This window comes from Streptomyces sp. NRRL B-1347 (assembly GCF_000720325.1).
Lineage (GTDB): Bacteria > Actinomycetota > Actinomycetes > Streptomycetales > Streptomycetaceae > Streptomyces.
In genome coordinates, this window is sequence record NZ_JOJM01000025.1 from 1 (window position 1) to 56,645 (window position 56,645).

Genomic DNA, 56,645 nt, shown 5'->3' on the forward strand with positions numbered 1-56,645 from the left:
CTTTGTACTCACCCTCTCGGGCTTTCCTCCGGGCGCTTCCCTTCGGTATTTCGTGTTTCCGACTCTATCAGATCTTTCCGGCTTCCCGGTCCGTTCCGACTTCCTCGGTGCTTTCCGGCCCTTCGGCCTTCCGGCGGTGTTGACTCTATCAGATCCTTTCGGGCCTGATTCCCAGTCAACCGGGTTTGTCTTCGCGGCCGTTGGGCCGTTCCGACGAGTGAGACTTTAGCGGAATCTCGGCTCCCGACCTAATCGGGGGCGTTCCTTCGAACGCCGATTCCTCATTTCGCAAAGACACATGAAAACGAGCCGACGACGGACCCTTCGCGAACACGAAGAGGCTGCGCGTCGATCATTTGATGGTTCTTACGGAATGGCCGCCCGGGGACCGACCGTTAAGTCGGCGCTCACGTCGGGCAACTCGGAGAACACTACGTTCCGGGTCTGGGGGTGTCAACTCCGGGCCCTGGGGCGCTACGGTGGAGCCGTGACTACGCACGCGTGCATCCAACTGTGGTGGGCCGCCTGACGGCGGCCGTACTCACGCGTGTACTCAACGGCCGCCGCCTCGGCGGCCGTTCGTGTATCTCCCTCCGGAGGACCTGAGCCCGGCCGTCGGGGCGACGGCCCCGTTCTGGAGGTGGAGAGCAGTCATGACGCGGATCTTCAGTGGGGTCAAGCCGACCGGGCATCTGACGCTGGGGAACTACCTGGGAGCCGTCCGGCGCTGGGCCGAAGTGGATCAGCACCGCGCGGAGGCGTTGTTCTGCGTGGTGGATCTGCACGCGCTGACCGTGGAGCACGACCCCGGCCGGGTGCGCAGGCTCAGTCGGCAGGCGGCGACGCTGCTGCTCGCCGCGGGGATCGACCCCGAGCGCTGCACCGTCTTCGTACAGAGTCATGTGGACGAGCACGCGCGGCTCTCGTATCTGCTCGAGTGCGTCGCGACCGACGGCGAGATGCGCCGGATGATCCAGTACAAGGAGAAGTCGGCCGTCGAGCGGGCGCGGGGCGGGAGCGTGCGGCTCTCGCTGCTGACGTATCCGGTGCTGATGGCGGCGGACATCCTGGCGTACGGGGCCCACGAGGTGCCGGTCGGGGACGACCAGACGCAGCACGTCGAGCTGACGCGGGATCTCGCGGTGCGGTTCAACCAGCGGTACGGGCACGCGTTCGTGGTGCCGCGGGCGACGCCGCCGCAGGTGGCGGCGCGGGTCATGGACCTGCAGGACCCGACGTCCAAGATGGGCAAGTCCCACGAGTCCGGGGCCGGGATCGTCTATCTGCTGGACGAGCCGGACGTGGTGCGGAAGAAGGTCATGCGGGCCGTGACGGACAGCGGCAGCGGGGTCGTGTACGACCGCGAGGCCCAGCCGGGGGTGGCGAATCTGCTGGAGATCCTGGCCGCCTGCACGGGTGGGAACCCGGAAGAGCTGAGCGGTGCATATGAGTCGTACGGAGCGTTGAAGAAGGACACCGCGGACGCCGTGGTGGAGCTGCTGCGGCCGGTGCGGGAGCGGCACAAGGAGCTGGTCGCGGATCCGGCGTATGTAGAGGAGGTGTTGAGGGCCGGGGCGGAGCGGGCCAGGGGGATGGCGCGGCCGACGGTCGATGCCGCCTATCGGGCGATCGGGCTGCTGCCCCCTGCGGCCGAGGTGCCGGCGGCGGTGCCGGTGAACGTGGCGCGGTAGGCGCGTGGGCTGGTGGCGAGGCGCGAGGCGAAGTGCTGTCGCATCGTGATCTCGCTGCCGAAGCCCGCGCGGCGGGCGACTTCGGGCATGGGCAGGTCGGTGCGTTCCAGGAGTTTCTGCGCGGCGGCGACGCGCTGGTCGAGGAGCCAGCGCAAGGGGGTGGTGCCGGTCGCCGCGGTGAAGTGCCGGGCGAAGGAGCGTGCCGACATGCCCGCCCGGGTGGCCAGGTCAGCGATGGTGAGCGGCTCGTGGAGGTGACGGAGGGCGTATTCACGGACGGCGGCCAGGGCGTCGGCGTCCCGGTCGGCGCGGGGTGTGGGGTGCTCGATGAACTGCGCCTGGCCGCCGGTGCGGAAGGGCGCGGTGACCATCGAGCGGGCGATCGTCGCGGCGGTCTCGGATCCGTGTGCCGCGCGGACCAGGTGCAGGCACAGGTCGATTCCGGCGGCGGTGCCCGCGGCGGTCCAGATCTTGTCGTCCTCGATGAACAGGGCGTCGGGCACGACATCGACGAGGGGGTGATGGGCGCGCAGGAGATCGACGAGGTGCCAGTGGGTGATGGCCCGGCGGCCGTCGAGCAGGCCGGCCTGGGCGAGCGTGAAGGCGCCGCCGCAGAGGGCCGCGACGGGGACGCCGCGGGCGTGGGCGCGGCGTAGGGCTTCGAGGATCGGAGGTGGTGCGGGGGTCAGGTGGTCGTCGAGGCCGGGGACGACGATCAGGTCGCCGTCGGTCAGACGGGTCAGCCAGGCGAGGGTGCGGTCGGGGGTGAGGCTGAGGCCGCCGCGCATGGGGACGGGCGCGGGATCGGCGGCGACGCGGCGGAGGTCGAAGAGGGGTACGCCGCGGTCGGTGCGGTCGGCACCCCAGACCTCGGTGATCACGGAGACGTCGAAGGCGCGGATGCCGGGAAAGGCGAGCAGGGCGATGCGCTGCGGGCGTGTGCCCTCCGGGGTGGCGGGCGTCGGGGTGGCGGGTGTCGGCGCGGCGGCGGTGGGCACGCTGGCAGTAAACCATCGATCGGTGGCTTCTGTACCTCTGGGACGACAGGCCCGCGGGCGGCAGCATCGAGGGCATGGAGATCGCAGAGAACGCAGCACTGGTCGTGGTGGACGTACAGAAGGGCTTCGAGGAGGTGGAGTACTGGGGAGAGCGGAACAACCCCGGGGCCGACGAGAACATCGCCGCGCTGATCGGGGCGTGGCAGGAATCGGGGCGGCCGGTCGTGTTCGTACGGCACGACTCGGTGAAGCCGGACTCGCCGCTGCGGTCGGGGTACGTGGGCAACGACTTCAAGGAGTACGTCGAGGAGCGGCGTGGGAAGGGGGCCGGTGGTGAGCTCCTGGTGACGAAGAGCGTGAACTCGGCCTTCTACGGGACGCCGGATCTGGACGCCTGGCTCAAGGAGGCGGGGATCTCGCAGTTCGTGGTGACCGGGATCCAGACCAACATGTGCGCGGAGACGACGGCGCGGATGGGCGGGAACCTCGGGTACGACGTGCTGTTCGCGCTGGACGCGACCTACACCTTCGACCTGGAGGGGCCCTTCGGCTGGCGGCTCGGGGCGGAGGAGATCGCGCGGGCGACGGCGGTGTCGCTGCACGGGGGCGGGTTCGCGGAAGTGGTGACGACGGAGAACCTGATTGCCGGAGTATCCGGCCCGGCCGGGATCTCCAGCCCGTCCGGCGTTTGAGGACGAGGCCGAAGGCCGATGGCGGGCGGGCCCGGGGGGGCATCCCCCGGACCCGGGGCCGGGGCCGGGCGCCCGGCGGGAGAGGGCCCGACTGTCAGCCGCTGCCGGAGGCGAGCTCGCGGCTGCGGTCGCGGGCGGCCTCCAGGGCGGCGATGAGCGCGGCGCGCACCCCGTGGTTCTCGAGCTCGCGGATGGCGTTGATCGTGGTGCCCGCGGGCGAGGTCACGGCCTCGCGGAGCTTCACCGGGTGCTCGCCGCTGTCGCGGAGCATCACGGCGGCGCCGATCGCGGCCTGGACGATCAGGTCGTGGGCCTTGTCGCGGGGCAGGCCGAGGAGGATGCCCGCGTCGGTCATGGCCTCGACCAGGAAGTAGAAGTACGCGGGTCCTGAGCCGGACAGGGCCGTGCAGGCGTCCTGCTGGGTCTCGGGGACGCGGAGGGTCTTGCCGACGGCGCCGAAGACGTCCTCGGCGTGGGTGAGGTGGGCGGCGGTGGCGTGGCTGCCGCCCGAGATAACGGACATGCCCTCGTCGACGAGGACGGGGGTGTTGGGCATGACGCGGATGACGGGGGTGCCGGCGGTCAGGCGCTCCTCGATGAAGGAGGTGGTGATGCCGGCGGCGGCGCTGATGACGAGGCGGTCGGTGGTGACGTGCGGGGCGAGTTCGTCGAGCAGCCGCTCCATGTCCTGCGGCTTGCAGGCGAGGATCAGGGTGTCGGCGCGCTTGGCGGCCTCGGCGTTGGTGAGGGGCTCGACGCCGTAGCGGGTGCGGAGCTCGTCGGCGCGTTCCTGACGGCGGGTGGTGACAAAGAGGTCCGCGGGCGCCCAGCCGCTGCGGATCATGCCGCTGAGCAGGGCTTCGCCGATCTTTCCGGTGCCGAGGACCGCGACGGTCTGGCTCGGCTTGCGCGTCTGGCTCATGAGCGAGGGCCTCTCCCGGGGTGCGTCGTTCGGGCCATCCTCGCATCGGGCGGGGTGAGCCGCGGCGGGGCGTCCGGTGGGCGGACGGTCGCGGTCCGTGGTCAGGCCGTGCGGCGGCGCAGGGTGGCGGCGCCCAGGGCGAGGACGAGTACGGCGCAGGCGGCGACGATGACGGCGTCGCGGACGAAGTCGCCGGTGATGTCGGGGTGGCGCAGGACCTCGTTCATGCCGTCGACGGCGTACGACATGGGGAGGGCGTCGGAGAGGGCTTCGAGGACGGGCTGCATCTTGTCGCGGGGGGTGAACAGGCCGCAGAGGAGGAGCTGGGGGAAGATCACCGCCGGCATGAACTGGACGGCCTGGAACTCGGAGGCGGCGAAGGCCGAGACGAACAGGCCGAGGGCGGTGCCGAGCAGGGCGTCCAGGAGGGCGACCAGGAGCAGTAGCCAGGCGGAGCCGGTGACGTCGAGGCCGAGGCCCCACAGGGCGAGGCCGGTGGCGAGGGCGGACTGGATGACCGCGAGGGTGCCGAAGGCGAGGGCGTAGCCCGCGATGAGGTCGGCCTTGGCCAGGGGCATGGCGAGGAGGCGTTCCAGGGTGCCGGAGGTGCGTTCGCGCAGGGTGGCGATGGAGGTCACCAGGAACATCGTGATCAGCGGGAAGATCCCGAGCAGGGACGCGCCGATGGAGTCGAAGGTGCGGGGGCTGCCGTCGAAGACGTAGCGCAGGAGCAGCAGCATCACGCAGGGGACGAGGATCAGCAGCGCGATGGAGCGGGGGTCGTGGCGGAGCTGGCGCAGGACGCGGGCGGCGGTGGCGAGGGTGCGATGGGTGTTCATCGTGGGCTCCGGTGGTGCCTGGGTTCGGTGGGTCGGGGGGGCTCCTGGGGTGCGGGGTCAGGGGAGCTGGGGCTCCCGGCCTCGGTGCGGCCGTGCGGCGTTCGCCTCGTCGACGAGGTGGAGGAAGGCCTCCTCGACGGTGTGGGAGCCGGTGCGGTCGCGCAGGGCGTCGGGGGTGTCGTCGGCGAGGATCTCGCCCTCGCGCATGAGGAGCAGCCGGTGGCAGCGTTCCGCCTCGTCCATGACGTGGGAGGAGACGAGGATCGTGGTGCCGCGTTCGGCGGAGAGGGTGTGGAAGAGGTGCCACAGGTCGCGGCGGAGCACGGGGTCGAGGCCGACGGTGGGTTCGTCGAGGACGAGGAGTTCGGGGGCGCCGAGGAGGGCGACGGCGAGGGAGACGCGGTTGCGCTGCCCGCCGGAGAGGTCGCCCGCCAGGGCGTCGGCGTGGCTGGTGAGGTCCACGTCGGCGATGGCGCGGGTGACGTCCTCGCGGCGGCGGGCGGCGGCGGGGCCGCGGCCGGGGGTGAGGACGGCGGCGAAGTAGTCGAGGTTCTGGCGGACGGTGAGGTCGGCGTAGACGGAGGGGTCCTGGGTGACGTAGCCGATGCGGGAGCGCAGGGCGGGGGTGCCGGCCGGGTGGTCCAGGACGTGCAGGGTGCCGGTGACCTTGGCCTGGGTGCCGACCACGGCGCGCATCAGCGTGGACTTGCCGCAGCCGGAGGGGCCGAGCAGGCCGGTGATCTGGCCGCGCGGGACGGTGAAGGTCAGCTCGCGCAGGACGGTGCGGCGGCCGCGGACGACCTTGAGTGCGTGGGCGCGGACGGCGGCCGCCGCGGTGGCCGGGGACCGGGCCGGGGTCTCGATATTCATCATGTGATGATTATTGCGCCCGCGAGGCCCGGTCCGTCAAGACGTCGGTCTGTCACCGGGCCTTGCACAGGGGGGCGCGTACGACCGTGAGGTCCACGGCGTAGGTCTCCTCCACCGTGCCGTCGGGGAAGTGTGCGAGGAGGTGGGTGCGTTCGTCCGCGAGGACGGGGGCGGACCGGGCGGGGCCGAGGGAAGCGAAGTACGAGCGGCTGCCGAGGTGCGCGAGGTGGACGTCGATCGGGACCCGGCGCGTCCAGCGCAGTCGGCGGTGGACCGGGGCGAGGCCCGGGGCCACGCGGTCGACGATGCGGGCGGCGTCGCCGGTGATGCCGTGGGCGTGGTAGCCGGGGAGGCGGGCCTTCAGGCGGGCCTCCTGGGCGGCGGACCAGGGGACGTCCGGGTCGGGCGCGTTCCACCACAGGGCGAGGGCGCCGCCGGGGCGCAGCACGCGCAGGGCCTCAGGGACGGAGCGTTCGGGGTCGGTCCAGTGGAAGGCCTGGGCGTAGGTGACGAGGTCGGCGGAGGCCGTGGCCAGGGGCAGGGCGTCGCCCGAGCCGCGGACCAGGGGCGTGCCGGGCAGGGCGGCGCGCAGCTGTGCGCCCATCTCGGGGCCGGGCTCCACGGCGATGACGTGGGCGCCCCGCTCGCGGAGGAGGCGGGTGGCGATGCCGGTGCCCGCGCCCACGTCGGCCACGGTCGCGCCCTTGAGGGGAGTGTTCGCGAGGTCCTCGACCGTGGTGAACAGGGCGGGTGGGTAGCCGGGGCGGGGTGCGGCGTACTGGGCCGCGACGGATTCGAAGGAGAGGGCGAACTCGGCGGAGGCGGTGGGGTGTTGGTCTGCCATGGGGGCATCCTCACACCGCGGGGGCGGAGGGGGCGCGGGGCCCTCGCGGGGCGCCCCAGGCCCGCCCCTTCCCGTTCCGGGGGCTGCCGCCCCCGTGCCCCCGCCCTCATCGGCGCTGCGCGCCTCGTCCTCAAACGCCGGACGGGCTGAGAGGCAGCTACTTCTGGCGGCGCTTGCGCTTGGCGGGGTTGCCCGCGCGGCGCTTCGTGCGGCGCTCGTACTGTTCGAGCGCCGTCTCGTACTCCTCGCGGTGCAGTCGCTCGCCCGGGGCCTCCTTCAGGGAGCGGAAGAAGTAGGCGAGGAGGGAGCCGATGAAGCCGATGGTCATCAGGCTGCGCATGGACGCCACCGACTGCGGGTCGTGGCGCTTGGAGAACCCCTCCCAGGTGCGCCGGAACGCGATCGCGCTGCAGATGGCGAACATGACCACGACTAGCACGTTCACGAAGGCGCCGACGTCCGCGATCTCCAGGCCCTGGTAGGCGAAGCGCAGCACGAGGCAGCCCGCGGCCGCCGCGACCAGCGAGCCGGCCGCGACACCGGCGCGGCGCGCGGCGTAGCCGTCGGTGTGTTCGAGCCACGACGTACCGAAGAAGCGGATGGGCTCGGGGCGGGGGCCCGGCGGGGTGCCCTCGGTCTGTTCGGTACGTCGTTCGTCGCTCACGTCCCCGATTATCGCCCGTGCCGCGGCGGCGCGCGGGGAGCGTCGCGCGGCGGCGCGAGCACCCGGGAGAGGGCCGAAGGGCGGGCCGCCTTGCTCCGCCTCCCCGTCCGGCCGCTAATTTGTGCGGGCAGGCAGTAATACGGGGGACGACCGGTACCGGGAGGTCGAAAGAGGTGTCGCTCCGCTCAGGGGACCCTGAGGAGATCGGTGGCTACCCACTGGAGTCGCGGCTCGGCTCCGGCGGCATGGGCACGGTCTTCCTCGCGCGTACGGCGTCGGGGCGGCCGGTCGCGATCAAGCTGATCCACCAGCAGTTCGCGGGCGACGAGGAGTTCCGCATCCGGTTCCGACAGGAGGTCGCCGCGGCCCGCCGGGTCAGCGGCGCGTTCACCGCGGCCGTGGTCGACGCCGATCCCGAGGCGGAGCAGCCGTGGATGGCCACCGCGTACATAGAAGGCCCCACGCTCGCCCAGCGCATCGCGCGGCGCGGTCCCGTCGGCGGCATGGAGCTGCGCACGCTCGCGATCGGGCTCGCCGAGGCGCTGCGCGACATCCACCGCGCGGACGTCGTGCACCGCGATCTGAAGCCGTCCAACGTCGTGCTGTCCGCCGAAGGGCCGCGCGTCATCGACTTCGGCATCTCGCGCGCCGCCGACCAGCAGACGCTGACGATGACGGGGCGGGTCATCGGCACGCCGCCGTTCATGTCGCCGGAGCAGCTCCAGACGCCGCGCGGCGTCGGTCCTTCGTCGGACGTCTTCTCGCTCGGCACGCTCCTGGTGTACGCGGCGACGGGGCAGGGGCCCTTCGACGCGGACAGCCCGTACATGACCGCGTACCAGGTCGTGCACGAGGCGCCGGCCCTCGACGACGTCCCGGGCGCGCTGCGCACGGCCGTCGAGCCCTGCCTCGCCAAGGACCCCGCCGTCCGCCCCACCATCGACGAGCTCCTCGTCCGGCTGCGGGACCTGCCGGTGGACCTCGGGGCGGCGGCCGGGGACGGCGGCAGCCGCACGCGGGACACGGACACGCAGCACCATCTGTCCACGGCGTCCGAGAAGACCGGTGCGCCCGCCGCGCCGGGCGCGGGAGACGCCGGGGTCGCCCCGCCGCCCCGCGGTCTCGGCGGGCGGCTGCGCCGCCGCTGGCGGCCCGTGCTCGCCACCGTCCTGGGCATCGCCGTGATCGCGGGCGGTGTCGCGCTGCTCAAGCCGGGCGCGGACGGCTCCGGCGGCGACCGGCCCGACGACAGCGGCCGCAACGTGGCGGCGACCGGCGCGCCGCTCCCCGACGGCTTCAAGGCCTGGCGGCAGAACGTTCCGGCCGGCGCGGCGAAGCTCCCGGACGAGCTGCGCTGCGTGCCGCGCGGTGGCTCGGCGTACTGCGGGGGCGGCGGCGTCATCGCCACCCGGATCCGCGTCGCCGACGGCCACCGGATGTGGACCGCGCACCACCCGGGCGTCCCCATGCAGAACACACACATGGTCGGCGTGTCCGGGAACACGGTCCTGGGCTACCGGCTGCTCCCCGACGACTCGGGGCCCGGCGAGGTCGTGGCGCTCGACGCGGCCCGGGGCAAGGAGCTGTGGTCGGCCCGGTTCGCCAGCAAGTCGATGGCCGTCACGAGGCGTGCCGCCGACGCCGAGGTGATCGGCTCCACCGTCGTCACCCTCAACGGGGCGGGCACGCACATCGAGGGCCGCGCGGTGCGCTCCGGAAAGGTGCTGTGGCGGACCCCGGTCCCGGCGGGCGCCACCTGCGCGCCGCTCGCCGCCGGTGGCGCGGCGTACGTGATGTGCGGTCCGACCGCCGAGGTGTCGGACACCGTGGTCCGGCACGTCACGGTGCGCGGCCTCGACCTCGCGTCCGGGGACCTCGGCAGGGCCGTCGCCCTCGACGGTCCGGTCCAGGTGCTCGGCGCGCACGGCGGACGGCTCGTCCTGGCCAAGGAGCGGGTGGGCGAGGTCGGCGTCATCGAGTACGAGGCCGTCGTCCGCGTGGACGTGGCGCGGGGCGAGGTCGCGACGGCCCGGCTGCCGAAGCGGTTCGGCGGCGCCCCGGGGCTCGCCGCCGGGACGGTGTACTTCACCGAGCAGAACGGCGAGGTCAGCGCGGTGAACGCGGTGACGGGCAAGCTCAGGTGGACACGGCAGGCGGGTGTGGAGGGGGCGTCGGGTCCGGTCGCCGGGCCCGGGGCGGTGTACTTCAGCTCGGCCAGCGGCCGCGTCGCCGCGCTCGCGCCGCGCGACGGCGCGCGGCTCTGGGCGACGGACCCGAGGACCAACGGCTCGGCCGAGGTGGGCGCGAGCCCGCGCGTCGCCCTCGCGGGCCGCGCGGCGATCGTGACCGGGGCCAAGAACCTGGTGTACGCGTTCGACACGGCGAAGCCGCCGAAGTCCGGGTGACCCCGGGCCCGGCGGCCCCACGCACTGGCATCGGTACCCGTGCCCGTACCGGCGCCGGTCAGCAGCGCGGCGCCACGTAGCCGTTGCTGCCGGTGCGCACGTAGGTGTCGGAGATGTACCGGCCGCTGCCTATGCGGTCCCAGATCTTCGACGTCCCGGTGGGGCCGGTCACCGTCTCGCCGGGCTTCTGGCAGCTGATGGTGACCTGGGTGCCCGCGGAGAGGCGGCCGACCTTGTCGTACGCGGTGCCGGGGCCCGAGCGGACGTTGACGTCGTCGACGACCGCGTACCGTCTGGCCGTCGCGGCCTCTATCGTCAGTTCCGCCCCGTCCGCCACATCGGCGGTGGCGGGCATCGTCAGTTCTTCGCTGCTCATGGTGATCCCCCGTGTGTCCCCGTGTTCCACGTGAAACGGGCGGCGCGGGCCGCCCATGGCATGTACTCCACACCATAGACGCGCCCGCGCTCCACACCAGTTGCAGGACAAACCGGGACAGTCGGCCCGTGAGGCGGCGGATCGGCCCGCCGCGCCAGGCCTCGGCCCGGTGGCGTGCGGGGCCTCAGCCCAGTCGCGACACGTCGCGCACCGCGCCCTTGTCCGCGCTCGTCGCCATCGCCGCGTACGCCCGCAGGGCCGCCGAGACCTTGCGCTCGCGGGACTTGGGCGCGTACGTGCCGCCGAGGGCTTCGCGGCGGCGGGCCAGCTCGGCGTCGTCGACCAGGAGGTCGATCGAGCGGCCCGGGATGTCGATCCGGATGCGATCGCCGTCCTCGACGAGGGCGATGGTGCCGCCGGACGCGGCCTCGGGGGACGCGTGGCCGATGGACAGGCCCGACGTACCGCCGGAGAAGCGGCCGTCGGTGACCAGGGCGCAGGCCTTGCCGAGGCCGCGGCCCTTGAGGAAGGAGGTGGGGTAGAGCATCTCCTGCATGCCGGGGCCGCCCTTGGGGCCCTCGTAGCGGATGACGACGACGTCGCCCTCCTTGACCTGCTTGTTCAGGATCTTCTCCACGGCCTCCTCCTGCGACTCGCAGACGACGGCCGGGCCCTCGAAGGTCCAGATCGACTCGTCGACGCCCGCGGTCTTCACGACACAGCCGTCGACGGCGAGGTTCCCCTTGAGGACGGCGAGGCCGCCGTCCTGGGAGTAGGCGTGGGCGACGTCGCGGATGCAGCCGCCCGCCGCGTCCGTGTCGAGGGTGTCCCAGCGCTCGGACTGCGAGAAGGCCTCGGCGGAGCGCTTGCAGCCGGGGGCCGCGTGCCACAGCTCGAGGGCCTCGGGGCCCGCGGAGCCGCCGCGCACGTCCCAGGCGTCGAGCCACTCCTTGATGGAGGGCGAGTGGACCGTGTGCACGTCCTCGTTGAGGAGGCCGCCGCGGTAGAGCTCGCCGAGGATCGCGGGGATGCCGCCCGCGCGGTGCACGTCCTCCATGTAGTACGTGCCTTGCGGCGCCACGTTCGGGGCGACCTTCGCCAGGCACGGGACGCGGCGCGAGACGGCGTCGATGTCGGTGAGGTCGTAGCCGGCCTCGGCCTCCTGGGCGGCGGCCAGGAGGTGCAGGATCGTGTTGGTGGAGCCGCCCATGGCGATGTCGAGGGCCATGGCGTTCTCGAACGCGGCGTGGGTCGCGATGTTGCGCGGCAGGACGGAGGCGTCGTCCCCGTCGTAGTAGCGCTTGGTGATCTCGACGACCGTCGCGCCCGCTCGCTCGTACAGCGCCCTGCGGGCGGTGTGGGTGGCGAGCACCGAGCCGTTGCCCGGCAGGGACAGGCCGATGGCCTCGGTCAGGCAGTTCATGGAGTTGGCCGTGAACATGCCGGAACAGGAGCCGCAGGTCGGGCAGGCGTTCTCCTCGATGCGGAGGATGTCCTCGTCGGAGACGTTCTCGTTCGACGCGTCGACCATCGCGTCGATCAGGTCGAGCTTGCGGACGGTGCCGTTGACGAGGGTGGCCTTGCCCGCCTCCATGGGGCCGCCGGAGACGAAGACCGTCGGGATGTTCAGGCGCAGGGCGGCCATCAGCATGCCGGGCGTGATCTTGTCGCAGTTCGAGATGCAGATCAGGGCGTCGGCGCAGTGGGCCTCCACCATGTACTCGACGGAGTCGGCGATCAGGTCGCGCGAGGGCAGGCTGTAGAGCATGCCGCCGTGGCCCATCGCGATGCCGTCGTCCACGGCGATCGTGTTGAACTCGCGCGGGATGCCGCCCGCTTCCCGGACGGCATCGCTGACGATGCGGCCGACCGGCGCCAGGTGCGTGTGGCCGGGCACGAACTCGGTGAAGGAGTTGGCGACGGCGATGATCGGCTTCCGGCCGATGTCCGCGCCCGGTACCCCGGAGGCCCGCATAAGGGCGCGGGCGCCCGCCATGTTGCGTCCGTGGGTGACTGTGCGGGACCTCAGCTCGGGCATCGTCGCTCGCTCCTTCAGGGGCAGATCTCGATACGGCTATCGATACAGCTCTGGATACAGCTCTCGATACGGCCGAGCGTACGCCGATGATCCAAGATCCGGACAGGGTGTCCGGATGGCGGGACGGCCGTCTCATGCGGATCCGCGCGCGGAGCGGGCGGCCGACCGGCTGACCTGCGGGCGAGACAGGCGGTCCACCGGCCCCGCGAGGCCGGTCCGGCCGGTCCGCGAGGCCGGTCCGGCCGGTCCGGGAAAGCCCGTCAGACCGGTCCGGGAAAGCCCGTCAGATGTCCCTGCACCACCGGTGCCACCCGCGCCACCAGGTCCTCCATGTCCGCCGATGCCAGCGGCTCCACCTGGATCACGTACCGGAGCATGGCGATGCCCACCAGCTGGGCCGCCGCCAGTTCGGCGCGCAGGTCCGCGTCGGGCAGGTCGAGGGTGCCGGCGACGCGGGACAGGAGCTGGGTGGTGACGAGGCGGCGGAAGACGGCGGCGGCCGTCTCGTGGTTGACCGCCGAGCGGACGATCGCGAGCAGCGGCGTGCGGGTGGCCGGGTTCTCCCAGACGCCGAGGACGAAGCGGGTCAGACGCTCGCCGACGGAATCCAGCGGGCCGTCCTCGATCGCGGCGGGGGCCTGCAGCGCGGGCGCGAAGGACACCTCGATGGCGGCCGCGAAGAGCTGCTCCTTCGTACCGAAGTAGTGGTGTACGAGGGCGGAGTCGACGCCCGCTGCCTTGGCGATGGCGCGTACGGAGGTCTTCTCGTAGCCGTGCGCGGAGAACTGGTCGCGGGCCGCTTCCAGGATCACCTCGCGGGTGGCGGGCCCGCGCTCGGTCTGGGTGCGCGAGGGGCGGCCCCGGCGCCGGGGCGCGGGGGCGCTCGCCGTCACGAGCGCGGCACCTTCACCGACGAGGCCAGGTGCAGCCGCGTGAAAGCCAGGGCCTCGGCGAGGTCGGCCTCGCGCTCGGCGCTCGACATGGCGCGGCGGGTGTTGACCTCGATGACCACGTGGCCGTCGAAGCCGGAGGTCGCGAGGCGCTCCAGGAGTTCGGCGCAGGGCTGGGTGCCGCGGCCGGGCACGAGGTGCTCGTCCTTCGCGGAGCCCCTGCCGTCGGCGAGGTGGACGTGGCCGAGCCGGTCGCCCATGCGGTCGACCATCTGGAGGGCGTCCGCGCGGGCGGTGGCGGTGTGGCTGAGATCTATCGTGAAGTGGCGGTAGTCGTCCTTGGTGACGTCCCAGTCGGGGGCGTACGCGAGCATCTCGCGGTCGCGGTAGCGCCAGGGGTACATGTTCTCCACGGCGAACCGCACGTCCGTCTCCTCCGCCATCCGCCAGATCCCCTGGACGAAGTCCCGGGCGTAGCCGCGCTGCCAGCGGAAGGGCGGGTGCACGACGACCGTCGACGCGTCCAGCTTCTCGGCGGCGGCCCTGGCGCGCTGGAGCTTCACCCAGGGGTCGGTGGACCAGACGCGCTGGGTGATCAGCAGGCAGGGCGCGTGCACCGCGAGGATGGGGATCTGGTGGTAGTCGCTGAGGCGGCGCAGGGCCTCGATGTCCTGGCTGACGGGATCGGTCCACACCATGACCTCGACGCCGTCGTACCCGAGGCGCGCCGCGATCTCGAAGGCCGTCGCCGTCGACTCCGGATAGACGGAGGCCGTCGACAGGGCGACCTTCGCGTCCGGGATGCGCACGACTGGTTCCACCACGGGGAACAGCGTACGGGGCCCTGCGAGGGAGCGGGGAGGCGCGTCTGCGCCGGGGCACGGTCGATCGGCCTGCGGCCTCGTCCTCAAACGCCGGACGGGCTGAAAACCACTGGCGCGAGCCGGCACTATTCAGCCCGTCCGGCGTTTGAGGACGAGGCGCGGAGCGCCGATGAACGGGGGCGCGGGGGCGGAGCCCCCGGATCGGGAAGGGGCGGGCCTGGGGCGCACCCGCGAGGGTCAGGGCGGGGGCAAGTGGTCCAGGCGGCGCAGGATGACGCCCTCCCGCAGGGCCCAGGGGCAGATCTCCACCGACTCGACGCCGAAGAGATCCATCGCGCCCTCGGCGACGAGCGCCCCCGCGAGCAGCTGCCCGGCCCGCCCCTCGGACACCCCGGGCAGCTCCGAGCGCTCCCCCGTGGTCATCGCGGCGAGCTGCGGAACCCAGTCCTCCAGGGACTTCCGCTTCAGCTCGCGCTGCACGTACAGACCCTCGGTGGAGCGGGCCGCGCCGCCGAGCCGGGCGAGCTGTTTGAAGGTCTTGGAGGTGGCCACGACGTGGTCGGGGCTGCCGAAGCGGGCGAACTCCCCCACCGTCCGTGCGATCTGTGCCCGTACGTGCCGCCGCAGGGCCCGGACGTCGCCCGGCTCCGGCGGGTCCTCGGGCAGCCACGCGGCGGTGAGCCGCCCGGCGCCGAGCGGCAGGCTGACCGCGGCGTCGGGCTCCTCGTCCATGCCGTACGCGATCTCCAGGGAGCCGCCGCCGATGTCGAGGACGAGCAGCTTGCCCGCGGACCAGCCGAACCAGCGGCGGACGGCGAGGAAGGTGAGCCGGGCCTCCTCCTCGCCGGTGAGGACCTGGAGGTCGACGCCGGTCTCCGCGCGCACCCGGGCGAGGACGTCGTCGGCGTTGGTGGCCTCGCGCACGGCGGAGGTCGCGAACGGGAGCAGGTCCTCGACGCCCTTGTCCTCGGCGGCCTGGAGGGCGTCACGCACCGTGGCGATGAGCTGGTCGACGCCGTCGGAGCCGATCGCGCCCGCGGGGTCGAGCAGTTGGGCAAGGCGCAGGTCGGCCTTGTGGGAGTGCGCGGGCAGCGGGCGCGCGCCGGGGTGGGCGTCCACCACCAGCAGATGCACCGTGTTCGAACCCACGTCGAGGACACCGAGTCTCATATACGGAACGCTACTGCGCCCGCGGCTTTCGCTGGTCCCGGGGCGGGTGTGAGCGCGCATACCCTGGAGGCGTGCCAAAGACGAAAAAGGCGAAGGCCGACAAAACGAAGTCCGCGCGCTCATCGGAGCCCTCGGACCTGTCGGCGCCGCCCGCGCGCGGCGGCGCGGACGGCAGCAAGGGCGAGAAGACCGGCAAGGCGGGCAAGAAGCCCAAGACGGGCAAGGAAGCCAAGGCCAGCAAGGCCGACAAGGCCGTGCGGAAGCTCCGCAGGACGGCGGAGGGCACCGTGCCGGTCGACGACGAGAAGGGCCTCGACTTCCCCCGCGCCTGGGTGGAGTTCCCCGACCCGGCGGACGACGAGCAGGTCTTCCGCTGCGATCTGACCTGGCTGACGTCCCGCTGGACCTGTGTCTTCGGCAGCGGCTGCCAGGGCATCAAGGCGGGCCGCGCCGACGACGGCTGCTGCACGCTCGGCGCGCACTTCTCGGACGAGGACGACGAGAAGCGGGTCGCGGGGTTCGTGGAGCGGCTCACGCCCGACATCTGGCAGCACCACGACGTGGGCCGGGAGACCGGCTGGGTGGCTGAGGACGAGGACGGCGAGCGCCAGACGCGGCCGTACAACGGCTCGTGCATCTTCCAGAACCGCCCGGGCTTCGCGGGCGGCGCGGGCTGCTCGCTGCACATCCTGGCGCTCAAGGAGGGCCTGGAGCCGCTGGAGACCAAGCCGGACGTGTGCTGGCAGCTGCCGGTGCGGCGGACCTACGACTGGATCGAGCGGCCGGACGACACCAAGATCCTCCAGGTGTCCATCGGGGAGTACGACCGCCGGGGCTGGGGTCCGGGCGGCCACGACCTGCACTGGTGGTGCACGTCGGCGACCTCGGCGCACGGGGCGGGCGATCCCGTGTACGTCTCCTACCGTCCTGAGCTGGTCGAGCTGATGGGCAAGGCGGGCTACGACCGGCTGGTGGAGCTGTGCGAGGCGCGCCTCGCGTCGCAGCTGCCGCTGCTCGCCCCGCACCCGGCGGACCCGCCGCGCGCTTAACCGGGCCCCGCGCACCGCTCAGCCCTGGCCCGGGCCGCCGTCGCCGCTCGGCGGGGGCGTGGAGCCGGGGTCCGAGGGGCTCGGCGTGGGGTCGGTGGGCGCCGGGTCCGTGGGCGTCGGGTCGGGGTCGGGCGGGGTGGGCGTCGGGTCGCCGTCGCCGCTGGGCGTGGGCGTCGGGTCCGGGTCCGGGTCCGACGGTCCCGGGCGGGTCGGGGTCGGGCGGGGTCCTGGGTGGCTGGGCCGGGAACTGCCGTACCCCTGGATGGAGATGACGGCTCCCGAGGGTGCGATCGTGACGCGCGCGCTCCAGTGGCCGGCCGGCTCGCGGTCGTCGTCGACGTACACCCGGATCGTGAACGAATCGCCCGGCGCGAGCGTTCCCGACGACTGGCTCAGGACGAGCCAGGGCGCTCCGGTGCTCGCGGACCAGCGCACCGGCGAACTCCCGGACGCGGTCAGCGTGATGAGGGTGACGCCGCCGTTCGACCGGGCCTGGACGCCGACGCGTCCGGCGCCGGGGGCCGCGGGGGCGCCGGGGCTGATGACCTCCACGGAGACGCCGGGGCCGCCGCGCCCGGCGGCGAAGCGGGGGTCGGGGGTGGTCCTGGCGTTGCCCGCGTTCTCGTAGCTGTCCCGTCCGCGGGAGCCGTCCCGGCCGCCGCCGTCCTCGGCCTCGGAGGCGCTGGACGCGCGGCCGTCGCTGCCCTCGCCGGTCAGGGGCGCGCCCCGGTAGGCGGCCCACAGGGCGAGGACGGGAGCGGCCACGACGGTGGCGACGACCGTGGTCGTGACGGCACGCGCGCGGAAGCGCTCCCGGCGGGCGGCGTGGTCCTTGGGGTCCATGGGGAAGCCGCGCCGGTCGAAGCGGGGCCCGCCGCGGGCCCTGCGCTGGGCGCGCGGGGCGTGCGCCATGGCGTGGTGCAGAGCCGCGCGCGGGGCTTCGATCAGGGGCAGCGCGGCCGGGGTGACGGCGGTGCCGGGCCAGGCGCCGGACGCGGCGCGCTCGGCGGTGCGGCGGCAGCGCGGGCAGTCGTCGACGTGCCGGACCAGCTCGCGGCGCAGGGCGGTGCCGAGGAGGACCTGGTTGTCGCCGGTGAGGCGGGCGACGATGGGGCAGGTGCCGGTCTCGACGACGGCGAGCGCGGCGCGGGTGCGCTCCACCTCGCAGGCGGCGGACGCGAGCAGTTCGCGGGCGGCCGTGAGGTCGAGGCCCAGGACGGCGGCGACCTCCTTGGGCGCGAGCTGGTGGCGGACGGCGAGCTCCAGGGCCTCGCGCTGCTCGGGCGTCGTCCCGGCGGCCTCGGGCCAGGCCAGCTGGGCGAGCTCGCGGCGGCGGGCGCGCTCGGCGTCGTCCGCGGGCGGCGGGTCGGCGGCGTGCGGGGGCGCGGGCTGCGCTTTCCCTGGATTCCCCGGACTCCCCGGACCCGGATTCCCTGGCTTGCCCTGCTTCCCTGGCTTGCCCTGCTTCCCCGAGCCGGCCGCGTGCGCTCCTTGGCGGCCGCTCTTGCGGGCCTCGGCGAGGGCGCGCAGACACATCCAGCGGGCGAGCGCGTACAGCCACGCGCGCGTGTCGCCGTCCGGCCGGGCGCCCCGGCGCTCGGCGAGCACGAGGACGTCGCCGAGGGCGGTGGTGGCGGTGTCGTGGTCGCAGAGGACGGACAGGCAGTACGTGAACAGGCCGTCCAGGAACGGTTCGTAGCGGGCGGGGGGCGCCTGCGAAACCGTGCGCGGCACCACACGATTGCGGGGGCCCGCATAGGTCCGGTGCGCGCCGGTGGTGTGCGTGGGGACTTCCGGACTGCTGCTCATCACCCGTGCGAAGTTAGGCGCATGATGCAGAGGGCTTCCTCCCCCTTGAGCACATTTAATCCTTACGGGTGAACAGATCCCTCAAAAGGGGACAGGAAGCCACGATTCCGTTGTCTGTTCGACCCAGGCCGCCCCGGAGGGGCGCGATTGTGGGCCCTGGCGGGCCGGGGTGGCCCGCGGTGGCGCGGCCTGGCGGCGTTGTCAGTGGCGGCCGCTACGGTTTCGTTCCATGGCTGCCCGTACGAAAACCGCCAAGGACCGTCCGTCGTACCGCTGCACCGAATGCGGCTGGCAGACGGCCAAATGGCTCGGCCGCTGCCCCGAGTGCCAGGCCTGGGGCACGGTCGAGGAGTACGGCGCGCCCGCGGTGCGCACCACCACGCCCGGCCGCGTGACCACCTCCGCCCTGCCCATCGGCCAGGTCGACGGCCGCCAGGCCACCGCGCGCTCCACCGGCGTGCCCGAGCTCGACCGCGTCCTCGGGGGCGGCCTGGTGCCCGGCGCCGTGGTGCTGCTCGCGGGCGAGCCCGGCGTCGGCAAGTCCACGCTGCTGCTCGACGTCGCGGCGAAGGCGGCCACGGACGGCCACCGCACGCTCTATGTGACCGGCGAGGAGTCGGCAAGCCAGGTCCGGCTGCGCGCCGACCGCATCGACGCGCTCGCCGACGACCTGTATCTGGCGGCGGAGACCGACCTGGCCGCGGTCCTCGGCCACTTGGACGCGGTGAAGCCCTCGCTGCTCGTCCTGGACTCGGTGCAGACGGTCGCGTCCCCGGAGATCGACGGCGCGCCCGGCGGCATGGCGCAGGTCCGCGAGGTCGCCGGGGCCCTCATCCGCGCCTCCAAGGAGCGCGGCATGTCCACGCTCCTGGTCGGCCACGTCACCAAGGACGGCGCGATCGCGGGCCCCCGCCTCCTGGAGCACCTCGTGGACGTGGTGCTCCACTTCGAGGGCGACCGGCACGCGCGCCTGCGCCTGGTCCGCGGCGTCAAGAACAGGTACGGGGCGACGGACGAGGTCGGCTGCTTCGAGCTGCACGACGAGGGCATCATCGGGCTCGCCGACCCCAGCGGCCTGTTCCTCACCCGCCGCGCCGAGCCCGTGCCCGGCACCTGTCTGACGGTGACCCTGGAGGGCCGCCGCCCGCTGGTCGCCGAGGTCCAGGCGCTCACCGTGGACTCCCAGATCCCGTCCCCGCGCCGCACCACGTCGGGCCTGGAGACGTCCCGGGTGTCGATGATGCTGGCCGTCCTGGAGCAGCGCGGCCGCATCAGCGCGCTCGGCAAGCGCGACATCTACAGCGCGACGGTCGGCGGCGTGAAGCTGTCCGAGCCCGCCGCCGACCTCGCCGTGGCGCTCGCGCTCGCCTCCGCCGCCAGCGACACCCCGCTGCCGAAGAACCTGGTCGCGATCGGTGAGGTGGGCCTCGCGGGCGAGGTCAGACGGGTCACCGGGGTGCAGCGCAGACTGGCCGAGGCGCACCGCCTGGGCTTCACGCACGCGCTCGTACCGGCCGATCCCGGGAAGGTCCCGCCCGGTATGAAGGTCACCGAAGTCGCCGACATGGGCGACGCGCTGCGCGTCCTTCCGAGATCGCGTCGCCGAGAGGCCCCACGGGAGGAGGAGGACCGCCGGTAGACTTTGCCCTGGTCTCGCCCATCCGTACGAACTCAGGCGTACGGCAGGGGGTCGGCCGAGCCTCGGAAACCTGCGACCGGAGGAGTGCAGTGGCAGCCAACGACCGGGCAGGGGTTCCCGGCAAGCCCGGTGGCGGCTCCGGTGCCGACGGCCTGATGCGCGCCTCGCTGAGCGCCGTCGCGCCGGGCACGGCCCTGCGGGACGGCCTGGAGCGCATCCTGCGGGGCAACACGGGCGGTCTCATCGTCCTCGGCTCCGACAAGACCGTCGAGTCGATGTGCACGGGCGGATTCGTCCTGGACGTCGAGTTCACCGCGACGCGGCTGCGCGAGCTGTGCAAGCTCGACGGCGGCATCGTCCTGTCGTCGGACCTGTCGAAGATCCTGCGGGCGGGCGTCCAGCTGGTGCCCGACCCGACGATCCCCACGGAGGAGACGGGCACCCGGCACCGCACGGCGGACCGCGTGAGCAAGCAGGTCGGCTTCCCCGTCGTGTCCGTGTCCCAGTCGATGCGCCTGGTCGCGCTGTACGTCGACGGTCAGCGCCGGGTCCTGGAGGACTCGGCGGCGATCCTGTCACGTGCCAACCAGGCCCTCGCCACCCTGGAGCGGTACAAGCTCCGGCTCGACGAGGTCGCGGGCACGCTCTCCGCCCTGGAGATCGAGGACCTGGTGACCGTGCGGGACGTCACCGCCGTCGCGCAGCGCCTCGAAATGGTGCGCCGCATCGCCACCGAGATCGCCGAGTACGTGGTGGAGCTGGGCACCGACGGCCGTCTCCTCGCCCTCCAGCTCGACGAGTTGATCGCGGGCGTCGAGCCCGAGCGCGAGCTCGTCGTCCGGGACTACGTCCCCGAGCCCACGGCCAAGCGCTCGCGCACCGTCGACGAGGCGCTGGCCGAGCTGGACTCCCTCACCCACGCCGAGCTCCTCGAACTGTCCACGGTGGCCCGCGCGTTGGGCTACACGGGCTCGCCCGAGACGCTCGACTCCGCCGTCTCCCCGCGCGGCTTCCGGCTCCTCGCGAAGGTTCCCCGGCTGCCCGGCGCCATCATCGAGCGCCTGGTGGAGCACTTCGGCGGCCTCCAGAAGCTGCTCGCGGCGAGCGTCGACGACCTCCAGACGGTGGACGGCGTCGGCGAGGCCCGCGCCCGCAGCGTGCGCGAGGGCCTCTCCCGGCTCGCCGAGTCGTCGATCCTGGAGCGTTACGTCTAGCCTCCGGCGGGCCGCAGTCACCGGCTGAGCCCCGGTGGCCCGTGCCGCTTCGCGGCGGGAAGTGCCGCGCTGCGCCGTCGATCGGCTGCGGGCACGTCGTGGCTGGCCGCGCAGTTCCCCGCGCCCCTAACGGGGCGCCACCGGGGCGTCAGTCGGCCGTCAGGACGAAGGACGCGCGGTCCGAGCCGAGGGTCTCGGACTTGGCCTCCACCAGGTAGGTGTCCGGCTTCGCCGATCCCGGCGGAGGCGTGGCGCACTGGGGCGCGCTCGGCTTCAGGTCCCACTCGACGACGTGCGAGACCCGGCCGTCAGCGGGAACCCGGAAGAGCAGGCTCGTACCGCCCGCGGCGGGGCAGTCGTCGGAGGACCAGATCTCCTTGCCCGACCCGGACTGAGTGATCGTCAGGATCGCGCCCTTGGCGCCGAGGTCGACCTTGCAGGCCTTGCCGCTCGTGTTCACGGCGGTCAGCTGCAACTTCGGCTTCTGCCCGGCCCCGTACTCGTTGCGCAGGCTGCGCAGCTTCAACTTCACCGCGCCGGAGGCGCAGTTGGGGAGCGTGGAGCCCGCGGGCAGCCGGTTGCCCGAGCCGCCGCCGCCCTTCGCGCCGTCGTCGGAGCCGGAGCCGTCCCCGGCGCCGCCGGAGTCCTCGCCCGAGCCGCCGCCGGAACCGGAGTCACCGTCGCCGTCCGAACCGCCGGAACCACCGGAGCCGCCGGAACCGCCGGAACCCTCCGACTCGTCCCGGCCGCCCGGGTGTTCGCTGATCGCGGGGCCCGAGCCCGAGGGGCCGGGCGTGATGGACGTCGCGGGGCCGTTGCCCGACGACCCGTCAGCACCGTTCTTCCCGTCGCCCCCGCCCGAGGCGAGGGCCCAGACGACGAGGAGCAAGAGGAGTCCGAGCACGGACAGCAGAACGGCCCTCCGACGCCAGTAGATGGAGGAGGGAAGCGGCCCGATCGGATTGCGCAGAGATCCCACGCCCAAACCTTACGAGAGAACGGCGCGTTCTCTGGCCCCACCCGCCGCCTAGGTCCACAACTTTTGCGGATCATCATCACGGTTCCGGCCACGCGCCCCGCCCCGCGCCGGGCCCGTCACCCCTCCCCGTCCCTGTCTTTCGTCAGGTCCGATATCGGTCCATCGCTGGATGTGACGATTCGAGATCCCTACGTACGGTCCGTAATCATGGACACCATGGATTCCTCCGGCCTTTACCGCGACATCACCGAGTTCGCCCATGACACCCCCGGCTGGGTGCAGCACCTCGCCGAGGTGTGGACGGAACTCGGCCTGCTGCTCTTCGGCGCGCTGTTCGTCGTCGCCTGGTGGCGGGCCCGGCGCGGGGACTCCCGCGCGTTCGCGGTGGCGGTCCTTGCGCCCCTGGGCACGGCCCTCGCGTATGTGATCAGTGAGGCGGCGAAGTCCGTGGTGGACGAGGAGCGGCCGTGCCGGGCCGTGAAGGGCGCGCTCACGCCGCTCGTCGAGTGCCCGCCGCACGGCGACTGGTCCTTCCCCAGCAACCACTCCACGATCGCGGGGGCCGCCGCGGTCGGGCTCGCGCTCGCCTGGCCGCGCATCGCCGCCCTCACGCTGCCGATGGCGGTCCTCATGGCCTTCTCGCGGGTCTTCGTGGGCGTGCACTACCCGCACGACGTGGCCGTCGGCCTGGTGCTCGGCGCGGCCGTCGCGTTCCTCGCGGTGCGGCTCGCCACGCGCCCCCTCGCACGGGTCACCGAGACGATGCGGGGGTCGCGCGCGGCGCTCGTCACCTGGTTCGCGGGCCCCGGCCCGGCCACGGCGCACGCGTCCGGAGGATCCCCGGCCCCGGCGCCGGCGTACACGGCGCCTTCGACGTACGACGCGCCCTCGTCCGCGCCGCGCGAGGGATACGGGGCGTACGGGACATACGGCGCATCCCCGTCTTACGACGCATCTCCGTCGTACGACGCGTCCCCGGCGTACGCGCCCCACGCTGACGGCACGTACGCCCCGCACGCCTCGTACGACGACACGGCGCCGTACCCGTACGGCACGCAGGCCCCGTACGGCACGCAGGCCCCCTATGACGCCCAGGCCCCGTACGGCGACCCGGCGTACCCGACACAGAGCGCGGACGCCTACATCCCGCGCCCCCAGCAGGGCGGCTACCACCAGGACGACTACCAGCAGGGCGGCTACCACCAGGGCGACTACCAGCAGCCCCCGACGCACCGCCCGTGAGGCGGGGTCAGCCAGGGGCGCCCGGAGCGGTCCGCGCGCTGTCGTCCGCGACGAGCCCGGCCTCGTACGCGACGATCGCCGCCTGAACGCGGTTCTTGACCTCAAGACGGTCGAGGACCGCGCTCACATACGCCTTGACCGTGCCCTCGACGAGGTGCAGCCGCCCGGCGATCTCCGGGTTGGAAAGACCCGCCCCCACCAGGCCGAGGACCTCGCGCTCGCGCGGGGTCAGACCGGCCACGCGCGCGCGTGCGGCCGACTCGCGGCCGATGCGCCGCCCGCCGAGCCCGTCGATGACGTACCGGGCCACCTTCGGCGACAGGAACGCGGCCCCGCCCGCCACCGCCCGTACGCCCGCGATGAGTTCGTGCGGGTCCCCGGACTTCAGCAGGAAGCCGGTGGCGCCGCCGCCGAGCGCGCGGGCGACGTACGCGTCCTCGGAGAACGTCGTCAGCATCGCGACCGCCGTGCCCGGCACGGTCCTGACGATCTCCTCGCCCGCGGCGAGGCCGTCGAGGCGGGGCATGCGGATGTCGAGGAGCGCCACGTCGGGGCGGTGCGCCTGGGTCAGCTCGATCGCCTCCCGGCCGTCGGCGGCCTCGGCGACGACCTCGATGCCGTCGCCCGCGGTGAGAATGGCCCGCACCCCCGCGCGGATCATCGCCTCGTCGTCGGCCAGCAGTACGCGGATCACCGATGCCCTCCGTCGCCGCCCGTACCGGAGACATCTGATGTACCGGACGTGCCGGATGTACCGGATGCGCCGGCCTTAGGGATCACTGTCTTGTCCACGAGCTTTCCGTTCTCGAAGCAGAGCCTGAAGTGCGTTGACGAGGTGAAGAGTTGGCCGCTGGCGCGGTAGTAGCGGCAGTCCGCTCCCGGGGGCGGCGGGCTCGGCGCCCGCTCCACGGGCGGGTCGTTCACGCCGCGCTCCGGCAGCACGGCCGCGACGTCGGCCTGCGGCGCGCCCACCCGCAGCGCCGCGAAGTCGGCGGGCTTCAGGACGGAGTGCGTCTTCGTGTACGCGTACCAGCCAAAGGTCCCGGCGATCAGTACGGCGCCGGTCGCGGCGGCGGCCCCGAAGGCGAGCACGGTGCGGCGCCGGGCGTGGGCGAGCGTCCCCGCGGGCAGCGGCACGGCGTCCACCGGCACGCCCGCACCCATCGGAACACCCGCGTCCGCCGGAATCACCGCGCGCACCCGGAAGCCCTCGCCGTGCGGGCCCGCGTCGAGGTCGCCGCCCAGGGCCGCCAGCCTGGTGTGCAGGTCCGCGAGGCCGGAGCCGCCGCCGGGGGGTGAACCGGGCTCACGGGGCGGGCCGTTGGTGACCGTGATCGTCGTCGTACGGGGGTCCGCGCGAGTCGCCGCGACGGTGACGGGGGCGCCGGGCGCGTACTTCGCCGCGTTGGTCAGGGCCTCCTGGACCACGCGGTAGGCGAGGCGCTCCGCCGGTCCCGGCTCCTCGGTGCCGTCCGCGACGTAGCGCACCCGCAGGCCCGACTCGGCCGCCCGCGCGACCAGTTGCTCCACCGTCTCGCCGGGCGGCGCGAGGGGAGCGGGTTCGTCGCGCTCGTCCCGCAGTACGCCGATGATCGCGCGCAGCCGGTCCGTGGCGTCGGCCGCGGCCACGCGCAGGTCCGAGGCCGCCGCGCGGTGGTGTTCGGGCAGGTCGGCGGCCAGCTGGAGGGCGCCGGCGCGCACCGCGATCAGGCTCAGCTCGTGGCCCAGCGAGTCGTGCATGTCCTGGGCGATGCGGGCCCGCTCCCGCAGCCGGGCGCGGTCGGCGACGATCCGCTGCTCGCGCTCCAGCTGGTCGGCGCGGGCGAGCGCCGACGCGGTCAGGGCCCGGCTCTGCCGCAGGTAGCGGCCCGCGAGCCAGGGGAAGACCGCGCCGAACAGGAGCGTGGCCATCAGCACCAGCCACTCGACGACCGGGTCGACGTCGCGCACCACCACCTTGGCGGTGCCCGCCGCCGCGACCGCCGCGAACGCCAGGAGCGCGGGCCTGGCCCGCGGCCCGTGCCTGCCGAGCAGGAACGCGAAGGCGGCCAGGGCCATGCCGTACGAGACCGTGAACAAGGAGGGGGCGGTGGCCTCGCCGGGGGCCGCGGCGAGCAGGAACGCCAGGGTGGGGCGGCGGCGCCAGATCGCGGCGGCCGCGGCGAGGGCGGCGAGGCCGCCGAGCTGCTGCCAGGCCGTGCGCGGCTCGTTCAGGCCGATCGCGTCGGCCGTCGCGGCGGGGATGGCCAGGGCCAGCCACAGCAGGGCGTCCACATGGCGTCGGGTTCTCACCCCCTCGACGCTACGTGCCTGCGGCCGCGCCTGTACCTGCCGATCGACAGGGGCTCCTCTCCCCCACCCACCCGCCCTTCCGTCACGGTCCGCGCCCGTCCTCGCGTCGTCCTCTGCCGCCCGTCACCGCATCGCGCTGCCGCGCTCGCCCTCAAACGCCGGACGGGCTGGAGGGGGTGCGCTGGGCCCGCTCGGCCGGCTGGCGGAGGGGCCGGGGCTGGCCTGTGAAGGGGTGGGGGGGGGGGGAAGAGCTGCCGCGCAGCGGCGACGGGCGACCGGGCTCCCGGAGGCGGGGCTCGGGGTTCAGCGCGCTGCACAGCGTGCCGTGCCGTTGGCCCGGCCCCCGGGCCCTCCGTGGCAGGATCGTGGGCATGCCGACCGCACTCGCAGCCGACCCAGCCGACAGCCGAGCCGCAGAGGGGCCCTCGGCCCACGGCCGGCTCCACTCCCCCGTCATCGCCTGGTTCGAGGCACACGCGCGTGACCTGCCGTGGCGCCGTCCGGACGCCGGGCCCTGGGGGGTCATGGTCAGCGAGTTCATGCTCCAGCAGACGCCCGTCAGCCGGGTCCTGCCCGTGTACGAGCAGTGGGTCGCGCGCTGGCCGCGCCCGGCCGACCTGGCCAAGGAGGCGCCCGGCGAGGCCGTGCGCGCCTGGGGGCGGCTCGGCTACCCGCGCCGCGCGCTGCGCCTGCACGGCGCCGCCGTCGCCATAACGGAGCGCCACGGCGGCGACGTACCGACGCAGCACGCGCAGCTGCTCGCGCTGCCCGGCATCGGCGAGTACACCGCGGCGGCCGTCGCGTCCTTCGCGTACGGGCAGCGGCACGCCGTGCTCGACACGAACGTCCGCCGGGTCTTCGCGCGGGCCGTGACCGGCGTGCAGTACCCGCCGAACGCCACCACCGCGGCCGAGCGCAAGCTCGCCCGCGCGCTGCTGCCCGAGGACGAGGCGACCGCCGCGCGCTGGGCCGCCGCGTCCATGGAGCTCGGCGCCCTGGTGTGCAGCGCCAAGAACGAGGACTGCGGGCGCTGCCCGATCGCCGCGCACTGCGCGTGGCTGGCGGCGGGCAAGCCCGCGCACGCGGGTCCCGCGCGCCGCGGCCAGACGTACGCAGGTACGGACCGCCAGGTGCGCGGCAAGCTGCTCGCGGTGCTCCGCGAGGCCGTGACGCCGGTGCCGCAGACGGCGCTCGACCGGGTGTGGGACGAGCCGGTGCAGCGGGCCCGCGCGCTGGACGGACTCGTCGCCGACGGTCTGGTGGAGCCCCTGCCGGACGGGTTCTACCGGCTCCCGCTGACCTGACGGCCGAAGGCCCGCGCCCCGGGTCACCGGCCGCCGCGCGGCCTCCGTAACAAGTCCCCGGCGACAAAACGGGCAAGCACTCCCACATTGAGCTGCAGGTTTACCCCTGCCCTACTTCTGTTACACAACCGACGTACAGCCGTGCGTCCGCCGCTGGCTGCTCCGCACAGCGCCGTGACAACGCCTCCGTAACTTCATTCCCGTACCGCACAGGCAAGGGATCGCGGTCAGCGAACCGGGGACGAACGGAACGGAGGCGGTTGGGAATGGCGCACGGCGAGGTGCTCGAGTTCGAAGAGTACGTCCGCACTCGGCAGGACGCCCTGCTGCGCAGCGCCCGACGGCTCGTTCCTGACCCCGTCGACGCGCAGGACCTGCTGCAGACGGCACTCGTGCGGACGTACGGCCGCTGGGACGGCATAGCCGACAAGCGGCTCGCGGACGCCTATCTGCGCCGCGTCATGATCAACACGCGGACCGAGTGGTGGCGTGCCCGCAAGCTCGAAGAGGTGCCGACCGAGCAGCTGCCGGACGCCTCCGTGGACGACGCCACCGAGCAGCACGCGGACCGCGCCCTGCTGATGGACATCATGAAGGTGCTCGCCCCCAAGCAGCGCAGCGTGGTCGTGCTGCGACACTGGGAGCAGATGTCCACGGAGGAGACGGCCGCCGCCCTCGGCATGTCGGCCGGGACGGTCAAGAGCACGCTGCACCGGGCGCTCGCCCGGCTCCGCCAGGAGCTGGAGAGCCGCGACCTCGATGCGCGCGCGTTCGAACGTGAGGAGCGGGAGCGTTGCGCGGCCTGATTTCCCGGGCCGACCGAACCGGCCGAACAGGCCGGTCGGCGGGACAGGACAGATCAGCGGACGTGCGTCCGAAGGCGGGGAGTGCGGCAGTGGCCGTGCTCGCCGCCCTCGGGCTTTTGCTCGCCGTGACGAGCTGCTCCACGGGCGGCTCCGGCACCCGTGACGAGGGCCCGGCGCGCACCGGGGCCGTGGCGTCGGCCTCCCCTTCGGAGTCCCCGTCCCCCGCTCCCAAGAACGTCGACGCGGTCCAGCTCGTCAAGAACGACCCGAAGGTCAGCCTCGCCGTGAAGCGGGATCTGAAGCCCTGCACCGAGGACGAGTACCCGGTGGACGTCTCGTACGGCAACCTGACCGGAGCAGCGACGTCCGACGTCGTCGTGAACGTGCTGACCTGTGGTGACGCCGTGGGCATCGGAAGTTACGTGTATCGCCCGGACGGCAAGAAGTACGAGAATGTCTTCGCCGACGAGCAGCCTCCCGTCTACGCCGAGATCGACCGTGGCGACCTGGTCGTCAGCAAGCAGCTGTACGGCAAGGACGGCTCGGTGGCGGAGCCCACCGGTGAGGACGTCATCACGTACCGCTGGACGACGGACCACTTCACCGAGCGGGGCCGCGTCCGCAACAACTACAGCAGCGCGGTGGGCGGCGAGTCCACCGCTCCGAGCGACAACTGAACCCCGTCCGGACCCCGACCTTGACCACCCCTAACTGAGAGCACCCGATGGCAGAACACACCCATGTCCTGTTCGTCGAGGACGACGACGTCATCCGCGAAGCCACGCAGCTCGCCCTGGAACGGGACGGCTTCGTGGTCACCGCCATGCCCGACGGCCTCCTCGGTCTCGACGCGTTCCGGGCCGACCGGCCCGACATCGCGCTGCTCGACGTGATGGTCCCGGGCATGGACGGCGTCTCGCTGTGCCGCCGCATCCGCGAGGAGTCCACGGTCCCGGTGATCATGCTGTCGGCGCGGGCCGACTCGATCGACGTCGTCCTCGGCCTGGAGGCGGGCGCCGACGACTACGTGACCAAGCCGTTCGACGGCGCCGTCCTGGTCGCCCGCATCCGCGCCGTCCTGCGCCGCTTCGGGCACGCCAGCGGCTCCGGCACGGCGGCGCCCGCGGCCCAGGACCAGGGGCCCGCGGACGGCGGTGTGCTGACCTTCGGCGACCTGGAGATCGACACCGAGGGCATGGAGGTGCGCCGCGGCGGCCAGCCGGTCGCCCTGACGCCGACCGAGATGCGCCTGCTGCTCGAGTTCTCCTCCGCCCCCGGCACCGTCCTGTCCCGCGACAAGCTCCTGGAGCGCGTCTGGGACTACGGCTGGGGCGGCGACACGCGCGTCGTCGACGTCCACGTGCAGCGCCTCCGTACGAAGGTCGGCCAGGACCGCATCGAGACGGTCCGCGGCTTCGGCTACAAGCTCAAGGCGTGAGCTTGCGGGACGGGATACGAGGCGCTGCGCGCCGGGCGCGCCGGAGCGGTGCCCGCGCGGCGGTCCCGGGTGGGCGCGGGAACGGGGCGGCACGGCGCGGGCGCGGCGAGTGGGCCGGACCCGGCGGCCGCGGCGGCCGGTTCTGGGGGCTGCGGGACCGGCTGCTCGGCCTGGTCGGGCAGCGGCTGCGGACCGGCGTGCGGTGGAAGATCGCCACTGCCATCGGGCTCGTCGGCGCGCTCGTCGCGATCGCCCTGAGCCTCGTCGTGCACAACGCCGCCCGCGTGTCCATGCTCGACAACGCGCGCGACCTCCAGGACGAGCGCGTCCAGATCGCCCAGCGCAACTACGAGGCGCGCGGCACCACCACCATCTTCGGCACCAAGGTCGACGACCCGGAGCTGCCGCAGGAGCTGCGCCGCCAGGTCCTCAAGGGGCGCCGCGCCACCTACGTCCAGGAGCGCGGTGAGGGCCCGCCCGACATCTGGGCGGCCGTGCCGCTCAGCAACGGCCACGTCCTGTCGGTGCACACCCGCTTCACCGACCGCAGCGCCACCATCATGAAGGACCTCGACCAGGCGCTGGTCATAGGCTCCATCTCGGTCGTCTTCGGCGGCTGCGCGATCGGCGTGCTCATCGGCGGCCAGATGGCGCGCCGCCTGCGCAAGGCGGCGACGGCCGCGGGCGAGGTCGCCCAGGGCCAGACCGAGGTGTCCGTGCGCGACGCCATCGGCGGCGTCGTGCGCGACGAGACCGACGACCTCGCGCGGGCCGTGGACGCCATGGCGGACGCGCTCAAGCAGCGTCTCGAGGCCGAGCGCCGGGTGACCGCCGACATCGCGCACGAGCTGCGCACCCCGGTGACCGGGCTGCTCACGGCGGCCGAGCTGCTGCCGCCCGGCCGCCCCACCGAGCTGGTCAAGGACCGCGCGCAGGCGATGCGCACGCTCGTCGAGGACGTCCTGGAGGTGGCCAGGCTCGACTCCGCGTCGGAGCGGGCCGAGCTGCAGGACATCATGCTCGGCGAGTTCGTGAGCCGGCGGATGGCCGCGCTGCCCGTCGAGGTGGCGGTGGCCGTGGTGCACGAGTCGGAGGTCACCACCGACCCGCGCCGTCTGGAGCGCATCCTGTACAACCTGGTCACCAACGCCGCCAAGCACGGCAAGCCGCCCATCGAGGTGAGCGTGGAGGGCCGCGTGGTGCGCGTGCGCGACCACGGCCCCGGCTTCCCCGAGGCGCTGCTCGCCGAGGGCCCCAGCCGCTTCCGCACCGGCTCGGCGGACCGCGCGGGCCGCGGCCACGGCCTGGGCCTGACCATCGCGGCGGGCCAGGCGCGGGTGCTCGGCGCGCGCCTGACCTTCCGCAACGTACGCCCGCCCGGCGCGTCGACCGACGGGCCCGCCGAGGGCGCCGTGGCGGTCCTGTGGCTGCCGGAGCACGCGCCGACGAACACCGGGAGCTACCCGATGCTCCAGCTGCCCGACCACATGTGAGCCGGGGCGGGCGGCGGGGTCAGCAGCCCCAGTCCTTGTCCAGGTCGAGGCCGCCCTCCCGCTCCTGGGTGAACGAGAACCAGTTCCCCGAGTCGTCGCGGAAGATCGCCTCGGTGCCGTACGGGCGCTCCTGGGGCTCCTGGAGGAACTCGACGCCCCGGGCCTTGAGCTTCTCGTAGTCGCCGTGGATGTCGTCGGTGTGCAGGGCCGCGCCGAGCACGCCCTTGGCGACCAGCTTCCGCAGCGCCTCGGCCGAATCGGCGTCCATGCCCGCGCCGCCCGGCACCATCAGCGCCAGCATGACCTCGGGCTGGCCCTTGGCGCCCACGGTGAGGAAGCGCATGCCGCCCTCGCCGAGGGTCATGTCCGTGCGGACCTCCAGGCCCAGCTTCTCCGTGTAGAACTCCTTGGCCCGGTCCTGGTCGAGGACCCAGAGGGTGGAGATGGCGAGTCCCTTGATCATGGTGTGCTCCTGTGCGCGGGGGGATGTCCGGCTTGCCAGGCCACCGTAGGCAGGGGGTCCGGTGCGCCGCTTCTCAAGAATTGCGGTCCTGCTCGGCTCCGGCTGCCGGGGCGTCCGGGCCACCGGCGCGGCTCGGGAAGGCACCGGCCCACAGCAGCGCGTAACACCCCGGTATGAGAGCGGTGCCGCGGCCGACGTGCTTGGCGCGGTACTCGCCCGGGGTCAGGCCCGTCCGCCGTTTGAAGGTCGCGGAGAAGGTGCCGACCCCGGCGAAGCCCACCAGGAAGCACACCTCCGTGACGGCCAGGTCGGCCGAGCGCAGCAGGTCCTCGGCGCGCTCGATGCGGCGCCGCGACAGGTACTGGCCCGGGGTCTCGCCGTACGTCTCCTTGAAGGCGCGGATGAAGTGGAAGCGGGAGTAACCGGCGTGCGCGGCCACCGCGGCCAGGTCGAGGTCAGGATCGGCCCAGTCCCGATCCATCGCGTCCTTGGCCCGACGCAGCTGCCGCAGTTTCTCCACGGCTCCGATGCTGGCACGCGGCACTGACAACGGCCCCCCGGCCGGTCCCGGGGACGGCCACGGCCCCCGGCGCGGTCGCGCCGGAGGCCGTGGTGGGCCGAGGTGCGGGGCGGCCGCTCGGACGGCTCCGCGGCCGTCGCTCCCGCCCCGCGCGCGGAGTCCCCGTCCGCGCTCCCGGCCGGTCTAGTGGTCGGCGGGCGCGGCGGGGGCGGACCCCCGCAGCGGTGTCTCCCGCACGAAGACCGCGGCGAGCAGCGCGGCCACCGCCATCACCGAGCCGAGCACGAACGCGGCGTGCGTCCCGGACGACACCGCGTGCTGGTAGGCGTCGCGGACCACGTCCGGCAGCTTGGCGAGGCTCGCCGCGTCGAGCTGCGCGGACTGCTCGGTGACCTTGCCGCCCGCGGCACCGGCCCGCTCGGCCATCTCGTGCTGCACCCGGCTGTTGAACAGCGCACCCATGACGGCGACGCCGAAGGACGAGCCGAGGGTGCGGAACAGCGTGGCCGACGAGGACGCGACGCCCATGTCCTTCATCTCGACGCTGTTCTGCGCGACGAGCATGGTGATCTGCATCAGACAGCCCATGCCGGCACCGAGGACCGCCATGTAGATCCCGGAGGTCAGCCGGGAGGTCTCGGTGTCCATCTGGGCGAGCAGGGCCAGGCCCACGGCCATCAGGACGCTTCCGGCGATGGGGAAGACCTTGTACTTGCCGGTGGAGGTCGTGAAGCGGCCCGCGACGTTCGAGACGGCCATCATGGCGAGCAGCATCGGCATGAGCAGCAGACCGGAGTTGGTGGCCGACGCGCCCTGCACGGACTGCTGGTACAGCGGCAGGAAGAGCATCGCGCCGAACATCACGAAGCCGGTCAGGAAGCTGATCACGGCCATCAGCGTGAAGTTGCGGTTGCGGAAGATCCGCAGCGGCATGAGCGGTTCGGCCGCCTTCTGCTGCACGAAGTAGAAGCCGACGAGCGCCGCGACGCCGAGGCCGATGAGCTCCATGATCACGGCCGAGCCCCAGGCGTACTCGGTGCCGCCCCAGGTGGTCACCAGGACGAAGGACGTGATGCCGACGGTGAGCAGGGCCGCGCCCAGGTAGTCGATGCGCCCGGTGGCCTGCTTCTTCGGCAGGTGCAGCACGGCGCTCACCATGAACAGGGCGACGACGCCGAGCGGCAGGTTGATGTAGAAGGCCCAGCGCCAGCCGAGGTGGTCGGTGAGGGTGCCGCCGACGAGCGGGCCGCCGATCATCGCGACCGCCATGACGCCGGTCATCATGCCCATGTACTTGCCGCGCTCCCGGGGCGGCACCAGCTCGCCGATGATCGCCATGACGCCGACCATCAGGCCGCCCGCGCCGAGCCCCTGCACCGCGCGGAAGGCGATGAGCTGCCCCATGTCCTGGGCGAGACCGCTGAGCGCGGAGCCGACCAGGAAGATCACGATGGAGGTCAGGAAGGCGCCCTTGCGCCCGTACATGTCGCCGAGCTTGCCCCAGATCGGCGTGGAGGCGGCGGTCGCGAGGGTGTACCCGGTGACCACCCACGACAGGTGCTCCAGGCCGCCGAGGTCACCGACGATCGTCGGCATCGCGGGGCTCACGATCATGTTGTCGAGCATCGCGAGGAGGATCGCGACCATCAGCGCGAAGATCACCACGCGCACGCTCCGCTGGGGCGGCTCCTCCACCGCCCGTTCCTTGCCTCCCGGCTTGACCGCTACCGCACTCGCCATGGTGTTCCCCGCTCCCCGACTACTTACTTGCCGCCCGGCAAGTTGATTACACTGAGGGAAGGTAGACCCCTAACTAGCCGGGCGTCAAGCAAGTTAGCTAGCCGGTCGTCAAGCAAGTCCCAAGAGGTCGCAAAGGCGCGTCACCTGGGGGCAGCGGAGGAGTGCGAGGATCGCCCCATGGGCACAGGGAAGCAGCAGCGCCGCGGTGACACCCGCCAGCGCATTCAGGACGTAGCGCTCGAACTGTTCGCCGAGCAGGGGTACGAGAAGACGTCGCTGCGGGAGATCGCCGAGCGTCTCGAGGTCACGAAGGCGGCGCTGTACTACCACTTCAAGACCAAGGAAGACATCCTCACCAGCATCTTCGACGACATGACCCGCCCCATCGACGAGCTGATCGAATGGGGCGGGGAACAGCCCCGCACGCTCGACACCAAGCGCGCGATCCTCACGCGCTACAGCGAGATCCTCACGGACGCCGCCCCCCTCTTCCGCTTCATGCAGGAGAACCAGGCGACGATGCGCGACCTGAAGACCGGTGAGAGCTTCAAGGACCGCATGTTCGCCCTGCTCGACATCCTCAGGGGCGACGATCCGGCGACGCCGATGACCGCGCAGGTGCGCTGCTTCAGCGCGCTGTTCACCATGCACGGCGGGATGTTCGTGCTCAAAGACGCCGATGGCGACCCCGAGGAGAAGCGGAAAGCCATCCTCGAGGTCGCCATCGATCTGGTGACCCAGGCGCACCACGGCGCATGAGTCAGAGCGTGCGCGCGGAGGGGATCACACGCGCACGCCCTGCTTGCGCAGGAAGGAGACCGGGTCGACGGCCGAGCCGTAGTTCGGCGTCGTGCGGATCTCGAAGTGCAGGTGGGGGCCGCTGGAGTTGCCCGTGTTGCCGGAGAGGGCGATGCGCTGGCCGCCGGTGACGGCCTGGCCGACGCGCACCTCGACGCGCGAGAGGTGGGCGTACTGCGAGTACGTGCCGTTCGCGTGCTTGATGACGACGGCGTTGCCGTACGCGGGTCCGTCACCGGCGCCGTTCGGACCGGCCTTCACGACGGTGCCGGCGTGCACGGACTTGACCACGGTGCCGGTCGGGACGGCGAAGTCCTGGCCGGAGTGCTTGTGGGCCCACATGCTGCCGCCGAGGCCGAAGGTCGCGGAGAGGCGGTAGCGGTCGACCGGGTCCTGCCAGGCCGGGGCGGCCGGAGCCTTCGCGGCGGCGCTCGCCGCACCCGCTCCGAGAACCGTCACCGCGCCGACGCCGACGGCGACGACGGCCGCGCGGACGCGGCGGGACGGACGGCCGGAATGGTGGGACTTCGAGCGCTTCGACATGAGGACCTCCGGGGCGGGCGGCACACGGGTGCCGGGGGTGCGGACCGCGTGGACGCGGCCCGCACGCTGGGACGTACAAGGCAAGAACCGCAAAGGGAATCCGGCACGCGAGGGGGGTGCGTGCCGGATGGCCATCCCTTGGTAACCCCCACCCCGCCCGGCGCCCAAAACGCGCATCTACTAGGGGCGGCCGTAGCCCCGGGGGCGGGTTGCGGGCCGAAAGTCCCGTCCACGCCGTCGAACGGCACCACTAACCGTCCTCGTATGTGACGTATGCCCTGTGCCCCATGTCACCGCCCGGAAGATCCACCACCGGGCCGATGTGACCGGCGCTACGCTCGCGCGCATGGAACCCGCGGCCGTCGGCATCCGTCTCGCGTCCGGAATCGTCACCCCTCTGGTCAGGAAACTGTTCACGCGACCCGGCCCCGGCGCCGCCCTGGTGGACAAACCGGTACGTATCGACTCCCTGGTGTCCTTCACCGGAGAGCACCGGAAGCTGACGGAGAAGGACCTGCGCGGCCTCGCCGCCGAACTGGTCCGCCAGGCGGTCCGCGCGGGCGAGCGCCCGCTGCCCGCCGACGAGGAGCAGGCGGTGGTCCACGCCCTGACGGACACCCTGCACGCCCTCGGCGACGTCACCCTGACCGACGTGGAGGCGGTGGAGCTGGGCCACGACGACCTGGCACGGCGCCTGCGCCGGGCGGCCGCGGCGGCGAGCGGGGACCCGGCCCGCGACCTGTCGGCGGACGCCGCGTACTTCTACGAGCGCCTGCTCACCGCCACCTGTCTGCACGTCCTGAACTTCTTCACCCAGCGGTCGACGTTCGTGGCCCACACCCTGGTGCGGCAGAGCCGCCGCCAGGCGGAACTGGTAGCCAAAGTTGACGAGCTGATCAGAAGGGACCCCCTTCCGGGGGCGGAGGACGCCTCGTTCGAGCAGCGGTACCTGGAGTACGTCGCGAGGAAGCAGGGCAAGCTGACGATCTTCGGCATCGACCTGGCCAACTCGCCCGGGAAGTGGCCGCTGGACGCGGCGTACATGAGCCTCCTCGCGACCCCGCGCGAAGAGGTCCACGTCGGCGACGTCGAACCGGGCGACGACTGGCAGGAGATCCTCGGCAAGCGCCTCGAACAGGCCGAGCCCCACCCCGCCGACCAGGCCCTCGCCACCCACGACCGCGTCCTCCTGCGCGGCGAGGCGGGCTCCGGCAAGACGACCCTGGTGCAGTGGCTCGCGGTCTCGGCGGCGCGCCAGGACCTCGACGAGCGGATGGCGTACCTCTACGACCGCGTCCCCTACGTCCTGCCGCTGCGCACCCTCACCCGCCACGGCGAGCGCCTGCCCGCGCCCAGGGACTTCCTGGCGGCCGTGGGCTCGCCCCTGGCCGGGGAGCAGCCCGACGGCTGGGAGGCGCGCGTGCTCACGGCGCGCCGGGCCCTGCTCCTGGTCGACGGCATCGACGAGGTCCCCGACGCGGAGCGCGCCCGCACGCGCGCGTGGCTGGCGGACCTCATGGACGCCTACCCCGGCAACCGCTGGCTGGTGACGTCCCGCCCCTCCGCCGTACGGGACGACTGGCTGGCCGACGAGGGCTTCACGGAGCTGACGCTGGCGCCGATGCGCGGCCCCGACGTGGCCGCGTTCATCGGCCGCTGGCACGCGGCCGCGACGACGGGCGCCCCGGACGACGACGCGGCGCTCGCGGCCTACGAGACCCAGCTGCTCGCCGCCGTCCGGGCCAAGCCCGACCTGGGCCGCCTCGCCACCAACCCGCTGATGTGCGGCCTGATCTGCGCCCTGCACCGGGACCGCCGCGGCTTCCTCCCCCTCGGCCGCAAGGACCTCTACACGGCGGCCCTGTCCATGCTCCTGCTCCGCCGGGACCGCGAGCGCCACATGGGCATGCCGGAGCTGCGGGAGGAGCCCCAGCTCCAGGTCCTGCAGCGGCTCGCGTACTGGCTGATCCGCAACGGCCGTACGGAGATGGACCGCTCGCGGGCGGAGACGATCATCGCGGACGCGCTCCCCGCGGTGCCGGAGCTCGCGGCGCTCGGCGCCGCGCCCGCGGTGTACGACCACTTCCTCCAGCGCAGCGGACTGCTCAGCGAGCCGGGCCCGGACACGGCCGTGTTCGTCCACCGCACCTTCCAGGACTTCCTGGGCGCGCGGGCGGCCGTCGACGAGGGCGACTTCGGCATGCTCGCGCGCCACGCGGCGGACGACCAGTGGGAGGACGTGATCCGCATGGCGGTGGCGCAGGCGCGGCCGCGCGAGCGGGCCGAGATCCTGCGCGACCTGCTGGCCCACGGCGACAAGCTGCGCGACGCCCCGCGCGCCCGCGTCCACCTCCTCGCGGCGGCCTGCCTGGAGCACGCGGCCGAGCTCGACCCCGCGGTCCGCACGGAGGTGGAGCGGCGCACGGCCGAGCTGGTGCCGCCGCGCGACGCCGCCGACGCCCGCAAGCTGGGCGCGGTCGGCCCCATGGTGCTCGACCTGCTGCCGGGGCCCGACGGCCTGACCGCGGCCGACGCCCTCAACGTCACCATCGCGGCCACGCACGTCCCGTCCGACGCGGCGATCCCCTTCCTCGCCCGCTTCACGAGCCACCCCGACCAGTCCGTGCGCGGCCAGCTCATGTGGGGCTGGAGCCGCTTCGACCGCCGCCTGTACGCGGAGCAGGTCGTCGCCCGGCTCGACGACGGCGAGACCCACTTCACGCTCCGCTCCGACGACGAGATCACCGAACTCGTGCGCCTCGGCCTGCGCCCCCGGCACCTGGACATCAGGGAGACCGTCGGCGTCGAGGCGGCCTCGCGCATCCTCACGGCCTGCGACCCCGTCGTCCTGGACCTCCGGGTCCCGCCCGGCCGGCTGCGGCCCGAGGCGTGCGCGTCCCTGGGCTCCCTGACCGAGCTGCGCGTCCTCGACGTGCGCGAGCCGTGGAGCCTCGCGCTCTTCCCCGCCGAGGCGCCGCTGCGGACGTTCGGCCTCTTCGGTCCGCGCCGGTACCTGCGGGACGCGGCCGCGATCGACCGGTGGCCGACCCTCAACTGGGTGATCGCCGCGCGGGACTCCTACCCGTCGGCGCCCGACCACTGGCAGGCGCTCGCCCGCCTCCCCGAGCTCGACCAGCTCACCTTGTCCACTGGCCCCTTGGCCACCGCCCCGCCGGAGCTGCGCCTGCCGACGGTCCGCACGCTCCGGCTCAACCACTCGGCCCTCTGGGAGTCGGCGGCACCGCGCCTGACCGAGCTCTTCCCGGAGCTGCGCCTGCTGCGCGTGATGGCGCACAAGGTGGAACTGGACCTCTCGGCGCTCGCCCCGCACCCCACGCTGAGCCGCGTCGTGGTGCACGCCAAGCGGGTGCGCGGCCTGGCGGACCTGCCGACCCGCATGACGGTGGAGACGCACACCTCACTCACCTCGCCCTCCGACTGAACGGCCGGTCCGCACCGACCGAAGCAGCCCGTCCGCACCGATCGAAACGTCCGGTCCATGCCCCGTAAGGAGCCGAACTCCCAAACCACCCCCACACGTTCGGATGACCCCTCAGAGTTCCCGCCCCTGTAAAGCACCCGCTGCGCGAGCCTCGCCCCATGCACAAGTACGAAGATCTGCTGGCCGAAGCGAAGGCCACGGCAGAGGGGGCCCGCCTCCGCACCCGGCGGGCCGTGAACACCGAACTGGTCCAGATGTACTGGCGGATCGGCAAGCTGATCCTGGCCCGCCAGACAGAGGACGGCTGGGGCACCGGCATCGTGGCCCGGCTCGCCACGGACCTCCGGGGCGCCTTCCCCCGGCAGCGGATCTTCTCGTACCGGAACCTCGTGCAGACGCCGAAGATGGCGCACACCTGGCCCGCACTCATCGCCCAGCGCCCGGTCGCCCAGCTCCCCTGGAGCCACATCACGGTGCTGCTCGACAAACTGCACACCCGCGCGGAACGGGACTTCTACGCGACCGAGGCCGTCCGCAACGGCTGGTCGCGGGCGCATCTGAACCTGGCCATCCGCCAGCGCCTGCACCTCCCGCAGCGCGGCACCACCCCGCTCGCGGACGACGTGACCCTGCCCGCGGGCTCCCCCGCCCTCGCCGAACTCGCCTGCGACCCCTACCGCCTGGACTTCCTGCGCCTGGACGACAAGGGCCCCGCGGCCGACCCCACGTACGAGGAGTCGATCGCGAACCGGATGGTCCGGGTCCTCACCGGCCTCGGCACCGGCTTCGCCTTCGTCGGCTGCCGCTACCCCGTCCTCGCCGGTGACCAGTACCACCGCGTGGACCTGCTCTTCTACCACCTCACCCTGCGCCGCTACGTCGCCTGCGCGCTCGGGACGACCACCGCGCGCCCCACCCACCTCACCCGTCTGGACACCCAAGTGCGGGCGGTGGACCGGCTGGTGCGCGACCCCGACCGGGACGCCCCCACCATCGGCGTGCTCATCGAGACGAGCAGCGGCCAGGCCACCTACACCTCGCTGCCCCCGCGCGGCCGTCAGCTGCTGCCCACGGAGGAGGACCTGGCGCGCGTGCTGCGGGAGGCCATCGGCCCGGTCGACGCCGCCCCGCACCTGTGAGTGCCGTTCCGCCCCCGTGGCCCTGGAACCGCGTTCCCGTCGGCCCCTATGCGCGGATGAGCATTTCCGGCGCCCGCACCACCGAGGGAAGTGCCCGACTTCGTCGATCCGTACGTACTCGCCTATCTCACCCCGGCGCCCCATTGCGGCTGGAAACACTCTGCCTCTGCGGCGCGGACAATGCCGGTGCTCCCCGCCGGAACCCCGCAGGAGGCCCTCCTGATGTATTCCGGCGCCCACGGCACTTCCGGTTTGCAAGGTCCCGGAACACTCCGCCCGCATAAACAAAAGAGGACTGCCCCGGACCGTACGAAACGGTCCGGGGCAGTCCCGTCGGCGCGGCCCTGAGGGCTACGCCTCCTTGCTCAGGTTCGGCCCCGAGCCACCGGCGGCCGACTCGATCGGCGGGACGTCCGGCAGCGCGGCCTTCTCCTCGCCGCGGAAGGTGAACGTGGCGGTCTCGCCCTCGCCCTCCGTGTCGACGACCACGATGTGGCCCGGACGCAGCTCACCGAAGAGGATCTTCTCGGAGAGCGTGTCCTCGACCTCGCGCTGGATGGTGCGGCGCAGCGGCCGGGCACCCAGGACGGGGTCGTAGCCCTTCTTGGCGAGGAGCTCCTTCGCGGACTGGGAGAGCTCGATGCCCATGTCCCGGTCCTTCAGGCGCTCGTCCACCTTGCCGATCATCAGGTCGACGATCTCGAGGATGTCGCCCTGGCTCAGCTGCGGGAAGACGACGACGTCGTCCACACGGTTGAGGAACTCGGGACGGAAGTGCTGCTTCAGCTCGTCCGAGACCTTGTTCTTCATCCGCTCGTAGTTGGTCTTCGTGTCGCCCTGGGCGGCGAAGCCCAGGTTGAAGCCCTTGGAGATGTCCCGCGTGCCGAGGTTGGTCGTCATGATGATGACCGTGTTCTTGAAGTCCACGACCCGGCCCTGGGAGTCGGTCAGACGACCGTCCTCCAGGATCTGGAGCAGCGAGTTGAAGATGTCCGGGTGGGCCTTCTCGACCTCGTCGAAGAGGACGACGGAGAACGGCTTGCGGCGGACCTTCTCGGTCAGCTGGCCGCCCTCTTCGTACCCCACGTAGCCGGGGGGCGAGCCGAAGAGACGCGACACCGTGTGCTTCTCGCTGAACTCCGACATGTCGAGGGAGATCAGCGCGTCCTCGTCACCGAAGAGGAACTCGGCGAGGGCCTTGGACAGCTCGGTCTTACCGACGCCGGACGGGCCCGCGAAGATGAACGAGCCGCCGGGGCGCTTCGGGTCCTTCAGACCGGCACGCGTACGCCGGATCGCCTTCGAGAGCGCCTTGACGGCGTCCTTCTGGCCGATGACGCGCTTGTGGAGCTCGTCCTCCATGCGCAGCAGACGGGAGGACTCCTCCTCCGTCAGCTTGAAGACCGGGATGCCGGTGGCCGTGGCGAGGACCTCGGCGATGAGCTCGCCGTCGACCTCGGCGACGACGTCCATGTCGCCGGCCTTCCACTCCTTCTCGCGCTTGGCCTTCGCGGCGAGGAGCTGCTTCTCCTTGTCGCGCAGGGACGCGGCCTTCTCGAAGTCCTGGGAGTCGATCGCCGACTCCTTGTCCCGGCGGACGCCCGCGATCTTCTCGTCGAACTCGCGGAGGTCCGGCGGCGCGGTCATCCGGCGGATGCGCATCCGGGAACCGGCCTCGTCGATCAGGTCGATCGCCTTGTCCGGAAGGAAGCGGTCCGAGATGTACCGGTCGGCGAGGGTGGCCGCCTGCACGAGGGCCTCGTCCGTGATCGAGACGCGGTGGTGGGCCTCGTAGCGGTCGCGCAGACCCTTGAGGATCTCGATGGTGTGCGGAAGGGACGGCTCCGCGACCTGGATCGGCTGGAAGCGGCGCTCGAGGGCCGCGTCCTTCTCCAGGTGCTTGCGGTACTCGTCGAGCGTGGTCGCACCGATGGTCTGGAGCTCGCCGCGGGCCAGCATCGGCTTGAGGATGCTCGCCGCGTCGATGGCGCCCTCGGCGGCACCCGCACCCACGAGCGTGTGCAGCTCGTCGATGAACAGGATGATGTCGCCGCGGGTGCGGATCTCCTTGAGGACCTTCTTCAGGCGCTCCTCGAAGTCACCGCGGTAGCGGGAGCCGGCGACCAGGGCGCCGAGGTCCAGCGTGTAGAGGTGCTTGTCCTTGAGCGTCTCGGGCACCTCGCCCTTGACGATGGCCTGGGCGAGGCCCTCGACGACGGCGGTCTTGCCGACGCCGGGCTCACCGATCAGGACCGGGTTGTTCTTGGTGCGGCGAGACAGCACCTGCATGACCCGCTCGATCTCCTTCTCGCGCCCGATGACCGGGTCGAGCTTGGACTCACGAGCGGCCTGGGTGAGGTTCCGGCCGAACTGGTCGAGGACCAGGGACGTGGAGGGCGTGCCCTCGGCAGGACCGCCGGCGGTGGCGGTCTCCTTGCCCTGGTAGCCGGAGAGCAGCTGGATGACCTGCTGCCGCACCCGGTTGAGATCGGCGCCCAGCTTGACCAGGACCTGGGCGGCGACGCCCTCGCCCTCGCGGATCAGGCCGAGCAGGATGTGCTCCGTGCCGATGTAGTTGTGGCCCAGCTGAAGGGCCTCGCGGAGCGACAGCTCCAGGACCTTCTTGGCACGGGGGGTGAAGGGGATGTGGCCGGACGGGGCCTGCTGCCCCTGCCCGATGATCTCCTCCACCTGCTGGCGGACCGCCTCGAGCGAAATCCCGAGGCTCTCCAGGGCCTTAGCGGCGACACCCTCACCCTCGTGGATCAGGCCCAGGAGGATGTGCTCGGTGCCGATGTAGTTGTGGTTGAGCATCCGGGCTTCTTCCTGAGCCAGGACGACAACCCGCCGCGCGCGGTCGGTGAACCTCTCGAACATCGTTAATCGCTCCTCAGAGCGGTCAGGCAGTAAGGGGTCGGTCCCCTCCCTGTCCTTCCGCAGCTTAGTCCCGCAAGCGGGGACCGCTCATTCCAACTGCCGACACCCGTCCGGATCACCCTCACTACGGTAGGGAACGCTTCCTGACTCATACGCCGACACATGCTCCAACCCGATGGTGCGAGACGATGTTCCCGCAGGCCAGGCAGTTACCCTCGCCATCAGTACGCCGTTGGCGAACGTGAGACGCCTGAACACCGCGTGTCGCCCCTCCCCACTAGGGATGTCTTACCCGTATGCACTGACACTCCATGCGGCGCACACCGGTTCCCTCCGCTACGGGCGAACACCCTTGCGCCGGAGGGGTCCCTGATACGCGCCCGATTTCGCCACCGTGCGCAACCAGTGCGCCACCGTGCGTGACGTTCGCCGTAACTCGCGTACGCCTCGGGCGGTTGCTCCTGGCATGGCCCTCCCCAGCGTTCCGCACCCCAGGCCGCCCACCGAACCGCGTAGCCGACGCGACAGCGCGCTGCGGGACGACCCGGTACGACGGTGGTACGAGCGGGACCTCGACTGGCCGGTGCGTACCGGGCCGGGGCCCGGGACGGCCCTCCGTCTGGTCACGGGCGTGCGCTTCGACGTCCTTCAGCTGCCGGCCGAGGCGGGCTTCGCCGCGCTGCGCCACCTGGGCCCGAAGGCCCCCGTGGCCCTGCACGGCGGAACGATGCGGCTCCTGGTGGCCGCGGGCAGCGCCGACGAACTGCCGGGGCTGCTCGACTGGCTGGAGTGGGGGGACATTCCCCTGGATCTCACGGCGATCGGCACGGGCGGCCTGATCGACGCTCCGACGCCGCCGGGAATGCCCGGCTCACGGGGGGCCGCCGTGTGGCTGCGCCCCCCGGAGCCCGGACACGAAGTGGAAGCCGCACTGCCGTCGCTCACGACGCTGGCGGCCCTGGCACCGCGCACGGCGGCGCGGGCCCTGGACGGCAGCGGAACCGACCCCCATTCCGGCTCCGCCACGGGCTCCGATCTCGTACGGCTCGTGGACACGGCGGCGACGCAGTGCCACCGGGTCCGCTTGCGGCGTGCGAGCAATCAGCCGTTGGCCTTCTCGTAGGCCTCGCGGATCGACGCCGGGACGCGGCCGCGGTCGTTGACCTCGAAGCCGTTCTCCTTCGCCCACGCGCGGATCTGCGCGGTGTCCTGGCTCTGGCTCGCCGCCGGGGCGCGCCCCTTGCCACGACCGCTCGCGCGGCCCCCGGTGCGCCGACCGCCCTTGAGGTACGGCTCGAGAAGCCCGCGGAGCTTGTCTGCGTTGGCGGTGGTGAGATCGATCTCGTAGCTCTTGCCGTCAAGGGCGAACGTCACGGTCTCGTCCGCCTCGCCGCCGTCGAGGTCATCGACAAGAAGGACCTGAACCTTCTGTGCCACCGGATTTCCTTTCATCGATAACTTCAGGGCCGGGCCACGCGGCCTGAGCCGCCGATTCGCCGCCCCCTGTTATATGCAGCACTGCAGTACGTCGGAAAGCAAACCGCTTTTCCTGGAAAAACACAAACCCCTGGGAGAGACCGGCTCCACGAGATCCCGGGAAACATGCGCGTTTCGGACATAGGGCACCCGGCCATGTGACAGCCCGGAATAGCCCGGTCACGATCACAGATGCAGAAGCATCCGGCTGTTGCCCAAGGTGTTCGGTTTCACTCGTTCGAGGCCGAGGAACTCCGCGACGCCCTCGTCATAGGAACGAAGGAGCTCCGCGTAGACATCTGTGTCGACGGTATCCGCGGGCGTCTCGCCGATCTCCACGAAGCCGTGCTTGGCGAAGAAGTCGACTTCGAAGGTGAGGCAGAAAACGCGCCGGACACCGAGCCAGCGCGCGGTCCGAAGCAACTTACCGAGCAGCTGATGCCCCACGCCCGCGCCCTTGACCTCAGGATTCACCGCGAGGGTACGGACTTCGGCCAGGTCTTCCCACATCACGTGCAGGGCCCCGCAGCCGACCACGGTCCCCGCTTTGCCGTTGCCGCCGCCGCGTTCCGCGACCCAGAACTCCTGGATGTCCTCGTAAAGCGTGACGGTCGCTTTGTCGAGCAGGACACCCCGGCGGGCGTACGAGTCGAGCAGGGACCGCACGGCGGGCACATCCGTGGTGCGCGCCCTGCGTACGGAGACGGCATTTGGCGCGGAGTCGCGGAGCGGCGGGACTTCGGCGTGCGCCGCGGGGAGTTCGTCGGGCTCGGCTGGCATGGGCGGACGCTATCGCCCGGCCACCCGGTCAGGGCCGTCGGGGTTCGCGCGGTTCTCGGGGTTCGCCTGGTTCGCCGGGCTTGCGGAGCTCGCCGGGCCCACCGGGTTCTCATGGGATTCCACCATGCGGACCGCGTCGGTGAGGGCTTCCCGCTGCTGCGGCGACATCATGCCGAAGAAGGCGACGAGAGCGGCCGCGGGGTTGTCGCTCTGCGACCAGGCTTCGTTCATGAGTGCGGCCGAGTAGGCGGCGCGGGTCGAGACCGCCTCATATCGATAGGCGCGGCCTTCCGCTTCGCGGCGCACCCAGCCCTTCTGATGGAGATTGTCCAGAACGGTCATCACAGTGGTGTACGCGATCGACCGTTCCTGTTGAAGGTCTTCCAGGACTTCTCGAACGGTCACGGGGCGGTTCCACTTCCACACCCGTGTCATCACTGCGTCTTCGAGTTCTCCCAAGGGGCGAGGCACAGCAGAACAATAGTGGGCGAAGTGACCCAAGTCACTGAAGCCGCGAAAGACGGGAAGGATGGGATGGACATCCCATAACGCCGACTTTCATGACAAAAAGGGCGTACGGCCCGCGTGGAAGGGGTGGGCCGTACGCCGTTGAGGGGCCGTGGACGGGCGCCTCGGTCAGGCGCCGCCGGCCTTCGGTGACTGCCGGACGGACTCGGCACTGGCGATCGCCGCGTCGACGGCGGCGTCCTCCTTCGCCTTGTTGGCGCCGCCCTGGGTCTTGACGATCGTCACGATGAGGCCGATGAAGAACACGGCCATCACTACGGGGGGCACGAGCGCGGAGACGTATTCCATGCCCCCCAGCGTAGCTAGCCCGCCGCGAGCCGCTGCGACGGGGCGGGGGGCGGTGCCGGGCGCTTGGGCGGGAACACCTCGGCCGGGGTGGGCACCGGGCGGGGCCGCGCGGGCGGCGTCGCGGGGGGCTCGGCGGGCGGGTTCGGCCGGGGCGCGGGCTTGTCGCCGTCGGCGGCGCGGCCGCCGGGCAGGGCGAGGAGCCGGGTGCGGGACTGCGGCACCAGGGGCCGGGGCGGGGGCGCGGTGCGGCTGTCCGCCGCCCGGGCTTCGCCCGCCGCCGCGAGGCGGGCGCGCAGGGCCCGCTCGGCGAGGCCCTCGCAGCGGGCGAGCAGGGCGGCCGCGCGCGGGGTGCCGCGCAGGGCGCGCAGCGCCGCGAGGTCGTCGGGGGCGGGCCGGTAGCCGGTGGCGAGCACGTCCTCCAGGAGCTCCAGATAGCCGGCGGCGGTGCCGGGGAGCGCCGCCCGGTAACGCGCGAGGTCGGCCACCAGGAAGGCGCGCAGCCGTGCGCCTTCGCGCACCGTCTCGTCGATGTCGTCGGCGAGGCGCACGCAGTCCTGCACGGCCTGGTCGTCGAGGGCGTGAGCGGTACTGGGGTGCAGGGCGAGGGCCAGGGCGCGGCGGAGCACGCGCAGCTCCGGTGCGCCGAAGGCCATGCCGCCCCGGGATCCGTATGGCGTGGGCATGGGGTGACGATACGCGCGCAAAGGACAAAATCGTCTTAACTCACCCGTTTGCGCGACGCGTCGCCCCTGCCCGCGGCGCACCGGCGCCGGAGTCCCGCGCACCCGTCGGGACGGGGCGTGCGCACGCCCGGGCGGGGCGCCCCTAGTCGGCGCGGCGGCGTGTCGTGGCGAAGGTGACCGCCCCTACGCCGAGGGCCGCCGCTCCGCCGATCGCGATCCACGGGAGCACCCCCGCGCCGGTCTCGGCCATGCGCCCGGCCGGCCGGGGCTCGTCGGTGAGCCCGGAGGGCCCGGAGGAGCTGGTGGGCTCGACCGTGGAGAGGGGCGCGGGGGCCTCGGCTCCCGCGGGCACGTACGCGGCCTCCGCGCGCGTCACACGGGCCGTGGTCGCCTCGGCGACCGGCGCGGCGGCCGTGAGCGTCGCCGCCGCCAGGGCCACCGCGGCGCCCCACCGCCCCCTACGCCTCATGCGTCCCACGCCCATCAGGCACCCAGCCCCCACACCCGCTCAGAACCCCTCCCGGGAGAGACTCCCCGGAGGGGGCCGGGGTTGCCTGACGGAACGTCAAGTACGGGACACGTTCCGCTCGTAGACCAGGCGGAGGCCGATCAGCGTCAGCCACGGCTCGTGCTCGTCGATGACCGACGCCTCGCCGAGCACCATGGGCGCGAGCCCGCCCGTGGCGATGACCGTGACGTCACCGGGCTCCCCCTGCGGGCCCGCGAGCTCGCGGGCCATCCGCCGTACGACGCCGTCGACCTGGCCCGCGAAGCCGTACAGGATACCCGCCTGCATGGCCTCCACGGTGTTCTTGCCGATGACGCTGCGCGGCCGGGCCAGCTCGATCTTGCGCAGCTGCGCGCCGCGTACGCCGAGGGCCTCCACGGAGATCTCGATGCCGGGCGCGATGACGCCGCCCGCGTACTCGCCGCGCGCGGAGACCGCGTCGAACGTCGTCGCCGTACCGAAGTCCACGACGATCGCGGGCCCTCCGTAGAGCTCGACCGCCGCGACCGCGTTGATGATGCGGTCGGCGCCGACCTCCTTGGGGTTGTCCATGAGGATGGGGACGCCGGTCTTGATGCCGGGCTCCACGAGGACGGCAGGAACGTCGCCGTAGTAGCGGCGGGTGACCTCGCGGAGCTCGTGCAGGACGGACGGGACCGTGGAGCAGATCGCGATGCCGTCGATGCCGTCGCCCAGCTCCTCGCCGAGCAGCGGGTGCATGCCCATCAGGCCGTTGAGGAGCACCGCCAGTTCGTCGGCGGTGCGCCGGGCGTCGGTGGAGATGCGCCAGTGCTCGACGATGTCCTCGCCGTCGAAGAGCCCGAGGACGGTGTGGGTGTTGCCGACGTCGATCGTGAGCAGCATGGCGGGTTACTCCGCCCCGCGCGCGGGGGCCTCGGCGGCGTCCCGCAGGTCGAGGCCGATGTCCAGGATCGGCGATGAGTGCGTGAGGGCGCCGACCGCGAGGAAGTCGACGCCCGTCTCCGCGTACGCCCTGGCGTTCTCCAGGGTGAGGCGGCCAGAGGACTCCAGGAGCGCGCGGCCGCCGACGATCGCGACGGCCTCCTCGGTCTCGCCGGGCGTGAAGTTGTCCAGGAGGATCAGGTCGGCGCCCGCCTCCACGACCTCGCGCAGCTGGTGGAGGGTGTCCACCTCGACCTCGACCGCCACGTCCGGGAAGGCGTCCCTGACGGCCTTGAAGGCCTGGGCCACGCCGCCCGCAGCGACCACGTGGTTGTCCTTGACGAGGGCCGCGTCGGCGAGCGACATGCGGTGGTTGACGCCGCCGCCCGCGCGGACCGCGTACTTCTCCAGGGAGCGCAGGCCCGGCGTCGTCTTGCGGGTGTCGCGGACCTTCGCCCCGGTGCCCTCCAGGGCGTCCGCCCACGTGCGCGTGGCGGTCGCGATGCCGGACAGGCGGCACAGCACGTTCAGCGCGCTGCGCTCGGCGGTGAGCAGGTCACGGGTGCGGGTGGTGATGCTCAGGAGGACGTCACCGGCCTCGACGCGCTCGCCGTCCTCGACGTGCCGCTCCACCTCGAACTCGTCCGCGCAGACCACGGAGACGATGGCCTCTGCGACCCTGAGGCCCGCGACGGTGCCCGCCTCGCGCGCCGTGAAGTCGGCGGTGGCGACGGCCTCTTCGGGGATGGTGGCGACCGTCGTGACGTCCACGGCGTCCGGCGAGAACTCCATGTCCTCGGCGATCGCGAGGTGCGCGATGTCCTCGACCTGCACGGGGTCGAGCCCGGCGGCGGCCAGGAGCTCGGCGAGCGACGGGTCGAGTCCGCAGGCCATGGAGTCGGGCGCCTCGTCGCCGCAGCCGCAGGCGTCGCCGCAGCCGCTGTCGGCGATGGGGAGTTCGGGGGTGCCGGTGGTGCTCACGTCGGTCACTGCTCCTGAGTGCTGGGGAAGCTGGCGTTGTCGGTGGTGCGGGTGGCGAGAGTGCGGTCGGGATTGATGCGTACGACGATGTGGCGTCCCCACGCCGCGTCGTCGCGGGCCCCGTGGTCCTCGCGCCAGTGGCAGCCACGAGTCTCCTCGCGCCGCTGGGCCGCCGCCACCAGGACGCGGGCCACGCACAGGAGGTTGGTGGTCTCCCAGGCGTCGACGCCCGGCTCGGCGGTCTTGCCGTCCTCGGCGAGCGCGCCCGCCGCGTCCGCGTGGATCCCGGCGAGCCGCTCGGCGGCCTCGGCGAGCGAGGCGGCGGACCGCAGCACTCCGGCGCCCTCGGTCATGACCCGCTGGATGGCGAAGCGGGCCTCCGGGGGCAGCAGGGGGTGGGCGGGCTGCTCCGGGGCCGCCACCGGGGCGGGCACGCGCGCGTGGAGGGTGTCCGCGGCCTGCCGGGCGGCGATGTCCGCCGCGATGCGCTCGGCGTAGACCAGGCCCTCCAGGAGGGAGTTGGAGGCGAGCCGGTTCGCGCCGTGCACGCCCGTGCAGGCGACCTCTCCGCACGCGTACAGGCCCGCCACCGTGGTGCGGCCGTGCAGGTCGGTGCGGACGCCGCCGGAGGCGTAGTGCGCGGCGGGGGCCACCGGGACGGGCTCGGTCACCGGGTCGATGCCGTGCGCCCGGCAGGCGGCGAGGATCGTCGGGAAGCGCGTGGCCCACATGTCGGCGCCGAAGTGGCGGGCGTCCAAGTACATGTGCTCGGCGCCCTGTTCCTGCATGCGGCGCATGATGCCCTTGGCGACGATGTCGCGCGGGGCCAGCTCGGCGAGCTCGTGGGCGCCCACCATGAAGCGCACGCCGTCCGCGTCCACGAGGTGGGCGCCCTCACCGCGCACGGCCTCGGAGACCAGCGGCTGCTGGCCCTCCGCGTCGGCGCCCAGGAAGAGCACCGTCGGGTGGAACTGCACGAACTCCAGGTCGGAGACCTCCGCGCCCGCGCGCAGGGCGAGCGCCACGCCGTCGCCCGTGGACACGGACGGGTTCGTCGTCGCCGAGAAGACCTGGCCCATGCCGCCGGTGGCGAGCACCACGGCGGGCGCGCGCACGGCGCCCACGCCGTCGTGCTGGCCCTCCCCCATGACGTGCAGGGTCACGCCCGCCGCGTGCCCCTGGTCGTCCGTCAGGAGGTCCAGGACCAAGGCGTTCTCGACGGTGGGTATGCCGCGCTCGCGGACCGCCTCGACGAGGGCGCGGGAGATCTCCGCGCCGGTCGCGTCGCCGCCCGCGTGCGCGATGCGGCGCCGGTGGTGCCCGCCCTCGCGGGTCAGCGCGAGTCCGCCCTCGGCGGCCGCGTCGAACCGGGCGCCCGTCTCGATGAGGCGGCGCACGGCGTCGGGTCCCTCGGTGACGAGGGTGCGCACCGCTTCCTCGTCGCACAGGCCCGCGCCCGCCACGAGGGTGTCGTCCAGGTGCTGCTCGGGGGTGTCGCCCTCGCCGAGCGCGGCGGCGATGCCGCCCTGCGCCCAGCGCGTGGAGCCGTCGTCCAGGCGCGCCTTGGTGACGACGACGGTCTCCAGGCCCGCCGCCGCGCAGCGCAGCGCGGCCGTCAGACCGGCCACTCCGGAGCCGACGACCACGACGTCGGCGTCGAGGGACCAGCCGGGGGCGGGGGCGTGCAGCCGTATGCCAGTACCGCTCATGCGAGGGCTCCGATCACGGTCGTACGGGGGCTCGTGGCGGCCCGGGCGGACGCGGTCACGCCGGGCCTCCGAAGGTCAGCGGGAGGTTGTCGATGAGGCGGGTGGTGCCGACCTTGGCGGCGACGGCGAGCACCGCGTCGCCCTGGTGGCCGCGTGCGACCGGCCGGAAGTCCGACGGGTCGACGAGCGCCGCGTAGTCCAGGACGAGCGGGGGCCGGAGGCGTGCCGCCTCGTCGAGGACCTGCCGCGCGGCCGCGAGGACGGCCTCGGGGCCCGCGGGCGCGGCCTGGGCGACCGCGTGCGCGTCGGCTGCCGCGCGGGACTCGCCGAGCGCGTTCAGCGCGTCCGCGCGCGCGGGGGTGGCCGGGGCGAGCGCGGCCCGCGCGCGCAGGGCCTCCTGCGCGGCGTGCCGGTCGCGGCCCGCGAACAGGGCGCGGGAGAGCGCGAGCGCGGTGTGGCGCTCGGCCGGGGACAGATAGCGGTTGCGGCTGGAGCGGGCGAGGCCGTCCTCCTCGCGGACCGTCGGTATGGCGACGATCTCCACGGGGAAGTTCAGATCCCGCGCCATGCGGCGGATCAGGGCGAGCTGCTGGGCGTCCTTCTGGCCGAACAGCGCCACGTCGGGGGCCGTCAGGTGCAGCAGCTTGGCGACGACGGTGAGGACGCCGTCGAAGTGCCCGGGGCGCGTGGCGCCTTCGAGGACCGTGCCCATGGGGCCCGCGGTGACGCGGACCTGCGGCTCGCCCCCGGGATAGACCTCCTCCGCGGAGGGCGCGAACACGACGTCCGCGCCCGCCTGCTCGGAGGTCTTCACGTCGGCTTCCAGGGTGCGCGGATAGCGGTCCAGGTCCTCGCCCGCGCCGAACTGCAGCGGGTTCACGAAGACCGTGACGACGACCTCGCCGTCCTCGCCCGCGAGCCGGCGGGCCTCGCGGATCAGCGTGGCGTGGCCCTCGTGCAGGGCGCCCATGGTCATGACGACGGCCCGGCGGCCGCTACGCGCGCGTGCGCGCAGTTCGCCGGCCGTGTGCAGGAGCCGGATCGGCGTGCCGCTCATCGGTCTCCTCCGTCCGCTTCGCCGTCGCGGAATCCCTCGGTGCCGCCCGCCGCTCCTCCGGGGCCCGCGAGCACGCCGAGGAGGTCCTCGGCGAGCTCCGGCTTGAGGAGTCCGTGCGCGAGGGCGCGGTCGGCGGTGGCGCGGGCCATCGCCAGATACCCGGCGACGGTCTGCGGCGCGTGCTTGCGCAACTCGGCGACGTGCGCGGCGACGGTGCCCGCGTCCCCGCGCGCGACCGGTCCTGTCAGCGCGGCGTCGCCGGAGCGCAGGGCGTTGTCCAGGGCCGCGCCGAGGAGCGGGCCGAGCATGCGGTCGGGGGCGGTGACGCCCGCGCCGCGCAGCAGTTCCATGGCCTCGGCGACCAGGGTGACCAGGTGGTTGGCGCCGAGCGCGAGCGCCGCGTGGTACAGCGGCCGGGCCTCCTCGGCGATCCACTCGGGCTCGCCGCCCATCTCGATGACCAGGGCTTCGGCGGCGAGCCGCAGCTCCTCGGGCGCGGTCACGCCGAAGGAGCAGCCGGCCAGGCGCTGGACGTCCACGGGGGTGCCGGTGAAGGTCATGGCGGGGTGCAGCGCGAGCGGCAGCGCCCCGGCGCGCAGCGCGGGGTCGAGGATCTTCGTGCCGTACCGCCCGGAGGTGTGCACCAGGAGCTGTCCCGGGCGCACCGCGCCGGTCTCGGCGAGGCCTTCGACGAGACCGGGAAGCGCGTCGTCGGGCACGGTCAGGAGCACCAGGTCGGCCTGGGCCAGGACCTGCGCGGGCGAGACCAGGGGCACGTCCGGGAGCATCTCCGCGGCCCGCCTGACGGAGCTGTCGGAGACGCCCGACACGGCCACCGGACGGTGCCCGGCGAGCTGGAGCGCCGCGGCCAGGGCGGGGCCGACGCGGCCCGCGCCGACGACGCCCACGGTGAGCCGCGCGGGCCGGTCCTTGGGGTCGGGGCCGCGGCCCGCTCGGGGGTCGGAGTGCCGCTCCGGCCGGTGAGGTGCGTTCACGCGATGACGCCTTCCGTTCCAGTCCGCTCGGGGTACCGGACGATTTCTCGTCATGCTAACGCTATCCGTCGGCGCGGCGCCGTCGGCTGTCCACAGGCTGTGGGCATTCGTACGACCGCGCGGGATCATCTGTGGATGACCGATCACGAAGCGCGGGGCGACGCGCTCGCTCCGCAGGAGAACCCCGAGGCAGCCGGGCCGGAAGACCGGCGCGAGGACCCCGGGGCGGCCGGGCCCGGGGGCGGGGGCGAACCCGACGAGCAGGACCGGCGCATCGCGGCCGCGCGGGGCGCCCGGCGGGTCCTCTGCCGCCTCCCTGCGGCCGTTTCGCTGGGCGAGCGCCTCAGCGCCCTCGCGGCGGACGCGGCGGACGTCGCGGACCTGGAGGGGCCCGCCGACATGTACGGCGATGGCGTGGTCGCCGACCTGGAGGACGAGGTCGCGCGGCTGCTCGGCAAGGAGGCCGCCGCGTTCTTCCCGACGGGCACGATGGCGCAGCAGGTGGCGCTGCGCTGCTGGGCGGGCCGCACCGGCAACGCGACGGTGGCGCTGCACCCGCGCTCCCACCCGGAGGTCCACGAACGGGACGCCCTGGTCACGGTGAGCGGCCTGCGCACGGCGCACCCCACGGACGCCCCGCGCCCGCCCACGGCCGACGAGGTGCGGGACTTCGAGGAGCCCTTCGGCACGCTGATGCTCGAACTGCCCCTGAGGGAGCCCGGTTTCCTGCTGCCCACCTGGGACGAGCTCCAGGAGGTGGTGGCCGCGGCCCGCGAGCGGGACGCCGTGGTCCACTTCGACGGCGCCCGGCTGTGGGAGTGCGCGCCGCACTTCGGCCGCCCCCTGGACGAGATCGCCGGGCTCGCGGACAGCGTGTACGTGTCGTTCTACAAGTCCCTGGAAGGGGTCGCGGGCGCCGCGCTCGCCGGTCCGCAGACCCTAGTGGAGGAGGCCCGGGCGTGGCGGCACCGCTACGGAGGGCTCGGTTTCCAGCAGTTCCCGACCGCCCTTTCGGCGCTGCTCGGCCTGCGGAACGTGTTGCCGCGCCTGCCGGAGTACGTCGCCCACGCGCGCGTGGTCGCCGACGCGCTGCGCGAGGCCCTGGAGGCCTCCGCGGTGCCGTGGGCACGCGTGCACCCCGAGCCGCCGCACACCCACCAGTTCCAGGTGTGGCTGCCGTACCCGCCCGAGGTGCTGAACGAGGCGGCGCTCGCCCAGGCCGAGGAGACGAAGACCCTGCTGTTCTGGCGCTGGTTCGCCGACGGCCCGCCCGGCCTGTCCGTCACGGAGGTCACCGTGAACGGCCCCGGCCTGGCGTGGACGGCCGACGACGTCAAGGAAGCGGTCGCGGAGTTCGTACGCCGCCTCCCCTGAGGCCGTGCAGGAGCCGGTGGAGGGCGGACCGCAGGCGTCCGTGCGCGGGGCGTTCGTGGATCACGGCGTTGAAGCGGCCGTAGTCGCGCACCTCGCGCACGACCTGCCAGTCGTGGACGCCGGGCGCGGGCGGCGCGGCCTGCCCGTGCTGGGCGGCGCGGTAGCTGTCGAGCAGGAACTGCTGGGTGACACTCATGGCGTACGACCTTTCATGGCAAATGGTACTTAACGGGCACCGCAGAGGCAGCGGAGCCCGTCGGGCGATCGAGGGCGAGGGAGCCGGAAGAGACGAAGGAGCCGGAAGACGAGGGAGCGGGGAGGGGACGGGCCGCGGAGAGCGGCCCCGTCCTGGCGGGGCGGCGACATCGGCGCCCCGGCGATGACTCAAGCCTGCGCCAGACCCACGGGCCGCGTCCCGCCGATTGACGCCAGTCGTCAATCGGCGGCGGCGCTGTCAGTGGCCCGGTGCACCATAGGGACCATGAGCGTGACCATCGACATCACCGGCCTGACGCCGGAGCGGGTCCATGTCGTGCCCTCGCCCCTCGCCGAGCTCGGCATGGCGCTGCACGCGCTGTCCGAGACCGGCCACCACCCGGGACTCCAGGGCTGGGCGTCGGCGGTCAACGCGCGCCTGGACCAGAGCCTGGCGGACCGCCTGTGCGAGGCGGACTTCCTGTGGCGGACGACGTTCTCGGACGTCTTCGCGCCCTTCGCGGGCATCCCCGGCAAGCGCACCCTGCCCGGCGCCACGCTCGCCGAGGAGCTCGACCAGCTGGACAAGCTGACGGACGAGCAGTTCGTGGACGCCGCCCTGGAGTTCACCTGCCAGCTCGCCTACGACCAGAACCGCGTCACGGACCCGCTGAACGACCCGGCGATGGGCCGCCACGCCCTGGAGCTCGCCGCCGCCCGGGGCGAGCACCAGGTGGCGTTCACCGAGCGGCTCCTGGACGACCCGCCCGCCGTGCGCGGCTGGTTCCGGCAGCTGATGCAGGACTGCGACGAGGCGTTCTTCTCCGACACCTGGGCCCGGCTCAGCCACCAGCTCGCCGCGGACGCCCGGCACAAGACCGAGCTGCTGCGCCGCAAGGGCCTCGGCGAGGCCCTGAAGGCGATGTCCGGGGCGGTGACCCTGGACGAGGAGGCCCGCCGCATCACGGTCGACAAGATGGCGTCGGGCCACACCAGGACGGCCGAGGGCGGCCTCGTCCTGGTGCCGACCAGCCTCGGCTGGCCGCACGTGATGGTCCTCCACCGGTACGGCTGGCAGTCCTCGATCACCTACCCCATCAGGTCCCCCGGCCTGACCGAGCCCGCATCCGTGGAGCAGCTCACGCGCCGCATGGCCGCGCTGTCGCACCCGGTGCGGATGCGCCTGTGCCGCCACCTCGCGCGGGGCGCGTACACCACCGGTGAGCTGGCGGACGCCCACGGCATGACGGCTCCGGAGATATCCCGGCACCTGAGCGTCCTGAAGAAGGCCGAGCTGATCACCACGCGCCGCCGCGGCCGGTACGTGCAGCACCAGCTGGACCTGGGCGTGGTCTCACGGCTCGGCAGCGAGTTCATCGAGGGCGTGCTCCGTTAGCCGGAGGCAACGGCGTTTTCGCGCTGACGCGCTCGTCCTCAAACGCCGGGCGGGCTGGATGGTGCCGTACAGGCCGGATCCTGCCTGCGGGCCCGCACCTGAGGTCCTTCAGCCCGTCCGGCGTTTGAGGACGAGGCGCTGAGCGCCAATAAGAGCAGGGCACGAGGGGCGCCAGCCTCCGGACCGGGAAGAGCGCGGCCCCGCGAGGGGCTCAGCCCGCGCCGCCGCCCGCGCGCACGAGACCCGTCTCGTACGCGAGCACCACGACCTGCACCCGGTCCCGCAGGCCCAGCTTGGTCAGGATGCGGCCCACATGGGTTTTCACGGTCGCCTCGGACAGCACGAGGCGGGCCGCGATCTCGCCGTTGGAGAGCCCCTGGGCGACGAGGATCATGACCTCGCGCTCGCGCTCGGTGAGCCGCTCCAGCTCCTTGTGCTGCGGCTGCCCCGCCGAGCCCGGCAGCATCGGCGCGAACCGGTCCAGCAGGCGCCGCGTCGTGGACGGCGCGACCACCGCGTCGCCGCTGTGCACGGACCGGATCGCGGCGAGCAGCTCGCCGGGCGGCACGTCCTTGAGCATGAACCCGGACGCGCCCGCCTTCAGGCCCGAGAAGGCGTACTCGTCGAGGTCGAAGGTGGTCAGGATCAGCACCTTCGGGGGGTTGGGCGCGGCGCAGATGCGGCGCGTCGTCTCCACGCCGTCCAGCTTCGGCATGCGCACGTCCATCAGAACCACGTCGACCGCCGTGGCCCGCAGCTCCTGCAGGGCCTCCACGCCGTCGCCCGCCTCGGCGACGACCTCCATGTCCGGCTGGGCGGCGAGGACCATCCGGAATCCGGTGCGCAGCAGCACCTGGTCGTCGACGAGCATCACGCGGATGGACATCACACGGTCCCTTCGGGGTGGATCGGTGGCGAAAACGTCGGCAGAACGGTCGGGAGCGGGCCGAAACAGCACTCCACAGGCGGAGTCAACCACGGCCGTACGGCCGCGGTGCACCGGTGACAGGTGTCAGTGTGCGGGTTTGAGAGGCAGCAGCGCACTGATGCGGAATCCGCCCCCCGGCCGCGGGCCCGCGTCCAGGGTGCCGCCGACCATGCCGACGCGCTCGCGCATGCCGATCAGGCCGTGCCCGCTGCCGTCCGCGCCGCCGTCCTCGTAAAGCTCGTGCGGGGCGCCCTTGCCGTCGTCCTCGACGAGCAGCCCGAGGCCGTCGTCGAAGTAGACGAGCCGGACGCTGGCACCGGCGTTCTCACCGCCGTGCTTGCGGGTGTTGGTGAGGGCCTCCTGCACGATGCGGTACGCCGTCAGCTCCACGCCGCTGGGCAGCGGGCGCGGGGTGCCCTCGACCTTGAAGTCGACCGGCAGACCGGCGCCGCGCACCTGCTCGATCAGCTCGTCGAGCTGCTCGACGTCCGGCTGCGGGACGTACTCCCCGCTCTCCTCGGGCTCGCCGGTGCGCAGCACGCCGAGCAGCCTGCGCATCTCCGCGAGCGCCTGGCGCCCGGTGCCGGAGATCGTCGCGAGGGCCTGCTTGGCCTGGTCGGGCGCCGCGTCCAGGACGTACGCGGCGCCGTCGGCCTGGACGACCATCACCGACACGTTGTGCGCGACGACGTCGTGCAGCTCGCGGGCGATGCGGGCCCGCTCGGCCGCGACCGCGACCTTGGCCTGCGCCTCGCGCTCCTTCTCCAGGCGGGCGGCGCGCTCCTCCAGCTGCGCGAAGTAGGCGCGGCGGGTGCGGATCGAATCACCGAGCAC

51 protein-coding genes and 1 pseudogene (1 of these 52 running past the window's edge) are annotated in these 56,645 nt (G+C 73.0%); 18 read left to right on the forward strand and 34 right to left on the reverse strand.

What is annotated here, in order from left to right; translation table 11 throughout:
- Nucleotides 1-653 precede the first annotated feature (653 nt).
- Nucleotides 654-1,691, forward strand: coding sequence for a tryptophan--tRNA ligase (trpS, locus tag IG74_RS0121825; protein ID WP_030679776.1), 1,038 nt, complete (start codon nt 654-656; stop codon nt 1,689-1,691).
- Here the strand turns inward: trpS and IG74_RS0121830 are convergent.
- On the reverse strand, nt 1,619-2,617 hold the full coding sequence (locus IG74_RS0121830) for a GlxA family transcriptional regulator (RefSeq protein WP_030679779.1): 999 nt from the start codon (nt 2,615-2,617) through the stop codon (nt 1,619-1,621). The two genes, trpS and IG74_RS0121830, sit on opposite strands and share 73 nt — an antisense overlap.
- Before the next feature lie 146 nt (nt 2,618-2,763).
- Here IG74_RS0121830 and IG74_RS0121835 point away from each other — a divergent pair, with 146 nt between their 5' ends.
- Nucleotides 2,764-3,381, forward strand: coding sequence for a cysteine hydrolase family protein (locus IG74_RS0121835; protein ID WP_037825865.1), 618 nt, complete (start codon nt 2,764-2,766; stop codon nt 3,379-3,381).
- 94 nt (nt 3,382-3,475) lie between these two features.
- Here the strand turns inward: IG74_RS0121835 and proC are convergent, their stop codons facing one another.
- From proC to IG74_RS0121860, 5 genes are all read right to left on the reverse strand, one after another.
- On the reverse strand, nt 3,476-4,303 hold the full coding sequence (gene proC, locus IG74_RS0121840) for a pyrroline-5-carboxylate reductase (RefSeq protein ID WP_030679785.1): 828 nt from the start codon (nt 4,301-4,303) through the stop codon (nt 3,476-3,478).
- Nucleotides 4,304-4,404: 101 nt separating this feature from the next.
- Nucleotides 4,405-5,142 (reverse strand): ABC transporter permease, encoded by a 738-nt coding sequence (locus tag IG74_RS0121845; RefSeq protein ID WP_030679787.1) that lies wholly within the window; start codon nt 5,140-5,142, stop codon nt 4,405-4,407.
- Nucleotides 5,143-5,199: 57 nt separating this feature from the next.
- Complete coding sequence (locus tag IG74_RS0121850; RefSeq protein ID WP_037825866.1) at nt 5,200-6,015, reverse strand: ABC transporter ATP-binding protein; 816 nt, start codon at nt 6,013-6,015, stop codon at nt 5,200-5,202.
- A gap of 49 nt (nt 6,016-6,064) precedes the next feature.
- The gene (locus IG74_RS0121855) at nt 6,065-6,856 is read right to left on the reverse strand and encodes a class I SAM-dependent methyltransferase (protein WP_030679791.1); all 792 of its coding nucleotides are present in this window, start codon (nt 6,854-6,856) and stop codon (nt 6,065-6,067) included.
- A gap of 157 nt (nt 6,857-7,013) precedes the next feature.
- Entirely contained in the window at nt 7,014-7,520 is a 507-nt protein-coding gene (locus IG74_RS0121860; protein ID WP_030679792.1) for a hypothetical protein, read from the reverse strand.
- 173 nt (nt 7,521-7,693) lie between these two features.
- On the opposite strand from IG74_RS0121860, the gene IG74_RS0121865 reads away from it, so the two are divergent.
- Nucleotides 7,694-9,925, forward strand: coding sequence for a serine/threonine-protein kinase (locus IG74_RS0121865; protein ID WP_030679794.1), 2,232 nt, complete (start codon nt 7,694-7,696; stop codon nt 9,923-9,925).
- Between the two features lie 58 nt (nt 9,926-9,983).
- Here the strand turns inward: IG74_RS0121865 and IG74_RS0121870 are convergent, their stop codons facing one another.
- The 5 genes from IG74_RS0121870 to IG74_RS0121890 form a co-directional block, all read right to left on the reverse strand.
- A complete protein-coding gene (locus IG74_RS0121870) occupies nt 9,984-10,301 on the reverse strand; it encodes an SH3 domain-containing protein (protein ID WP_030679796.1) in 318 nt (105 codons plus the stop codon).
- Nucleotides 10,302-10,485: 184 nt separating this feature from the next.
- Nucleotides 10,486-12,339 carry a dihydroxy-acid dehydratase gene (gene ilvD, locus IG74_RS0121875; protein ID WP_030679798.1) on the reverse strand — a complete coding sequence of 618 codons (1,854 nt, stop codon included), beginning with the start codon at nt 12,337-12,339 and terminating at the stop codon, nt 10,486-10,488.
- 260 nt (nt 12,340-12,599) lie between these two features.
- On the reverse strand, nt 12,600-13,232 hold the full coding sequence (locus IG74_RS0121880; protein WP_030679800.1) for a TetR/AcrR family transcriptional regulator: 633 nt from the start codon (nt 13,230-13,232) through the stop codon (nt 12,600-12,602).
- Complete coding sequence (locus IG74_RS0121885; protein WP_030679803.1) at nt 13,229-14,053, reverse strand: sugar phosphate isomerase/epimerase family protein; 825 nt, start codon at nt 14,051-14,053, stop codon at nt 13,229-13,231. Before IG74_RS0121885 ends, IG74_RS0121880 begins: the two co-directional genes overlap by 4 nt.
- A gap of 237 nt (nt 14,054-14,290) precedes the next feature.
- Nucleotides 14,291-15,223: a Ppx/GppA phosphatase family protein gene (locus IG74_RS0121890; protein ID WP_030679806.1), complete on the reverse strand. Its 933-nt coding sequence runs from the start codon at nt 15,221-15,223 to the stop codon at nt 14,291-14,293.
- A 71-nt stretch (nt 15,224-15,294) separates the two neighbouring features.
- Between IG74_RS0121890 and IG74_RS0121895 the strand changes: the two genes are divergently transcribed.
- Nucleotides 15,295-16,272, forward strand: a complete 978-nt coding sequence (locus tag IG74_RS0121895) for a hypothetical protein (protein WP_030679810.1) — start codon at nt 15,295-15,297, stop codon at nt 16,270-16,272.
- Between the two features lie 18 nt (nt 16,273-16,290).
- Here IG74_RS0121895 and IG74_RS0121900 read toward each other — a convergent pair whose 3' ends face one another.
- Nucleotides 16,291-18,084, reverse strand: a complete 1,794-nt coding sequence (locus IG74_RS0121900; protein ID WP_030679813.1) for a BACON domain-containing protein — start codon at nt 18,082-18,084, stop codon at nt 16,291-16,293.
- A gap of 226 nt (nt 18,085-18,310) precedes the next feature.
- Here IG74_RS0121900 and radA point away from each other — a divergent pair, with 226 nt between their 5' ends.
- On the forward strand, nt 18,311-19,720 hold the full coding sequence (gene radA, locus IG74_RS0121905; protein ID WP_030679816.1) for a DNA repair protein RadA: 1,410 nt from the start codon (nt 18,311-18,313) through the stop codon (nt 19,718-19,720).
- Nucleotides 19,721-19,809: 89 nt separating this feature from the next.
- Nucleotides 19,810-20,934 carry a DNA integrity scanning diadenylate cyclase DisA gene (gene disA / locus IG74_RS0121910; protein WP_030679820.1) on the forward strand — a complete coding sequence of 375 codons (1,125 nt, stop codon included), beginning with the start codon at nt 19,810-19,812 and terminating at the stop codon, nt 20,932-20,934.
- 148 nt (nt 20,935-21,082) lie between these two features.
- Here disA and IG74_RS0121915 read toward each other — a convergent pair whose 3' ends face one another.
- Complete coding sequence (locus IG74_RS0121915; RefSeq protein ID WP_030679822.1) at nt 21,083-21,913, reverse strand: hypothetical protein; 831 nt, start codon at nt 21,911-21,913, stop codon at nt 21,083-21,085.
- Between the two features lie 207 nt (nt 21,914-22,120).
- Here IG74_RS0121915 and IG74_RS0121920 point away from each other — a divergent pair.
- A pseudogene (locus IG74_RS0121920) lies at nt 22,121-22,750 on the forward strand (phosphatase PAP2 family protein); the annotation flags it as partial.
- A 412-nt stretch (nt 22,751-23,162) separates the two neighbouring features.
- Here IG74_RS0121920 and IG74_RS0121925 read toward each other — a convergent pair.
- Together IG74_RS0121925 and IG74_RS0121930 are read right to left on the reverse strand one after the other, a co-directional pair.
- A complete protein-coding gene (locus IG74_RS0121925) occupies nt 23,163-23,849 on the reverse strand; it encodes a response regulator transcription factor (RefSeq protein ID WP_037825868.1) in 687 nt (228 codons plus the stop codon).
- Nucleotides 23,846-25,447, reverse strand: a complete 1,602-nt coding sequence (locus tag IG74_RS0121930; protein WP_234334405.1) for a sensor histidine kinase — start codon at nt 25,445-25,447, stop codon at nt 23,846-23,848. The genes IG74_RS0121925 and IG74_RS0121930 overlap by 4 nt, the downstream gene beginning before the upstream one ends.
- 371 nt (nt 25,448-25,818) lie before the next feature.
- Between IG74_RS0121930 and IG74_RS0121935 the strand changes: the two genes are divergently transcribed.
- From IG74_RS0121935 to cseC, 5 genes are all read left to right on the forward strand, one after another.
- Nucleotides 25,819-26,751: an A/G-specific adenine glycosylase gene (locus tag IG74_RS0121935; protein WP_030679842.1), complete on the forward strand. Its 933-nt coding sequence runs from the start codon at nt 25,819-25,821 to the stop codon at nt 26,749-26,751.
- A 266-nt stretch (nt 26,752-27,017) separates the two neighbouring features.
- Nucleotides 27,018-27,557 carry a SigE family RNA polymerase sigma factor gene (locus IG74_RS0121940; protein WP_030679845.1) on the forward strand — a complete coding sequence of 180 codons (540 nt, stop codon included), beginning with the start codon at nt 27,018-27,020 and terminating at the stop codon, nt 27,555-27,557.
- An 89-nt stretch (nt 27,558-27,646) separates the two neighbouring features.
- Nucleotides 27,647-28,234 carry a hypothetical protein gene (locus IG74_RS0121945; protein WP_037825869.1) on the forward strand — a complete coding sequence of 196 codons (588 nt, stop codon included), beginning with the start codon at nt 27,647-27,649 and terminating at the stop codon, nt 28,232-28,234.
- Between the two features lie 47 nt (nt 28,235-28,281).
- Nucleotides 28,282-28,995, forward strand: a complete 714-nt coding sequence (gene cseB, locus IG74_RS0121950; RefSeq protein ID WP_030679851.1) for a two-component system response regulator CseB — start codon at nt 28,282-28,284, stop codon at nt 28,993-28,995.
- Between the two features lie 14 nt (nt 28,996-29,009).
- Entirely contained in the window at nt 29,010-30,488 is a 1,479-nt protein-coding gene (gene cseC / locus IG74_RS0121955) for a two-component system sensor histidine kinase CseC (RefSeq protein WP_030679854.1), read from the forward strand.
- 19 nt (nt 30,489-30,507) lie between these two features.
- On the opposite strand, the gene IG74_RS0121960 is transcribed toward cseC, so the two are convergent.
- From IG74_RS0121960 to IG74_RS0121970, 3 genes are all read right to left on the reverse strand, one after another.
- A complete protein-coding gene (locus IG74_RS0121960) occupies nt 30,508-30,951 on the reverse strand; it encodes a VOC family protein (protein ID WP_030679857.1) in 444 nt (147 codons plus the stop codon).
- 73 nt (nt 30,952-31,024) lie between these two features.
- Nucleotides 31,025-31,462, reverse strand: coding sequence for a helix-turn-helix transcriptional regulator (locus tag IG74_RS0121965; protein WP_037825876.1), 438 nt, complete (start codon nt 31,460-31,462; stop codon nt 31,025-31,027).
- Nucleotides 31,463-31,654: 192 nt separating this feature from the next.
- Nucleotides 31,655-33,211: an MDR family MFS transporter gene (locus tag IG74_RS0121970; protein ID WP_030679862.1), complete on the reverse strand. Its 1,557-nt coding sequence runs from the start codon at nt 33,209-33,211 to the stop codon at nt 31,655-31,657.
- Nucleotides 33,212-33,388: 177 nt separating this feature from the next.
- Between IG74_RS0121970 and IG74_RS0121975 the strand changes: the two genes are divergently transcribed.
- Nucleotides 33,389-33,970 carry a TetR/AcrR family transcriptional regulator gene (locus IG74_RS0121975; protein WP_030679865.1) on the forward strand — a complete coding sequence of 194 codons (582 nt, stop codon included), beginning with the start codon at nt 33,389-33,391 and terminating at the stop codon, nt 33,968-33,970.
- Between the two features lie 24 nt (nt 33,971-33,994).
- Here IG74_RS0121975 and IG74_RS0121980 read toward each other — a convergent pair whose 3' ends face one another.
- Nucleotides 33,995-34,552 carry a M23 family metallopeptidase gene (locus IG74_RS0121980; protein WP_030679868.1) on the reverse strand — a complete coding sequence of 186 codons (558 nt, stop codon included), beginning with the start codon at nt 34,550-34,552 and terminating at the stop codon, nt 33,995-33,997.
- Nucleotides 34,553-34,898: 346 nt separating this feature from the next.
- Here IG74_RS0121980 and IG74_RS0121985 point away from each other — a divergent pair, with 346 nt between their 5' ends.
- Both IG74_RS0121985 and IG74_RS0121990 read left to right on the forward strand, forming a co-directional pair.
- Nucleotides 34,899-37,994: an NACHT domain-containing protein gene (locus IG74_RS0121985; RefSeq protein ID WP_051855147.1), complete on the forward strand. Its 3,096-nt coding sequence runs from the start codon at nt 34,899-34,901 to the stop codon at nt 37,992-37,994.
- Between the two features lie 158 nt (nt 37,995-38,152).
- Nucleotides 38,153-39,133 (forward strand): PDDEXK nuclease domain-containing protein, encoded by a 981-nt coding sequence (locus tag IG74_RS0121990; protein ID WP_051855141.1) that lies wholly within the window; start codon nt 38,153-38,155, stop codon nt 39,131-39,133.
- A 351-nt stretch (nt 39,134-39,484) separates the two neighbouring features.
- Here IG74_RS0121990 and IG74_RS0121995 read toward each other — a convergent pair whose 3' ends face one another.
- Nucleotides 39,485-42,010: an ATP-dependent Clp protease ATP-binding subunit gene (locus IG74_RS0121995; protein WP_030679875.1), complete on the reverse strand. Its 2,526-nt coding sequence runs from the start codon at nt 42,008-42,010 to the stop codon at nt 39,485-39,487.
- 466 nt (nt 42,011-42,476) lie between these two features.
- On the opposite strand from IG74_RS0121995, the gene IG74_RS0122000 reads away from it, so the two are divergent.
- Nucleotides 42,477-43,133, forward strand: a complete 657-nt coding sequence (locus tag IG74_RS0122000) for an SCO3374 family protein (protein ID WP_037825870.1) — start codon at nt 42,477-42,479, stop codon at nt 43,131-43,133.
- On the opposite strand, the gene IG74_RS0122005 is transcribed toward IG74_RS0122000, so the two are convergent.
- The 11 genes from IG74_RS0122005 to IG74_RS0122055 form a co-directional block, all read right to left on the reverse strand.
- Nucleotides 43,112-43,447 carry a histone-like nucleoid-structuring protein Lsr2 gene (locus tag IG74_RS0122005; protein ID WP_030679881.1) on the reverse strand — a complete coding sequence of 112 codons (336 nt, stop codon included), beginning with the start codon at nt 43,445-43,447 and terminating at the stop codon, nt 43,112-43,114. The genes IG74_RS0122000 and IG74_RS0122005 overlap by 22 nt on opposite strands.
- 225 nt (nt 43,448-43,672) lie before the next feature.
- The gene (locus tag IG74_RS0122010; RefSeq protein ID WP_030679883.1) at nt 43,673-44,266 is read right to left on the reverse strand and encodes an amino-acid N-acetyltransferase; all 594 of its coding nucleotides are present in this window, start codon (nt 44,264-44,266) and stop codon (nt 43,673-43,675) included.
- Nucleotides 44,267-44,275: 9 nt separating this feature from the next.
- On the reverse strand, nt 44,276-44,737 hold the full coding sequence (locus IG74_RS0122015; RefSeq protein ID WP_078868951.1) for a BlaI/MecI/CopY family transcriptional regulator: 462 nt from the start codon (nt 44,735-44,737) through the stop codon (nt 44,276-44,278).
- Between the two features lie 165 nt (nt 44,738-44,902).
- Nucleotides 44,903-45,082 carry a hypothetical protein gene (locus IG74_RS0122020; RefSeq protein WP_030679889.1) on the reverse strand — a complete coding sequence of 60 codons (180 nt, stop codon included), beginning with the start codon at nt 45,080-45,082 and terminating at the stop codon, nt 44,903-44,905.
- Between the two features lie 14 nt (nt 45,083-45,096).
- Complete coding sequence (locus tag IG74_RS0122025) at nt 45,097-45,765, reverse strand: hypothetical protein (protein ID WP_078868952.1); 669 nt, start codon at nt 45,763-45,765, stop codon at nt 45,097-45,099.
- A 142-nt stretch (nt 45,766-45,907) separates the two neighbouring features.
- A complete protein-coding gene (locus tag IG74_RS54420) occupies nt 45,908-46,234 on the reverse strand; it encodes a hypothetical protein (protein ID WP_158857722.1) in 327 nt (108 codons plus the stop codon).
- A gap of 96 nt (nt 46,235-46,330) precedes the next feature.
- On the reverse strand, nt 46,331-47,137 hold the full coding sequence (locus IG74_RS0122035) for a type III pantothenate kinase (RefSeq protein WP_030679895.1): 807 nt from the start codon (nt 47,135-47,137) through the stop codon (nt 46,331-46,333).
- A gap of 6 nt (nt 47,138-47,143) precedes the next feature.
- Nucleotides 47,144-48,166, reverse strand: a complete 1,023-nt coding sequence (nadC, locus tag IG74_RS0122040) for a carboxylating nicotinate-nucleotide diphosphorylase (RefSeq protein ID WP_030679898.1) — start codon at nt 48,164-48,166, stop codon at nt 47,144-47,146.
- The gene (locus IG74_RS0122045) at nt 48,163-49,866 is read right to left on the reverse strand and encodes an L-aspartate oxidase (protein ID WP_030679900.1); all 1,704 of its coding nucleotides are present in this window, start codon (nt 49,864-49,866) and stop codon (nt 48,163-48,165) included. Before IG74_RS0122045 ends, nadC begins: the two co-directional genes overlap by 4 nt.
- Before the next feature lie 55 nt (nt 49,867-49,921).
- Nucleotides 49,922-50,923, reverse strand: coding sequence for a pantoate--beta-alanine ligase (gene panC / locus IG74_RS0122050; protein WP_030679903.1), 1,002 nt, complete (start codon nt 50,921-50,923; stop codon nt 49,922-49,924).
- On the reverse strand, nt 50,920-51,918 hold the full coding sequence (locus IG74_RS0122055) for a DUF2520 domain-containing protein (RefSeq protein WP_051855142.1): 999 nt from the start codon (nt 51,916-51,918) through the stop codon (nt 50,920-50,922). Before IG74_RS0122055 ends, panC begins: the two co-directional genes overlap by 4 nt.
- A gap of 135 nt (nt 51,919-52,053) precedes the next feature.
- Here IG74_RS0122055 and IG74_RS0122060 point away from each other — a divergent pair, with 135 nt between their 5' ends.
- Complete coding sequence (locus tag IG74_RS0122060; RefSeq protein WP_078868953.1) at nt 52,054-53,292, forward strand: threonine aldolase family protein; 1,239 nt, start codon at nt 52,054-52,056, stop codon at nt 53,290-53,292.
- Here the strand turns inward: IG74_RS0122060 and IG74_RS0122065 are convergent.
- Nucleotides 53,252-53,488: a hypothetical protein gene (locus tag IG74_RS0122065; RefSeq protein ID WP_030679912.1), complete on the reverse strand. Its 237-nt coding sequence runs from the start codon at nt 53,486-53,488 to the stop codon at nt 53,252-53,254. The two genes, IG74_RS0122060 and IG74_RS0122065, sit on opposite strands and share 41 nt — an antisense overlap.
- A gap of 285 nt (nt 53,489-53,773) precedes the next feature.
- On the opposite strand from IG74_RS0122065, the gene IG74_RS0122070 reads away from it, so the two are divergent.
- Nucleotides 53,774-54,883 (forward strand): DUF5937 family protein, encoded by a 1,110-nt coding sequence (locus tag IG74_RS0122070; protein WP_030679915.1) that lies wholly within the window; start codon nt 53,774-53,776, stop codon nt 54,881-54,883.
- Nucleotides 54,884-55,094: 211 nt separating this feature from the next.
- Here IG74_RS0122070 and IG74_RS0122075 read toward each other — a convergent pair whose 3' ends face one another.
- Both IG74_RS0122075 and IG74_RS0122080 read right to left on the reverse strand, forming a co-directional pair.
- A complete protein-coding gene (locus IG74_RS0122075; protein WP_030679917.1) occupies nt 55,095-55,769 on the reverse strand; it encodes a response regulator in 675 nt (224 codons plus the stop codon).
- A gap of 126 nt (nt 55,770-55,895) precedes the next feature.
- Nucleotides 55,896-56,645, reverse strand: the 3' portion of a protein-coding gene (locus IG74_RS0122080) for a sensor histidine kinase (protein ID WP_030679920.1). Its footprint extends 453 nt past the window's final position; only the last 750 of its 1,203 coding nucleotides appear in the window; its start codon lies off the right edge, out of view; its stop codon occupies nt 55,896-55,898.

Bases quoted from the DNA above. Each gene is read 5' to 3' on its own strand.
- trpS (WP_030679776.1), top strand. From the start codon at position 654: ATGACGCGGATCTTCAGTGGGGTCAAGCCGACCGGGCATCTGACGCTG.
- IG74_RS0121835 (WP_037825865.1), top strand. From the start codon at position 2,764: ATGGAGATCGCAGAGAACGCAGCACTGGTCGTGGTGGACGTACAGAAG.
- proC (WP_030679785.1), bottom strand. From the start codon at position 4,303: ATGAGCCAGACGCGCAAGCCGAGCCAGACCGTCGCGGTCCTCGGCACC.
- IG74_RS0121845 (WP_030679787.1), bottom strand. From the start codon at position 5,142: ATGAACACCCATCGCACCCTCGCCACCGCCGCCCGCGTCCTGCGCCAG.
- IG74_RS0121850 (WP_037825866.1), bottom strand. From the start codon at position 6,015: ATGATGAATATCGAGACCCCGGCCCGGTCCCCGGCCACCGCGGCGGCC.
- IG74_RS0121855 (WP_030679791.1), bottom strand. From the start codon at position 6,856: ATGGCAGACCAACACCCCACCGCCTCCGCCGAGTTCGCCCTCTCCTTC.
- IG74_RS0121870 (WP_030679796.1), bottom strand. From the start codon at position 10,301: ATGAGCAGCGAAGAACTGACGATGCCCGCCACCGCCGATGTGGCGGAC.
- ilvD (WP_030679798.1), bottom strand. From the start codon at position 12,339: ATGCCCGAGCTGAGGTCCCGCACAGTCACCCACGGACGCAACATGGCG.
- IG74_RS0121890 (WP_030679806.1), bottom strand. From the start codon at position 15,223: ATGAGACTCGGTGTCCTCGACGTGGGTTCGAACACGGTGCATCTGCTG.
- radA (WP_030679816.1), top strand. From the start codon at position 18,311: ATGGCTGCCCGTACGAAAACCGCCAAGGACCGTCCGTCGTACCGCTGC.
- IG74_RS0121935 (WP_030679842.1), top strand. From the start codon at position 25,819: ATGCCGACCGCACTCGCAGCCGACCCAGCCGACAGCCGAGCCGCAGAG.
- IG74_RS0121940 (WP_030679845.1), top strand. From the start codon at position 27,018: ATGGCGCACGGCGAGGTGCTCGAGTTCGAAGAGTACGTCCGCACTCGG.
- cseB (WP_030679851.1), top strand. From the start codon at position 28,282: ATGGCAGAACACACCCATGTCCTGTTCGTCGAGGACGACGACGTCATC.
- IG74_RS0121960 (WP_030679857.1), bottom strand. From the start codon at position 30,951: ATGATCAAGGGACTCGCCATCTCCACCCTCTGGGTCCTCGACCAGGAC.
- IG74_RS0121970 (WP_030679862.1), bottom strand. From the start codon at position 33,211: ATGGCGAGTGCGGTAGCGGTCAAGCCGGGAGGCAAGGAACGGGCGGTG.
- IG74_RS0121975 (WP_030679865.1), top strand. From the start codon at position 33,389: ATGGGCACAGGGAAGCAGCAGCGCCGCGGTGACACCCGCCAGCGCATT.
- IG74_RS0121980 (WP_030679868.1), bottom strand. From the start codon at position 34,552: ATGTCGAAGCGCTCGAAGTCCCACCATTCCGGCCGTCCGTCCCGCCGC.
- IG74_RS0121985 (WP_051855147.1), top strand. From the start codon at position 34,899: ATGGAACCCGCGGCCGTCGGCATCCGTCTCGCGTCCGGAATCGTCACC.
- IG74_RS0121990 (WP_051855141.1), top strand. From the start codon at position 38,153: ATGCACAAGTACGAAGATCTGCTGGCCGAAGCGAAGGCCACGGCAGAG.
- IG74_RS0121995 (WP_030679875.1), bottom strand. From the start codon at position 42,010: ATGTTCGAGAGGTTCACCGACCGCGCGCGGCGGGTTGTCGTCCTGGCT.
- IG74_RS0122000 (WP_037825870.1), top strand. From the start codon at position 42,477: ATGGCCCTCCCCAGCGTTCCGCACCCCAGGCCGCCCACCGAACCGCGT.
- IG74_RS0122010 (WP_030679883.1), bottom strand. From the start codon at position 44,266: ATGCCAGCCGAGCCCGACGAACTCCCCGCGGCGCACGCCGAAGTCCCG.
- IG74_RS0122020 (WP_030679889.1), bottom strand. From the start codon at position 45,082: ATGGAATACGTCTCCGCGCTCGTGCCCCCCGTAGTGATGGCCGTGTTC.
- IG74_RS0122025 (WP_078868952.1), bottom strand. From the start codon at position 45,765: ATGCCCACGCCATACGGATCCCGGGGCGGCATGGCCTTCGGCGCACCG.
- IG74_RS54420 (WP_158857722.1), bottom strand. From the start codon at position 46,234: ATGAGGCGTAGGGGGCGGTGGGGCGCCGCGGTGGCCCTGGCGGCGGCG.
- IG74_RS0122035 (WP_030679895.1), bottom strand. From the start codon at position 47,137: ATGCTGCTCACGATCGACGTCGGCAACACCCACACCGTCCTCGGGCTC.
- IG74_RS0122045 (WP_030679900.1), bottom strand. From the start codon at position 49,866: ATGAGCGGTACTGGCATACGGCTGCACGCCCCCGCCCCCGGCTGGTCC.
- panC (WP_030679903.1), bottom strand. From the start codon at position 50,923: ATGAGCGGCACGCCGATCCGGCTCCTGCACACGGCCGGCGAACTGCGC.
- IG74_RS0122060 (WP_078868953.1), top strand. From the start codon at position 52,054: ATGACCGATCACGAAGCGCGGGGCGACGCGCTCGCTCCGCAGGAGAAC.
- IG74_RS0122065 (WP_030679912.1), bottom strand. From the start codon at position 53,488: ATGAGTGTCACCCAGCAGTTCCTGCTCGACAGCTACCGCGCCGCCCAG.
- IG74_RS0122070 (WP_030679915.1), top strand. From the start codon at position 53,774: ATGAGCGTGACCATCGACATCACCGGCCTGACGCCGGAGCGGGTCCAT.
- IG74_RS0122075 (WP_030679917.1), bottom strand. From the start codon at position 55,769: ATGTCCATCCGCGTGATGCTCGTCGACGACCAGGTGCTGCTGCGCACC.